General features: G+C 61.2%; 62 protein-coding genes (2 of these 62 cut by a window edge). 39 read left to right on the top strand and 23 right to left on the bottom strand.

What is annotated here, in order from left to right; genetic code table 11:
* Positions 1–195 carry the 5' portion of a protein-export chaperone SecB gene (secB, locus tag ASE94_RS11720; protein WP_061908480.1) on the bottom strand. It extends 327 nt beyond the left edge of the window, so the window shows 195 of its 522 coding nt (coding positions 1–195); it begins with the start codon at positions 193–195; its stop codon lies beyond the left edge, outside the window.
* A gap of 88 nt (positions 196–283) precedes the next feature.
* On the bottom strand, positions 284–745 hold the full coding sequence (locus tag ASE94_RS11715; protein ID WP_162236085.1) for an FxsA family protein: 462 nt from the start codon (positions 743–745) through the stop codon (positions 284–286).
* A gap of 155 nt (positions 746–900) precedes the next feature.
* Between ASE94_RS11715 and ASE94_RS11710 the strand changes: the two genes are divergently transcribed.
* Genes ASE94_RS11710 through ASE94_RS11700 form a run of 3 tightly spaced genes read left to right on the top strand, consistent with a single transcriptional unit; the run spans position 901 to position 2,600 of the window.
* Entirely contained in the window at positions 901–1,626 is a 726-nt protein-coding gene (locus ASE94_RS11710) for a Tim44/TimA family putative adaptor protein (protein WP_061908482.1), read from the top strand.
* A 24-nt stretch (positions 1,627–1,650) separates the two neighbouring features.
* Positions 1,651–2,235 carry a Smr/MutS family protein gene (locus ASE94_RS11705; protein ID WP_061908483.1) on the top strand — a complete coding sequence of 195 codons (585 nt, stop codon included), beginning with the start codon at positions 1,651–1,653 and terminating at the stop codon, positions 2,233–2,235.
* On the top strand, positions 2,232–2,600 hold the full coding sequence (locus ASE94_RS11700; RefSeq protein ID WP_062630556.1) for a helix-turn-helix transcriptional regulator: 369 nt from the start codon (positions 2,232–2,234) through the stop codon (positions 2,598–2,600). Before ASE94_RS11705 ends, ASE94_RS11700 begins: the two co-directional genes overlap by 4 nt.
* 84 nt (positions 2,601–2,684) lie before the next feature.
* Here ASE94_RS11700 and hslU read toward each other — a convergent pair whose 3' ends face one another.
* From hslU to ASE94_RS11680, 4 genes are all read right to left on the bottom strand, one after another.
* Positions 2,685–3,995, bottom strand: a complete 1,311-nt coding sequence (gene hslU, locus ASE94_RS11695) for an ATP-dependent protease ATPase subunit HslU (RefSeq protein WP_062630555.1) — start codon at positions 3,993–3,995, stop codon at positions 2,685–2,687.
* 21 nt (positions 3,996–4,016) lie between these two features.
* Positions 4,017–4,562 (bottom strand): N-acetyltransferase, encoded by a 546-nt coding sequence (locus tag ASE94_RS11690; RefSeq protein WP_280137175.1) that lies wholly within the window; start codon positions 4,560–4,562, stop codon positions 4,017–4,019.
* Positions 4,534–5,088 (bottom strand): ATP-dependent protease subunit HslV, encoded by a 555-nt coding sequence (gene hslV / locus ASE94_RS11685; protein ID WP_061908487.1) that lies wholly within the window; start codon positions 5,086–5,088, stop codon positions 4,534–4,536. Before hslV ends, ASE94_RS11690 begins: the two co-directional genes overlap by 29 nt.
* A gap of 64 nt (positions 5,089–5,152) precedes the next feature.
* Entirely contained in the window at positions 5,153–5,710 is a 558-nt protein-coding gene (locus tag ASE94_RS11680) for a hypothetical protein (RefSeq protein ID WP_062630553.1), read from the bottom strand.
* 69 nt (positions 5,711–5,779) lie between these two features.
* On the opposite strand from ASE94_RS11680, the gene hisB reads away from it, so the two are divergent.
* The 8 genes from hisB to coaA all read left to right on the top strand — a co-directional run bounded on the left by hisB (position 5,780) and on the right by coaA (position 10,996).
* On the top strand, positions 5,780–6,367 hold the full coding sequence (hisB, locus tag ASE94_RS11675; RefSeq protein ID WP_156352120.1) for an imidazoleglycerol-phosphate dehydratase HisB: 588 nt from the start codon (positions 5,780–5,782) through the stop codon (positions 6,365–6,367).
* Between the two features lie 175 nt (positions 6,368–6,542).
* On the top strand, positions 6,543–6,896 hold the full coding sequence (locus ASE94_RS11670) for a DUF2628 domain-containing protein (protein ID WP_062630551.1): 354 nt from the start codon (positions 6,543–6,545) through the stop codon (positions 6,894–6,896).
* Complete coding sequence (gene hisH / locus ASE94_RS11665) at positions 6,893–7,537, top strand: imidazole glycerol phosphate synthase subunit HisH (RefSeq protein ID WP_062630550.1); 645 nt, start codon at positions 6,893–6,895, stop codon at positions 7,535–7,537. Before ASE94_RS11670 ends, hisH begins: the two co-directional genes overlap by 4 nt.
* 138 nt (positions 7,538–7,675) lie before the next feature.
* Positions 7,676–8,404, top strand: a complete 729-nt coding sequence (gene hisA / locus ASE94_RS11660; RefSeq protein ID WP_062630549.1) for a 1-(5-phosphoribosyl)-5-[(5-phosphoribosylamino)methylideneamino]imidazole-4-carboxamide isomerase — start codon at positions 7,676–7,678, stop codon at positions 8,402–8,404.
* Positions 8,401–8,730 (top strand): hypothetical protein, encoded by a 330-nt coding sequence (locus ASE94_RS11655; RefSeq protein WP_062630548.1) that lies wholly within the window; start codon positions 8,401–8,403, stop codon positions 8,728–8,730. The genes hisA and ASE94_RS11655 overlap by 4 nt, the downstream gene beginning before the upstream one ends.
* A gap of 91 nt (positions 8,731–8,821) precedes the next feature.
* Entirely contained in the window at positions 8,822–9,622 is an 801-nt protein-coding gene (gene hisF / locus ASE94_RS11650; protein ID WP_062630694.1) for an imidazole glycerol phosphate synthase subunit HisF, read from the top strand.
* Positions 9,623–9,740: 118 nt separating this feature from the next.
* Complete coding sequence (locus tag ASE94_RS11645; protein ID WP_244484028.1) at positions 9,741–10,058, top strand: phosphoribosyl-ATP diphosphatase; 318 nt, start codon at positions 9,741–9,743, stop codon at positions 10,056–10,058.
* Positions 10,058–10,996 (top strand): type I pantothenate kinase, encoded by a 939-nt coding sequence (coaA, locus tag ASE94_RS11640; protein ID WP_062630546.1) that lies wholly within the window; start codon positions 10,058–10,060, stop codon positions 10,994–10,996. The genes ASE94_RS11645 and coaA overlap by 1 nt, the downstream gene beginning before the upstream one ends.
* On the opposite strand, the gene ASE94_RS11635 is transcribed toward coaA, so the two are convergent.
* Positions 10,993–11,343: a VOC family protein gene (locus ASE94_RS11635; protein WP_062630545.1), complete on the bottom strand. Its 351-nt coding sequence runs from the start codon at positions 11,341–11,343 to the stop codon at positions 10,993–10,995. The two genes, coaA and ASE94_RS11635, sit on opposite strands and share 4 nt — an antisense overlap.
* A gap of 145 nt (positions 11,344–11,488) precedes the next feature.
* On the opposite strand from ASE94_RS11635, the gene dapB reads away from it, so the two are divergent.
* Positions 11,489–12,301, top strand: coding sequence for a 4-hydroxy-tetrahydrodipicolinate reductase (dapB, locus tag ASE94_RS11630; protein ID WP_061908497.1), 813 nt, complete (start codon positions 11,489–11,491; stop codon positions 12,299–12,301).
* Between the two features lie 11 nt (positions 12,302–12,312).
* Positions 12,313–12,927 (top strand): 2,3-bisphosphoglycerate-dependent phosphoglycerate mutase, encoded by a 615-nt coding sequence (locus tag ASE94_RS11625; protein WP_061908498.1) that lies wholly within the window; start codon positions 12,313–12,315, stop codon positions 12,925–12,927.
* 144 nt (positions 12,928–13,071) lie between these two features.
* Here the strand turns inward: ASE94_RS11625 and ASE94_RS11620 are convergent, their stop codons facing one another.
* Together ASE94_RS11620 and ASE94_RS11615 are read right to left on the bottom strand one after the other, a co-directional pair.
* Positions 13,072–13,941, bottom strand: a complete 870-nt coding sequence (locus ASE94_RS11620; RefSeq protein ID WP_062630544.1) for a bifunctional helix-turn-helix domain-containing protein/methylated-DNA--[protein]-cysteine S-methyltransferase — start codon at positions 13,939–13,941, stop codon at positions 13,072–13,074.
* Positions 13,942–14,017: 76 nt separating this feature from the next.
* Positions 14,018–14,503, bottom strand: coding sequence for a DUF2244 domain-containing protein (locus ASE94_RS11615; protein WP_082461179.1), 486 nt, complete (start codon positions 14,501–14,503; stop codon positions 14,018–14,020).
* A gap of 63 nt (positions 14,504–14,566) precedes the next feature.
* On the opposite strand from ASE94_RS11615, the gene nth reads away from it, so the two are divergent.
* Complete coding sequence (gene nth / locus ASE94_RS11610; RefSeq protein WP_348270973.1) at positions 14,567–15,220, top strand: endonuclease III; 654 nt, start codon at positions 14,567–14,569, stop codon at positions 15,218–15,220.
* Here the strand turns inward: nth and ASE94_RS11605 are convergent.
* The gene (locus ASE94_RS11605) at positions 15,217–15,669 is read right to left on the bottom strand and encodes a DUF2214 family protein (RefSeq protein ID WP_062630541.1); all 453 of its coding nucleotides are present in this window, start codon (positions 15,667–15,669) and stop codon (positions 15,217–15,219) included. The two genes, nth and ASE94_RS11605, sit on opposite strands and share 4 nt — an antisense overlap.
* A gap of 57 nt (positions 15,670–15,726) precedes the next feature.
* On the opposite strand from ASE94_RS11605, the gene ASE94_RS11600 reads away from it, so the two are divergent.
* Both ASE94_RS11600 and ASE94_RS11595 read left to right on the top strand, forming a co-directional pair.
* Entirely contained in the window at positions 15,727–16,287 is a 561-nt protein-coding gene (locus ASE94_RS11600) for a TetR/AcrR family transcriptional regulator (RefSeq protein ID WP_062630540.1), read from the top strand.
* 82 nt (positions 16,288–16,369) lie between these two features.
* The gene (locus ASE94_RS11595) at positions 16,370–17,374 is read left to right on the top strand and encodes an adenosine kinase (protein ID WP_062630539.1); all 1,005 of its coding nucleotides are present in this window, start codon (positions 16,370–16,372) and stop codon (positions 17,372–17,374) included.
* Positions 17,375–17,597: 223 nt separating this feature from the next.
* On the opposite strand, the gene ASE94_RS11590 is transcribed toward ASE94_RS11595, so the two are convergent.
* Entirely contained in the window at positions 17,598–18,365 is a 768-nt protein-coding gene (locus tag ASE94_RS11590; RefSeq protein ID WP_062630538.1) for a TIM barrel protein, read from the bottom strand.
* Complete coding sequence (gene pyrF / locus ASE94_RS11585) at positions 18,362–19,063, bottom strand: orotidine-5'-phosphate decarboxylase (RefSeq protein ID WP_062630537.1); 702 nt, start codon at positions 19,061–19,063, stop codon at positions 18,362–18,364. The genes ASE94_RS11590 and pyrF overlap by 4 nt, the downstream gene beginning before the upstream one ends.
* 155 nt (positions 19,064–19,218) lie before the next feature.
* On the opposite strand from pyrF, the gene ASE94_RS11580 reads away from it, so the two are divergent.
* Positions 19,219–19,644, top strand: coding sequence for a winged helix DNA-binding protein (locus tag ASE94_RS11580; RefSeq protein WP_061908507.1), 426 nt, complete (start codon positions 19,219–19,221; stop codon positions 19,642–19,644).
* Here the strand turns inward: ASE94_RS11580 and ASE94_RS11575 are convergent.
* Together ASE94_RS11575 and ASE94_RS11570 are read right to left on the bottom strand one after the other, a co-directional pair.
* The gene (locus ASE94_RS11575) at positions 19,641–20,246 is read right to left on the bottom strand and encodes a histidine phosphatase family protein (protein ID WP_062630536.1); all 606 of its coding nucleotides are present in this window, start codon (positions 20,244–20,246) and stop codon (positions 19,641–19,643) included. The genes ASE94_RS11580 and ASE94_RS11575 overlap by 4 nt on opposite strands.
* Positions 20,243–20,785 (bottom strand): NADPH-dependent FMN reductase, encoded by a 543-nt coding sequence (locus tag ASE94_RS11570; RefSeq protein ID WP_156352118.1) that lies wholly within the window; start codon positions 20,783–20,785, stop codon positions 20,243–20,245. The genes ASE94_RS11575 and ASE94_RS11570 overlap by 4 nt, the downstream gene beginning before the upstream one ends.
* Positions 20,786–20,888: 103 nt before the next feature.
* Here ASE94_RS11570 and ASE94_RS11565 point away from each other — a divergent pair, with 103 nt between their 5' ends.
* Positions 20,889–21,299: a VOC family protein gene (locus ASE94_RS11565; protein ID WP_062630534.1), complete on the top strand. Its 411-nt coding sequence runs from the start codon at positions 20,889–20,891 to the stop codon at positions 21,297–21,299.
* 50 nt (positions 21,300–21,349) lie between these two features.
* Here ASE94_RS11565 and dnaJ read toward each other — a convergent pair whose 3' ends face one another.
* The 3 genes from dnaJ to ASE94_RS11550 all read right to left on the bottom strand — a co-directional run bounded on the left by dnaJ (position 21,350) and on the right by ASE94_RS11550 (position 25,314).
* Positions 21,350–22,489 carry a molecular chaperone DnaJ gene (gene dnaJ, locus ASE94_RS11560; RefSeq protein ID WP_062630533.1) on the bottom strand — a complete coding sequence of 380 codons (1,140 nt, stop codon included), beginning with the start codon at positions 22,487–22,489 and terminating at the stop codon, positions 21,350–21,352.
* A gap of 353 nt (positions 22,490–22,842) precedes the next feature.
* Positions 22,843–24,747 carry a molecular chaperone DnaK gene (gene dnaK, locus ASE94_RS11555; protein WP_062630532.1) on the bottom strand — a complete coding sequence of 635 codons (1,905 nt, stop codon included), beginning with the start codon at positions 24,745–24,747 and terminating at the stop codon, positions 22,843–22,845.
* A 237-nt stretch (positions 24,748–24,984) separates the two neighbouring features.
* Positions 24,985–25,314: a hypothetical protein gene (locus ASE94_RS11550; protein ID WP_061908513.1), complete on the bottom strand. Its 330-nt coding sequence runs from the start codon at positions 25,312–25,314 to the stop codon at positions 24,985–24,987.
* Between the two features lie 163 nt (positions 25,315–25,477).
* Between ASE94_RS11550 and ASE94_RS11545 the strand changes: the two genes are divergently transcribed.
* Both ASE94_RS11545 and pncA read left to right on the top strand, forming a co-directional pair.
* A complete protein-coding gene (locus tag ASE94_RS11545) occupies positions 25,478–27,232 on the top strand; it encodes an aminodeoxychorismate synthase component I (protein ID WP_210166235.1) in 1,755 nt (584 codons plus the stop codon).
* Positions 27,229–27,864: a bifunctional nicotinamidase/pyrazinamidase gene (gene pncA / locus ASE94_RS11540; protein ID WP_062630530.1), complete on the top strand. Its 636-nt coding sequence runs from the start codon at positions 27,229–27,231 to the stop codon at positions 27,862–27,864. Before ASE94_RS11545 ends, pncA begins: the two co-directional genes overlap by 4 nt.
* Positions 27,865–28,066: 202 nt before the next feature.
* Here pncA and grpE read toward each other — a convergent pair whose 3' ends face one another.
* Positions 28,067–28,654 (bottom strand): nucleotide exchange factor GrpE, encoded by a 588-nt coding sequence (gene grpE, locus ASE94_RS11535; RefSeq protein WP_061908516.1) that lies wholly within the window; start codon positions 28,652–28,654, stop codon positions 28,067–28,069.
* Between the two features lie 81 nt (positions 28,655–28,735).
* Positions 28,736–29,812, bottom strand: a complete 1,077-nt coding sequence (gene hrcA / locus ASE94_RS11530) for a heat-inducible transcriptional repressor HrcA (protein WP_061908517.1) — start codon at positions 29,810–29,812, stop codon at positions 28,736–28,738.
* Between the two features lie 138 nt (positions 29,813–29,950).
* Between hrcA and rph the strand changes: the two genes are divergently transcribed.
* The 3 genes from rph (at position 29,951) to hemW (ending at position 32,837) form a co-directional block, all read left to right on the top strand.
* Complete coding sequence (gene rph / locus ASE94_RS11525; protein WP_062630529.1) at positions 29,951–30,667, top strand: ribonuclease PH; 717 nt, start codon at positions 29,951–29,953, stop codon at positions 30,665–30,667.
* Between the two features lie 202 nt (positions 30,668–30,869).
* The gene (locus tag ASE94_RS11520) at positions 30,870–31,514 is read left to right on the top strand and encodes a non-canonical purine NTP pyrophosphatase (protein ID WP_062630528.1); all 645 of its coding nucleotides are present in this window, start codon (positions 30,870–30,872) and stop codon (positions 31,512–31,514) included.
* A gap of 168 nt (positions 31,515–31,682) precedes the next feature.
* Positions 31,683–32,837: a radical SAM family heme chaperone HemW gene (gene hemW / locus ASE94_RS11515; protein ID WP_062630527.1), complete on the top strand. Its 1,155-nt coding sequence runs from the start codon at positions 31,683–31,685 to the stop codon at positions 32,835–32,837.
* Between the two features lie 143 nt (positions 32,838–32,980).
* Here the strand turns inward: hemW and ASE94_RS11510 are convergent, their stop codons facing one another.
* A complete protein-coding gene (locus ASE94_RS11510) occupies positions 32,981–34,222 on the bottom strand; it encodes a penicillin-binding protein activator (protein ID WP_062630526.1) in 1,242 nt (413 codons plus the stop codon).
* An 86-nt stretch (positions 34,223–34,308) separates the two neighbouring features.
* Between ASE94_RS11510 and rsmI the strand changes: the two genes are divergently transcribed.
* From rsmI to ASE94_RS11480, 6 genes are all read left to right on the top strand, one after another.
* Positions 34,309–35,193: a 16S rRNA (cytidine(1402)-2'-O)-methyltransferase gene (gene rsmI / locus ASE94_RS11505; RefSeq protein ID WP_062630525.1), complete on the top strand. Its 885-nt coding sequence runs from the start codon at positions 34,309–34,311 to the stop codon at positions 35,191–35,193.
* Positions 35,162–35,548, top strand: coding sequence for a YraN family protein (locus tag ASE94_RS11500; RefSeq protein ID WP_062630524.1), 387 nt, complete (start codon positions 35,162–35,164; stop codon positions 35,546–35,548). The genes rsmI and ASE94_RS11500 overlap by 32 nt, the downstream gene beginning before the upstream one ends.
* A 40-nt stretch (positions 35,549–35,588) precedes the next feature.
* On the top strand, positions 35,589–36,533 hold the full coding sequence (gene gshB / locus ASE94_RS11495; RefSeq protein WP_062630523.1) for a glutathione synthase: 945 nt from the start codon (positions 35,589–35,591) through the stop codon (positions 36,531–36,533).
* A 49-nt stretch (positions 36,534–36,582) separates the two neighbouring features.
* Positions 36,583–36,828: a hypothetical protein gene (locus tag ASE94_RS11490; protein ID WP_061908525.1), complete on the top strand. Its 246-nt coding sequence runs from the start codon at positions 36,583–36,585 to the stop codon at positions 36,826–36,828.
* Between the two features lie 9 nt (positions 36,829–36,837).
* Positions 36,838–37,218 carry a helix-turn-helix transcriptional regulator gene (locus ASE94_RS11485; RefSeq protein ID WP_062630522.1) on the top strand — a complete coding sequence of 127 codons (381 nt, stop codon included), beginning with the start codon at positions 36,838–36,840 and terminating at the stop codon, positions 37,216–37,218.
* Positions 37,219–37,279: 61 nt separating this feature from the next.
* Complete coding sequence (locus ASE94_RS11480; protein ID WP_062630521.1) at positions 37,280–37,918, top strand: MarC family protein; 639 nt, start codon at positions 37,280–37,282, stop codon at positions 37,916–37,918.
* On the opposite strand, the gene ASE94_RS11475 is transcribed toward ASE94_RS11480, so the two are convergent.
* Positions 37,911–38,753, bottom strand: a complete 843-nt coding sequence (locus tag ASE94_RS11475) for a GH25 family lysozyme (protein WP_062630520.1) — start codon at positions 38,751–38,753, stop codon at positions 37,911–37,913. The genes ASE94_RS11480 and ASE94_RS11475 overlap by 8 nt on opposite strands.
* A gap of 177 nt (positions 38,754–38,930) precedes the next feature.
* Between ASE94_RS11475 and ASE94_RS11470 the strand changes: the two genes are divergently transcribed.
* The 3 genes from ASE94_RS11470 to ASE94_RS11460 are packed head-to-tail and all read left to right on the top strand — an operon-like array spanning position 38,931 to position 41,582.
* Positions 38,931–40,457, top strand: coding sequence for a YifB family Mg chelatase-like AAA ATPase (locus ASE94_RS11470; RefSeq protein ID WP_062630519.1), 1,527 nt, complete (start codon positions 38,931–38,933; stop codon positions 40,455–40,457).
* The gene (locus ASE94_RS11465) at positions 40,454–41,098 is read left to right on the top strand and encodes a DUF1294 domain-containing protein (RefSeq protein WP_062630518.1); all 645 of its coding nucleotides are present in this window, start codon (positions 40,454–40,456) and stop codon (positions 41,096–41,098) included. The genes ASE94_RS11470 and ASE94_RS11465 overlap by 4 nt, the downstream gene beginning before the upstream one ends.
* A 31-nt stretch (positions 41,099–41,129) precedes the next feature.
* The gene (locus ASE94_RS11460) at positions 41,130–41,582 is read left to right on the top strand and encodes an NUDIX hydrolase (RefSeq protein WP_062630517.1); all 453 of its coding nucleotides are present in this window, start codon (positions 41,130–41,132) and stop codon (positions 41,580–41,582) included.
* A 49-nt stretch (positions 41,583–41,631) separates the two neighbouring features.
* Here the strand turns inward: ASE94_RS11460 and ASE94_RS11455 are convergent, their stop codons facing one another.
* On the bottom strand, positions 41,632–42,333 hold the full coding sequence (locus tag ASE94_RS11455) for a YafY family protein (RefSeq protein WP_062630516.1): 702 nt from the start codon (positions 42,331–42,333) through the stop codon (positions 41,632–41,634).
* Positions 42,334–42,460: 127 nt separating this feature from the next.
* A complete protein-coding gene (locus ASE94_RS11450; RefSeq protein WP_062630515.1) occupies positions 42,461–43,471 on the bottom strand; it encodes an aldose epimerase family protein in 1,011 nt (336 codons plus the stop codon).
* A 132-nt stretch (positions 43,472–43,603) separates the two neighbouring features.
* On the opposite strand from ASE94_RS11450, the gene ASE94_RS11445 reads away from it, so the two are divergent.
* From ASE94_RS11445 to mutS, 7 genes are all read left to right on the top strand, one after another.
* Complete coding sequence (locus ASE94_RS11445) at positions 43,604–44,647, top strand: LacI family DNA-binding transcriptional regulator (RefSeq protein WP_062630514.1); 1,044 nt, start codon at positions 43,604–43,606, stop codon at positions 44,645–44,647.
* An 89-nt stretch (positions 44,648–44,736) separates the two neighbouring features.
* Positions 44,737–46,200: a xylulokinase gene (xylB, locus tag ASE94_RS11440; RefSeq protein WP_062630513.1), complete on the top strand. Its 1,464-nt coding sequence runs from the start codon at positions 44,737–44,739 to the stop codon at positions 46,198–46,200.
* Positions 46,197–47,504, top strand: a complete 1,308-nt coding sequence (xylA, locus tag ASE94_RS11435; RefSeq protein ID WP_062630512.1) for a xylose isomerase — start codon at positions 46,197–46,199, stop codon at positions 47,502–47,504. The genes xylB and xylA overlap by 4 nt, the downstream gene beginning before the upstream one ends.
* Positions 47,505–47,660: 156 nt before the next feature.
* Positions 47,661–49,292: a glycoside hydrolase family 43 protein gene (locus ASE94_RS11430; protein WP_062630511.1), complete on the top strand. Its 1,632-nt coding sequence runs from the start codon at positions 47,661–47,663 to the stop codon at positions 49,290–49,292.
* Between the two features lie 638 nt (positions 49,293–49,930).
* Positions 49,931–51,202: an aminotransferase class I/II-fold pyridoxal phosphate-dependent enzyme gene (locus ASE94_RS11425; RefSeq protein WP_062630510.1), complete on the top strand. Its 1,272-nt coding sequence runs from the start codon at positions 49,931–49,933 to the stop codon at positions 51,200–51,202.
* 141 nt (positions 51,203–51,343) lie between these two features.
* Positions 51,344–52,177: a DUF2189 domain-containing protein gene (locus ASE94_RS11420; RefSeq protein WP_062630509.1), complete on the top strand. Its 834-nt coding sequence runs from the start codon at positions 51,344–51,346 to the stop codon at positions 52,175–52,177.
* An 88-nt stretch (positions 52,178–52,265) separates the two neighbouring features.
* On the top strand, positions 52,266–53,900 hold the 5' portion of the coding sequence (gene mutS / locus ASE94_RS11415; RefSeq protein WP_062630508.1) for a DNA mismatch repair protein MutS. 1,080 nt of this gene lie beyond the right edge of the window; 1,635 of the gene's 2,715 nt are visible here — the first part of the coding sequence; the start codon lies at positions 52,266–52,268; its stop codon lies beyond the right edge, outside the window.

Here is a 53,900-nt window from a genome sequence, read left to right as displayed (position 1 = left end):
ATAGAGATCGTCTGACTGCTTCTTGACGCCGACCGAGATCGAAACGTTGAAAGCCGGGTTGCCGCCACCGGCCATGATGGTGCCGGGCGCGCCTGGATTTTCGAAAGAAAGATCGCGGACATACTGGCCCACAAGATTCATGCTGGGCGCGTTGCCGGGCTGCGGCGCTGCCGCGCCCTGGTTTTCGTCGGCCATAATTGGTCCCTTTGTGTTTGGACGTTTTCTTGCCCGGCTGGCTAGCATCTTTGCCGATATCGGACAAGCAAAGAGGCTGACTCAGCTTCTATTTGCGCTGCCAGTCATCGTCGTCGAGGTCGATCGTCTGGCTCCCTTTGAGATGGGGCGGTTCGGCATCGTTCGCATGGCGATAGGATGTTGTTGTCGTCTGCACGACGGTCATGTTGCGCGTCAGTGTCTTATAGAGCCAATGACGAACCGGCGGCACCATCAGCACGAGGGCAATCGCATCGCCCAGAAATCCGGGAATGATCAGCAAAACCGCGGCGACAGCGAGCACCATGCCGTCGAACAGCGCTTGTCCCGGCAGTGTGCCGGTCTGCATGTTGCTGCGCATCCGGTTGAGGACGCTGAGGCCCTGCTGGCGGAGCACCGCGATGCCGAGAACAACGGCGAGGACGACGAGGCCCAGCGTCGGCATGACGCCAATGGTGCGGCCAACCAGAATGAAGAGCGCGATTTCGATCAGGGGCAGAAGTAGAAACAGAATGGGAATGAAGCGGAGCACCCGGGTCATCCTTTGTTTAGGGGCGCGGCAAATCGCGCCGCCGTGAGTGAACTGGTTTTGAGCGAAAGCTTTTCCTATATATAGGATCAACACGCGCGCTCGGCGAGCGCCCAACGGCGTCTTTAGGCACGCCCAGCTATCAGGTGCACCGACATATGGACGAGTTTCTCGATCTGCCCACCCTCATCGCCATTGTGGTCGCGGTCTTCGTGCTGTTCCGCCTCCGCTCTGTCCTGGGAACGCGGACGGGCAATGAGCGCCCGCCGATCGACCGCAGCCGCTCGACGCCGGCCGAAAAGAAAGCCGCTGCCGCCGATGATGGCGTCGTGCCGCAGCGCCCGCGCCCGGCTGATGGCCCCAACCTTGACGACGAGCGCCGCACGCGCAAACTCGAAGCCGAGATCGAGCAGGCCGCGGCCGGCAATGCCGAATTGGCCGCTGGCCTTCGCGCTGTCGCCGAGGCGGATACCGGATTCACGCCAAAATCCTTCCTCGAAGGCGCCAAGCAGGCTTACGAGATGATCGTCACCGGTTTTGCCGAAGGCGACCGCACGACGCTCAAGAACCTTTTGGAAAAAGACGTCTATGAAAGCTTTGCCCGCGCGATTTCCGATCGCGAAGCGGCTGGCCATAAGAACGAGTTCACCTTTGTGGGCCTCCCCAAGGTTGCCATCGTCCAGGCGGAATACGACAAGAAGAATGTCCTCGTGACGGTCGATTTCCACGCCGAAGTGGTTTCGGCAATTCGCGACAAGGACGGCAATCTCGTCGAAGGCAATGCCGACCAGGTGCAGACCATCGCCGACGAGTGGACCTTTGCGCGCAATCCCAAATCGCGCGATCCGAACTGGAAAGTCGTCACCACGAGCCAGCTCGACTGATCAAGCTTCCGGCAGGCGTCAAAAATGTCCAAGCGCGACTCCAAGCGCCTGCCGCACGATTTCCATCTCTGGACCTCCGTGTCCGAGACGGTTGAGCCCCTGCGTCGCAACGGGCTTTTGAAATTTGGGTCCAAGCCTGCCTTGCCCATTCCCGAGCCCGAACCGACGCCGGCGATCAAGGCGCCCCCCCGCATGGGCACCCCCAAAAAGCCTTTCCTGCCGGCCTATCAAGCGCCTTTGCCCGCCGCCAAAGTGGTCGACAAGAATGTCGATCCAGCCATCCATAAAAAGGTCCGCCGCGGCCGTATCGAAATCGATGGCACGATAGACCTTCACGGCATGACCCAGGTCGTCGCGCGTGAAACTCTGCGCCGCTTTATCGGCGCCCGCGCTGCTCGGGGTGACCGGACCCTGCTCGTCATCACCGGCAAGGGCGCCAAGACCGAAAACGACTATATTGCTGCCATGACCGAACGCGGCATTCTGCGCACTATGCTGCCGATCTGGCTTTCCGAACCGGGTCTCTCGCACATGATTTCCGGCTGGAGCCTTGCCGCCCGCGGCCATGGTGGGGAGGGCGCATGGTATGTGCGCCTGCGTCGGCCATGACCCCGCTTGGCGCCAAACTGCGCGCGCTGCGCGAAGCGCGCGGCATATCGCTCAAGGAAATGGCTGCGGCGCTCAATGTCTCGAGCGCCTATCTCTCGGCGCTGGAACATGGCAAGCGCGGCACGCCCACAAGCTTTCTGCTCCACCGAATGATCGCCTATTTCAACGTGATCTGGGACGAGGCCGAAGAACTCCAGCGCCTCTCGGAAATTTCCGACCCCAAGGTGACGATCGACACAGGCGGGCTTTCCCCCGAGGCGACCGAACTGGCCAATCGGCTGCGGGACAATATCGATCGCCTCGACCCCGAAGACCTCAAGTTCTTGCGCGATGAACTGGTGAAGCGATCTGGCAAGAAGCGGTAGGCCTGCGATGCCCCCTACGCCACTGACGCAGCACCTCCCCGTCCAGGGGAGGGTGCCGCATCGAGAGTGTGGTAGCTCTGGTCCCTAAAGCACGAACTTGCTCAGGTCCGTATCGCCAGCCAACACACCCACCTTCTCGCGCACAAAGGCTGCATTGATCTCAATGGCCTGTCCGGCCTTATCCGGCGCATCGAAGGAAATCTCTTCGACCAGCCGTTCCATGACCGTCTGCAGACGACGGGCGCCAATATTCTCGACCGAGGAATTGACCTTGACCGCCGCATCCGCAATCGCCTCGATCGCGTCGGTGGTGAACGTCAGCGTCACGCCTTCGGTGCCGAGCAACGCCACATATTGGCGCACGAGGCTCGCCTCGGTATCGTTGAGGATACGAATGAAATCCTCGCGCGTCAGGGCTTTCAGCTCCACCCGGATCGGCAGACGACCCTGAAGCTCAGGCAAGAGATCGCTGGGCTTCGAGACATGGAAGGCGCCGGAAGCGATGAAGAGGACATGGTCCGTCTTGACCGGCCCATATTTCGTCGCGACCGTCGTGCCTTCAATCAAGGGTAGCAGATCGCGCTGCACGCCTTCGCGCGATGGACCGCCCTGCACGCCGCCTTCGCGTTGCGCCACCTTGTCGATCTCGTCGATGAAGACGATGCCGTGGTTTTCCACGAGCTCGATGGCTTCGGTCTTGAGCTGTTCCTGATCGAGCAGCTTGTCGGCTTCTTCGGCGATCAGCGGCTCATAGGCGTCCTTCACCTTGACCTTGCGCTTCACCCCGCGGCCGCCCATGGCCGATTTGAACATGTCGCTGAGATTGATCATGCCGATGCCGCCATTGGGCATGCCCGGCATTTCGAACCCACCCGTATTGGGCGCGGGCTGCATTTCGATCTCGATTTCCTTGTCGTCGAGCTCGTTGTTGCGGAGCTTCAAGCGGAACGAGTCGCGGGTCGAGGGCGTCGCCGACGTCCCGACCAAAGCGTCGAGCACGCGCTCTTCGGCATTATGGTGGGCTTGCGCCTGCACATCGCGGCGGCGCTTGTCGCGGAGAACGGTGATCCCCGCTTCGACGAGATCGCGAATGATCTGTTCGACATCGCGGCCCACATAGCCGACTTCGGTGAACTTGGTGGCTTCCACCTTGACGAACGGCGCCTGCGCAAGCCGCGCCAGACGGCGCGAAATCTCGGTCTTGCCGACGCCGGTCGGCCCGATCATCAGGATATTTTTTGGCGTGACCTCGCGGCGCAATTCGGGCGGCAACTGCTGCCGGCGCCAGCGATTCCTCAGCGCCACGGCCACCGCGCGCTTGGCATCATGCTGGCCGACAATATTGCGGTCGAGCTCGGAAACGATCTCGCGCGGCGAAAAATTGGTCTCTGTCATTTTGTTACTTTCCACAGTGCCTTACTGTTGGGCCGCGTCGCGGTCCAGGAAGCGCACCATCAGGTGTTCGTCGAGATATCGACCGTTCACGTAGAGATAGCGGGGCTCCGTGCCATAGACCTCAAAGCCCAGCTTTTTATAAAGCCGGATCGCCGGCTCGTTTTCCGACCAGACGCCTAAGTGCACCTGGATAACCTTGCCGCGTGCATGCTCGATCAGATGCTCGCACAGCGCCTTGGACGCGCCTGTGCCGCGAAACTCAGGCCGCACATAGACCTGCAGCATCCAGCCACGGTGCCGATCCTTGCTGCCTTCGTTTTGCAGGAACGCATTGATCCCGGCGAGCAAACCATCCGGCGTGAAGGCGCCGAAAACGGTCAACGCTTCCAGCATATTGCCGATTTCGGCATGACTCTTTTCAGCGAAGGCTTCGGCTGAAGACAAAAACGCCTCAGGGTGGTTGGCAAGACCTTCGAGCCTTATCGCGCGATAGGCTGCCACGTCCCCTGCTCCGAGCCGCCGGATCGAAAAGCTCACATCAGGTCTCGATCGTTTCGAGCGTGACATTGCCATTGGTATAGACGCAGATTTCCTCTGCGATCTTCATGGCCCGGCGGGCGATGTCTTCGGCATCGAGCTCGGTCGCCTGATGCAAAGCGAGCGCCGCCGAATGAGCATAATTGCCGCCCGAGCCGATAGCGATAACGCCATGGTCTGGCGTCAGCACATCGCCATTGCCCGTCAGCACCAGCGTGTCAGTCTTGTCGGCCACGATCATCATGGCTTCAAGCTTGCGCAGATAGCGATCGGTCCGCCAGTCCTTGGCGAGCTCGACGGCCGCGCGCATCAACTGATCTGGATATTGCTCGAGCTTGGCTTCGAGCCGCTCGAAGAGGGTAAAGGCATCAGCGGTCGAACCGGCAAAGCCGCCGATCACCTTGCCGCCGGCAAGGCGCCGCACTTTTTTCGCGCCATGTTTCATCACGGTCTGGCCCATGGACACCTGGCCATCGCCAGCCACCACGACCTTGTTGCCCTTGCGCACGGAAACGATGGTTGTCCCGTGCCACCCGGGAGAAGTGTTGTCGCTCATTTGGGGAGGTACTCCGAACTGTTGAGTACTATTTAGGAGCGCGCCGCGTGATTGCAATGCGTGGCTACATCGCGCGCGCCACGGACTCCGCGAGAGCAACGGTCGTCTTTTTAGGGAGGCCATAGGTCTCGATGGTCACCGTGTCGTCCTTGTTGATGAAGGTGAGAACATAGAGCTGATCCGGATTGGGCTCAGTCGTCACATCGACCAGATATCCGGCCTGCCACGGCCCCTCGATGGTCGCCACATTGGCCGCGGTCAGCTCTTCGAATTTGTAGCCTTGGTGCTGCTTGAAATAGTCGAGCGGTGTGCCCCCGACGATGTTCTGGCTTACCGCCGTAATCGAATGGACGCGAACCCCATCGCCTTCGCCACCGCGCCAGCTGCAAAGCGACACCCCGGTGCCTGCGCCATTTTCTTCGCGCAGTTCCGGTTCCTGGCCCAGGGTCTCTGTGAGCAGATCCTTGTCGAGCAGCGTGCAGGCGTCGCGCGTCGATTGTCCCTGTGCCGGGAGCGGCGCAAGAACCAAAAGACCGAGGGCGAAAACCGGGGCAAAGCGCATCGACAAATCCTTCAAGCTGAAAACCTTGCGCCAGCCTGCATCCAAATGTGGAACGGCCATGGCACAGCACGCCATCTTTATGCCTGCGCGCCTATCTGCTAATGAGCCGCGACCATCGGAGAGACGCCCATGCGCACCGCCACCATTGCTCGCAAGACCAACGAGACCGAGATTTCGGCCTCGATCAATCTGGATGGCGCTGGCACGCATAAAATGGCGACCGGCGTTGGTTTCTTCGATCACATGCTGGACCAGCTCTCGCGCCACTCGCTGATCGACATGGACGTCGCCTGCACGGGCGATCTCCATATCGATTTTCACCACACGGTGGAGGATGTCGGTATCGCGCTCGGCCAAGCCATCGCAAAAGCCATCGGCGATAAGAAGGGCATCCGCCGCTATGCCTCGTGCGACCTGCCCATGGACGGCACGCTGACCCGCGCCGCGCTCGATGTCTCCGGCCGCCCCTTCCTCGTCTTCAAGGCCGAATTCAATCGCGACAAGATCGGCGACATCGACACCGAGCTGTTCCGCGAGTTCTTCCAGGCTTTCGCCATCAATGCGGGCATCACGCTCCACATCGAAAATTTCTACTTCGACAACAACCATCATCTGGCCGAGTCGATGTTCAAGGCGGTGGCGCGCGCCTTGCGCGATGCGCTCGAGATCGACCCCCGTCAGGCTGACCGCGTGCCGAGCACCAAGGGCACGCTTTAGTCGTCCGCTGCACCTACGACTATCGTCACTACCCGGCTCGTCCGGGTAGTCCACTCTTGAGGCTGGCTGGATTGCCCGGACAAGCCGGGCAATGACGACCGTCGAAATAGCGCGGTCCCTTCCCCCATCGTGCATTTTACACTAAGTGGACCCTATTCCGTCCTGGGAGTACCCCGTGACCCTTTTCGCCCTCTACCGATCCCCCGACGCAACGGCCCTTCCCGCGGCCGTCGCCGAGCGTTTTTCGTGGTTCGCGGCGCTCCTGCCTCCCGTTCATGCGCTCGTCCATCGGCTCTGGGATCAGCTTGGGCTTTTCGTCATCAGTGCCGGCCTCGTCGTGCTCGCCGGTCGCTTCCTCGGCAGCGAAACCGCGTTCTGGCTTTACCTGCTCTTTGCCGTGGCATTCGGTGTTGCTGCGCCAGGCGCCCGACGTCGCGCGCTTGAGCGCCGCGAATTTAAAGAAGCGGGTCACCGCTTCGCCGGCGATGCCGATCTCGCGCGCCTGGCCGTTCTGGAGCCTCGCTCATGAGCATTGTTACGATCATCGATTATGGCGCGGGCAATCTCCGCTCCGCCGCCAATGCCTTCGAGCGTGTCGCTGCTGAACGCGGCGATGGCACCGACATCATCGTCACCGCCGACCCCGATCTCGTGCGTCGCGCTGACCGCATCATGCTCCCCGGCGTCGGCGCCTTCGCCGATTGCAAGGCGGGCCTCGATGCCGTCCCCGGCATGACCGAAGTTTTAGACGAACGCGTCATCCGAGGCACGACGCCCTTCCTCGGCGTCTGCGTCGGCATGCAGCTGCTTGCCAGCGAAGGCCGCGAAAAAACCATCACCCAGGGCCTCGGCTGGATCCCCGGTGCCGTCGAAAAGATCACCCCGTCCGATCCGGCTTTAAAGATCCCGCATATGGGCTGGAACACCATTTCGGTGCTCAATCCCCACGCCCTTCTCGCCGGCATCCCCGATGGGCTCCACGCCTATTTCGTCCACTCCTACCATTTCCATACGAGTGACCCGACGCACCTCATCGCCACGACCGATTATGGTGGCGCGGTGACGGCTTGCATCGGCCGCGACAATATTTTTGGGACGCAGTTTCACCCGGAGAAAAGCCAGGCGCTGGGACTGAAGCTGATCGAGAATTTCCTGAGCTGGGCGCCGTGAGGCACCCCAACCTAACCTCCCCCTGAAGGGGGAGAGACGCGTTCGAGTTTGAGGCACGATCGTGCCAAAGCCAAAGTCCCTGCCCCTCCCCCCCTCAGGGGGAGGCCGGGTGGGGGTTCTGCCAAAGGGCAAAAGACCATGATCCTCTTCCCCGCCATCGACCTCAAAGACGGCCAGTGCGTGCGCCTGAAACTCGGCGACATGAATCAGGCGACCGTCTTCAACGACGATCCCGCCGCCCAGGCCAAGAGTTTCGAAGACCAGGGCTTTGAATATCTGCACGTCGTCGATCTCAACGGCGCCTTTGCCGGCGAGAGCGTCAATGGCGCGGCGGTGGAGAGCATCCTCAAAGCTGTCAACTTCCCTGTCCAGCTCGGCGGTGGCATTCGCACGCTCGATCATATCGAAGCCTGGCTCGACAAGGGTCTCGCCCGCGTCATTCTCGGCACCGTCGCCGTGCGCGATCCGGAGCTGGTGAAAGAAGCCGCCGAAAAATGGCCCGGCCAGGTCGCCGTCGGCACCGATGCCAAGGGCGGCATGGTGGCGGTGGAAGGTTGGGCGGAAACCTCCGAGCTGTCCATCGTGGAACTCGCCAAGCGCTTCGAAGGCGCTGGCGTCGCCGCCATCATCTATACCGACATTGACCGCGACGGCATTCTGGCTGGCATCAACTGGGACTCGACCCTCGACCTCGCCCGCTCGACCTCCATCCCCGTCATTGCCTCGGGTGGCCTTGCTTCCATGGACGATATCGAGCGCATGACCCGCCCGGAATACCAAGTCCTTGAAGGGGCTATTTCCGGCCGTGCCCTCTATGATGGCCGAATTGATTCACGTGAAGCACTCGCCAAGTTGAGGGCTGCATGAGCGAGATCCAGCCGCCCCGCTTTCCGTGGCTGCGCTATATCCTGGTGCTGATCGTCATTCTGCTGATTGCGCTCGGCCCGGTGATCTCGGTCATCATTTCGAGCAGCATTGCCAGCGCCAATGGCTGCAACCTCAATGAGGGCGGGGTTAATGTCTGCATGGTTGGCGGCACCGATATGGGCGACATGCTTTATACGATGTTCGTCATGGGCTGGTTCGGCCTTCTCACCCTGCCGCTCGGCTTCGGCGCCGTGATCGTCTGGATCGTCATCGTCACTACCCACCGCATCGCCTGGGGGCGACGCCAAAAGGGCATTCAGCCATGAGCCTTAAAACACGGATCATTCCCTGTCTCGACGTGGCCTGCCCGCGCCGCCCGCAGCGCAGCGAGGACGCGCACAAGAAAGGATGCCGCCGGTGAGCCTCAAGACCCGCATCATTCCCTGTCTCGACGTGGCTGGCGGCCGTGTCGTCAAGGGCGTCAATTTCGTTGATCTCATCGATGCCGGCGATCCAGTCGAGGCTGCCATGGCTTATGACGCGGCTGGCGCCGATGAATTGACCTTCCTCGATATCACCGCGAGCCACGAAGGCCGCGACACGATTTTTGACGTCGTCGCCCGCACCGCCGAACACTGCTTCATGCCGGTCACGGTCGGCGGTGGGGTTCGCTCGATCGAAGACATCCGCAAGCTGCTCCTCGCCGGTGCCGATAAGGTCGCGATCAATTCCGCTGCCGTCAGCGATCCCGAATTTATCTCCCGGGCGGCCGATAAATTCGGCAATCAGTGCATCGTGGTTTCGGTCGATGCCAAGCAGCGGCTCGCTGCGCGCGTCGGCGGCGACAATCGCTCTGAGTGGGAAATCTACACCCATGGCGGCCGCAAGCCGACCGGCATCGACGCGGTGGAGTTCGCCGCCAAAATGGTCGATCGTGGCGCAGGCGAATTGCTCGTCACGTCCATGGACCGCGACGGCACCAAGTCCGGTTTCGATCTCAAATTGACCCGGATGATCGCAGACGAAGTCGAAGTCCCCGTGATCGCTTCGGGCGGTGTCGGCAAGCTCCAGGACTTGGTCGACGGCGTCATCGAAGGCCATGCGAGCGCCGTCCTTGCCGCGTCCATCTTCCACTTCGGCACTTTTACGATTCCTGAGGCCAAGCGCTATATGGTCGAGCATGGGATTGCCATGAGAATGGATCCCGCTTCGGCTTGAGACTCAAAACTGAAACCAACCCAGATTGTCACCCCGGCGAAGGCCGGGGCCCATCCTGAGATCTCAAGATGGATTCCCGCTCAAGGCCGGGATGACGGCGGTGGTTGGGGAGACAAATATGACCCTTGAAGACCTCGAAGCCCGTATCGCTCTGCGCGCTGCCGCCTCGCCCGAGGAAAGCTACACGGCCAAGCTGATTTCGCGCGGCATCAACAAAACAGCGCAAAAGGTCGGTGAGGAAGCAACCGAAATGGTCATCGCTGCCGTCACCGGCGACAAGGCCGAGCTCGTCAAGGAATCGGCCGATCTGCTCTTCCATATGCTCGTTGTGTTGCGCGCGTCCGGCGTGCCGCTGAGCCAGGTCATGGCCGAGCTCGATGCCCGCACCGCTCAATCCGGCCTTGCCGAAAAAGCCTCCAGAACGGACCAAAGCTGATGGCCCTCGATCCCTATCATCATTTCACCAAGGGCGAGTGGAGCAAGCTGCGCGACGGTGCACCGATGACGCTGGACCAGGGCGACATCGATCGCCTGCGCGGCCTGACCGATCCCATCTCGCTGACCGAGGCCGAAGAGGTCTATCTGCCGATTTCGCGGCTCCTCTCCTACTACGTCGAAGCCATCCAGGGCCTGCACAATGTCCAATCGCGGTTTCTCCAAACTCCGCATGGCCACAAGGTCCCCTTCATCATCGGCGTCGCCGGCTCGGTTGCCGTCGGCAAATCGACCACCGCGCGTATCCTGAAAGCGCTGCTGTCGCGCTGGCCATCGACCCCACGCGTCGATCTCGTCACCACCGACGGATTTTTGTATTCCAATGCGACGCTCACCGAAAAAGGCCTGATGCAGCGCAAGGGTTTTCCCGAAAGCTACGACCGCGCCCGTTTCGTCAAATTTCTGGGCGATATCAAATCGGGCAAGGCCAAGGTGAAAGTGCCGGTCTATTCCCACCTCGTCTATGACGTCGTGGCGGGCGAAGAGATCGTCGTCGATCGCCCCGACATTTTGATCGTCGAAGGCCTCAATATCCTTCAGCCCGGCGAATTGCCACGCACCGGCCGTCCCATCCTCTTTGCCTCCGACTTCATCGATTTCTCGGTCTATATCGACGCCGACAATGACGACCTCGAAGACTGGTTCATGCAGCGCTTCTTCCGCCTGCGCGAAACCGCCTTCAAGGACCCCACCTCCTTCTTCCGCCGCTTCGCCGAAATGAGCGAAGAAGAGGCCGGCACTTTTGGCCGCCAGGTCTGGCGCACGATCAACCTACCCAACCTCGTCGACAACGTGCTGCCCACAAGAGGACGCGCCGACTTGATCCTCAAAAAGGGCAAAGACCATCTGATCGAGAATGTGAGCTTGCGGCGGGTTTAATACGTCCCCGGTTGCGGTTGGCTGAGGACAACGAGATTGCCATCAGGGTCGCGCAGTTTCGCGGTGCTGAAGAAGTGACCGATGGCTTTGGCCACCGGCTTGATCCCGAACATTTCCAATCGCCCGATCTCGTCGGCCAGATCATCGACGATAAGCGTAACAGTGCTCGCCCCCGCCCGGTCGGCATCGGTCGCCACATGCACCCAGCCACCGCCCGGAAGCTTCCATTCGGCGACATCGGCCATGGGCCGGGCATCGGCCTTGCGGCCGAAAAGATACTCGTACCAGACGAGCGATTCCGAGAGGCTTTCGACAGCGATGCTGGCCAGCGCATTTGAAATGGTCATTGCGGGTCCGTTTCTGCTTCGGCCACTAAGTTAGGGTTTTGTGGCAATTGTGTCGATTGGGCTCGACTTGCTCAATTGCGCCAGAGAGTTGGCGGTTGGGCCTGGCACTGATATAGGCGTTCTCGACGAATTCGGGAGACCGGGCATGACAGAGCTCAGAACCGTGGTTGCCGGTGCCGGCGGCCGTATGGGCGGCGCCAATATCAGGGCAGTGGCTGCAAGTGCCGGGCTCAAACTGGTCGGCGCTGTCGATCGCCCTGGCGCAAGTTCCATCGGCAAGGATGCGGGCACCCTCGCCGGCATCGACGCGCTCGGTGTCCAAGTGACCGACGATATCACGGCGCTGCTCGACCAGGCCGACGTCATCATCGACTTTACGGCCCCCGCCGCAACCGTGGCGCTTGCCCAGCTTGCCGCCACCAAGGGCCTGGTTCACCTCATCGGTACCACCGGCTGCTCCGAAGCCGACGATGCCGAAATCGCTGCCGCCGCAGCAGCCGGCGCGCGGATCGTCAAATCCGGAAATTTTTCGCCCGGCATGGTTGCACTCGCCGTGCTCGTCGAAAAGGCCGCGCAGGCCCTGCCCGACTACGACGTCGAAGTTCTGGAAATGCACCACAACCTCAAGGTCGACGCGCCCTCGGGCACCGCGTTGATGCTCGGGGAAGCTGCCGCCAAGGGGCGCAATATTTCACTGAAAGACCATTCCGTGCGCGTGCGCGATGGTCATACCGGCCCGCGCGAGTTTGGCACTATCGGCTTTGCGACCCTGCGCGGTGGCAATGTCATCGGCGACCATATGGTCATCCTCGCCGGCCCTTCCGAGCGGATCGAACTCAATCATCGGGCGCAAGACCGCACCATTTATGCCAATGGCGCCGTCCGCGCCGCCCTCTGGGCCACCCACCAGCCCGCGGGTCTCTACACCATGGCCGACGTCCTCGGCCTCAACGACTAGGGAACAAAAGAATGTCCGGCACACTGATCCTGGTCCGTCACGGCCAGAGCGAATGGAACCTCAAGAACCTTTTTACCGGTTGGCGCAATCCAAACCTCACCGAGCAGGGTGAAGGCGAAGCCCGGGCCACCGGCAAAGCGCTCAAGGCCGCAAACTTTGCGCCTGACCTGTTCTACACCTCGGCCCTCCGCCGCGCCCAGCACACGCTCGATCTCATCCTTGAAGAGATGGGCATCCTCAACGTCACCATCACCCGCAACATCGCGCTCAACGAACGCGACTACGGCGACCTCTCGGGCCTCAACAAGGACGATGCCCGGGTCAAGTGGGGCGAAGAGCAGGTGCTGATCTGGCGCCGGTCCTTCGACGTTCCCCCTCCCGGCGGTGAATCGCTGAAAGACACCGCAGCCCGCACCCTGCCTTATTACGACGCCGAAATCCTGCCCCAGCTCAAGGCCGGCAAAACTGTCCTGATTGCCGCCCACGGCAACTCGCTCCGTGCATTGGTCATGGCCATCGAGGGCTTGACACCTGATGAGATTCTGGCCCGCGAAATCGGTACAGGTGAGCCAACGGTCTACAAGATTGGCCCGGATGGAAAGCTGGTTGAGCGGCTCAAGCTCTAGGGCCACCCCCACCTAGCCTCCCCCTGATAGGGGGAGGAACGCATTGTGCGTGCCCGCGATACTTGTGAGCCACCGGCAGATCCCTCCCCCTACCAGGGGGAGGCTAGGAGGGGGTTCCGAGGATTCACGTGAAACCCCGGCCGCTCAATGCGCCGCCGAAATCACCCCTGCTTCCCAGCCCAAGATCGCCCGCTTCCGCGGCACGCCCCAGTGATATCCCGTCAGCGCCCCCGACGTGCCCACCACGCGGTGGCAGGGCACTACGAAACTGATCGGGTTTTTCCCCACCGCCGCGCCCACGGCCCGCGACGCCGTCGGCCGCCCAATATGGTTGGCGACACTCGAATAGGTCACTGCCTGCCCCACGGGGATTTTGAGCAGCGTTTCCCAGACCTTGACCTCAAAATCCGTACCGATCAGCACGACGCGCACCGGCTGATCCGGTGACCATCGACCAGGCTCGAAAATTCCTGCGGCCATCTGGACGATCCGCGCATCGTTCCGCGTAAACCGCGCCCGCGGCCAGCGATTGGCCAGATCGGCGAAGGCGTCTTCAATGCTGGTCTCCGCGTCGGCAAAGCCCAGCCCCGAAATCCCGTAATCTGTTGCCGTGATCACTGCGCGCCCGAAGGGTGACGGCGCCACACCCCAGATCATGTCGATCCCCTCGCCCCCGGCCCGAAACACACCCGGCGGCATCGCTTCATAGGTGACAAAGAGATCGTGGAGCCGCGAGGTCGACGACAGGCCGACCTCATAGGTCGTGTCGAGCACACTCGCCTGATCGCGCAGCAGCGATTTTGCATGATCAAGCGCCACAGCCTGCGCAAAGCTTTTGGGCGAGAGACCACACCAGCGCCGGAAGAGGTCAGTTAGCTGCCGCTCGGTCAGGCCCAAGGCCCGCGCAAAGCGCGGCAGGTCGGTGGCATCGGGCCCATTCTCGCTGAGATAGCGGATGGCGGCGCGGATGGTGTCATAATCGTCTTGCGGCGCAAGCGCGGTGAGCTGGTTCATGTCCCGGAACCTTCATTCCAATTCCGGAAAACTCTACCCTGCGACGATCACCGGTTCGACCCGATTTTTACCGCGATCAGCTCTGCCGCGCTTTTCGCAGCGCCCGGCCAAAAGCGCGGGCAAAACTCGATTTGTCCCCAATAGCCAAAAACCCGCCAAGCTCGATAAGATCATTGCCATGGCGCAGATGCATGGCGAGCGTCCGCTCATTGTCGTCGCGCTTAAGCACCAGCCGGACTTTTTTCGGATCGAGCCGCCGCAGCTTTTTCTCCTGCCGCGGACCCGTCGTCAAAATCTCGACCTGATCGCTCCAGACCGTGATCTGCTCGATCAGCTTTGCCCGCCGCGACAAGCGCCAGGAGAGGGCCGTCAATCCACCGCCCGCGATTGCAAAGCCAGCGATCCCCGGCAGGATAAATTCCGGCACCGCGACGAGAAACGGCAGCCCCAAAAGCCCGGCGACCGCCAACCCGATCCAGCCGCCGGCAGCGCGCAAAGATCTGTCCGGCCGCAAGGTGGCCGAAAAGAGAGGACTGGTCGTGGTGCTGGTTTGCATTGGCATGATGGACTCGCCCTGAAATATTGGCAGAGATTCGGGGGCGAGAGAATGCCAAGTCCAAGAAAAGTGAAAAAACTTAATCGTGTTGCCGCTGAAGCCATTTTTGAGCGGTTCCACGAGATCGAGCCCGAGCCAAAGGGCGAGCTGGATTATATCAACGCCTTCACCCTTCTCGTCGCGGTGGTCCTCTCCGCCCAGGCCACCGACGCCGGCGTCAACAAAGCCACCAAGCGCCTCTTCGAACTCGCCCCCTCACCTTCTGCCATGGTGGCTCTGGGCGTCGAGCAGATCACCGAATTGATCCGCACCATCGGCCTCTATCGCGGCAAGGCCAAGAACGTCTTTGCCCTTTCGCAAATGCTGATTGATCTCCATGGCGGCGAAGTGCCTGACAATCGCGAGGCCCTCGAAGCCCTGCCCGGCGTCGGCCGCAAGACGGCTAATGTGGTGCTGAACATCTATTTCAAACAGCCGACCATTGCGGTGGATACCCACCTGTTCCGTGTCGGCAATCGTACCGGTCTTGCCCCGGGAAAAACCCCGCTCGAGGTCGAACTCGCCCTAACCAAGCAGGTGCCGGAGCGGTTTATGCTCCACGCGCACCATTGGCTGATCCTCCATGGCCGCTATATCTGCAAGGCGCGAAAACCCGAATGCTGGCGCTGCCCGATCCGCGAATGGTGCCTCTTCGAACCGAAGACACCATTGCCGCGCGGTTAGCTGCCATAGCCCCGCGCCATCGCCGCTGCAAAGAGCGGGATCAACAGCAAGAAGCCGGCTTGTAGATGCACGAAGCGGCGGCTGGTGCCGATCTCATTTGCCGGCACGACATAGTCTGAAGCGCCGCCGCCCGCTCTAACCCAGCGGCGAATGGCAATCGTCGGTTGAATGGTCAGCAGTCCCATGACGAGAAAGGCCGCCATCTTGCCCCAAAAGGCGTGGTTGGTCAGATAATACATGGGGTCGATCCCGCCGAACCAGACGCGGACAACACCGACGGCAATCACCAACATCGCCATGGCACCATAGGCGGCATCCAGCTTGGCGAGTTGTCCCAGCCGCTCGCCGCCCAGCCCCGGTCGCAGCAGCGCAAACTCCGCCGCGAAAACAGCGACCAGCGTAAACACCGCCAAATGGTGTGCGCAGGCCAGTATCAGGTTCCAGTCCATTGCTCTGCCTTCGCTCAGGTGTTAACGCTGCTCACATCTAACTTTCTAAAGTGAACAATGTCAACATCAGCGAATGCGCCCTATCATCATGGCAATCTCCGCCAGGCACTCCTTGAAGCCGCGCTGATCATTTTGCAAAAAGAGGGCGAGGCTGGCCTAGGTCTTCGCGATCTGGCGCGGGCGGTCGGCGTGTCCCCGGCCGCCCCGTATCGCCATTTCGATTCGCGCGCGGCTCTCCTCGAAGCGCTCGCCGTGACGGGCTTCCAGCGTTTTGCCGCGTCCATGGAAGCCGTCGCCGCCAGCAATCCCAAGGATCCGATGGCGGTCATGGGCCAGACCTATGTCGCCTTCGCCCTCGAAAACCCCAATCTCTTCCGCCTGATGTTCTCGCCACAGCTCAAAAAAGATGGTCGCCCGGGCCTCAAAATGGCAGCCGATGCTGCTTTTGAAACCCTGCGCCATATTGTCGGCGGCGATGTCGGCACCGGTCGCATCAAGGCGCTCGCCGCCTGGGCCAAGGTCCATGGCCTTGCCATTCTGCTCCTCGATAGCCAGATCGCGTTGCGTGCCGGCGAAGATCGAGAGGCGCTGATCGCCGAGATTATTGGCAGTCTCTAAAGCACTGGCGACGCCAAAGATTGCCCATCACGACCTCATGGGTTAAACCCCGAGCGGTTTTTCCCAAAAGTGTCCGGCCCCCATGACCCAGACCCGCTTCGACGTGCTCACCATCGGCAATGCGATCGTCGATATCATCGCACCGGTCGAGCCCGGCTTCATCGAACGCGAGGGCATGAAAGAGGGGATCATGCACCTGATCGATACCGATCGGGCCGAGGATCTCTATTCAAAGATGCCGCTGGGCCGGCAGCAGATTTCGGGCGGCTCAGCCGCCAATACCGCCGCCGGCGTCGCCTCGCTTGGCGGCCGCGCCGCCTTTATCGGCAAGGTAGCCGATGACCCGTTGGGCGATGTCTTCGAAACCGATCTCGATGCCATCGGAGTGCACTACAACACCTCGCGCCTCAAGAACGGCGCTCTCACCGCCCGCTGCATGATCTTCGTCTCCGAAGACGGCGAGCGCACCATGAACACCTATCTCGGCGCCTGCCATCAATTGACCGAAGCCGATATCCGCCCCGACGAAATCGGCGGCGCCGCTATCACCTATATGGAGGGGTTTTTGTGGGACCCGGTGGAAGCCAAAAAGGCATTCGTGCTTGCCGCCCACTATGCCCACAAGCATGAGCGCGCCGCAGCCTTCACGCTCTCGGACCCATTCTGCGTCGATCGCTACCGCGCCGAATTTTTGGACCTGATCCGTTCCAAAACCATCGACTACGTATTTGCCAATGTGCACGAACTGAAGTCGCTCTACGAAACCGATGATCTCGGCACTGCCGTCCGCGCCATCGCGCAGGATGCCGAATTGGCCGCCATCACTATGGGCGCCGAGGGTGCTATGGCGGTATACAATGGCGAAGTCGTCTCGGTCCCCGCCTTCTCCGTCGATAAAGTAGTCGACGCCACCGGCGCCGGCGACCTTTTTGCGTCGGGCTTTTTGCTGGCAATGGCACGGGGCCAGAACTTGGAGTCGGCGCTCAAAACGGGCTGCCTCGCCGCCTCCGAAGTGATTTCCCACATCGGCGCGAGACCGCAGCTCGACCTACAGGATCTGAGCCGCAAGCATGGTCTTGTCGGCTAGTTAGCCACCGAAGCTCGCCCCAACCACCGGCCTCCCCTCGCCCCTTGTGGGAGAGGGACAGCAATTCTGCGTTCAGCAGAATTGCAGGGTGAGGGGTTCTATCCACACGTTCGAACGCTGCAGATAGATCGCATACCCCTCATCCCAACCGAAATTCGCAAAAGCGAATTCGGTGACCCCTTTAGGGCACCTTCTCCTACAGGGGGAGAAGGGAGATCTGGGACTAGCTGAGCGAACTGCGCATCTGCGCTAGCGCTTCACCCGTTCCAGCCGTCGGCCGAAACTCCAGCCCCACAAACCCATCATACCCCTGCGCTGCCAACCACCCCAGCGGCCGCTTCAAATCCAGCTCGCCACTCCCCGGCTGGTTGCGCCCCGGGTGATCCGCCACATGCACATGCGCAATGTGCCTGGCCCGCTTACCAACCACCTCTTCCGGCACTTCGCCCATCACCATGGAATGATAGAGATCATAGGTGATCCCGATCTCAGGCCGATCGACCTTGTCCATGATATCGAGCGCTTCGACCGTGCTAGTCAGATAATAGCCCGGATGATCCACAAGATCATTGAGCGGCTCGAGACCCAGCCGCACGCCAGAACCCTGTAAAACATCGGCCGAGCGCGCCATTGCCTGTGTCAGGTCGTCATGCTGCCGTGCCCGCTCGATCCCCTCGAGCAAGGGCCCCGACTGGCAGATCAAAACCTTCGCGCCAAGCCGCAGCGCCACGTCGCGGCTCTTTTCCAGCCCCGCCAGAAACCGGTCATGATCCCCTGCCCGTGTCAGCTCGGCAAAGGGTTCGGCGACGATCCCGGCGAGGGTAATGCCGGTCTCACCCAACACGCGCTCGATCCCGTCGAGATCCTTGTTGGACCAGAGCCAGAATTCGACCGCCTCGAACCCGGCCGCCTTGGCAAGGCGAACGCGCTCCACTGGGTCCGCGCTCTCCGGTACGAACAGCATTTCGATACAGGCTGAATATTTGGTCATGCGAACCTCGTTCCGCCACCGGCCATCTCGGCCAAAATCGCCTTCGCCGCCGCCGCCGGATCTGGCGCCTCGACGATCGGCCGCGCCACAACCAGGTGCGTTGCGCCCACCGCAAGCGCCTCGGCCGGAGTCATCACCCGCTTCTGGTCTCCAAGCGCTGCGCCGGCCGGCCGGATACCCGGCGTTACGATCGCCATTTTTGGTCCCAGAATGGTCCGCACCATTTCCGCTTCATGCGACGAAGCAACGATACCCCCGATCCCCGCTTCCTTGGCCTGTTGGGCCCGCAAGGCCACGAGCCCGGCCGCATCGCGCTCGTATCCAGCTTCCTTGACGTCGGCATCGTCCATCGAGGTGAGCACCGTCACCCCAAGCACGCAAAGCCCCGATCCCGCTGCCGCCTTCTGCGCCGCCCGCATGGTTTTTGGATAGGCATGCACTGTCAGCATCGCCGCGCCGGTTTCCGCAATCGCCCCGACGCCCTTTTCGATCGTATTGTCTATGTCGAGCAGCTTGAGGTCGAAAAACACATTCTTGCCCGCCGCGATCAGATCCTTGCCCAGCGCAAAGCCATCGGCGCCATAAAAGCACTGATAGCCGATCTTGTAATAGTCGACCGTATCGCCCAGCGCGGTCACGATCTCCTCGGCGCGGGCGCGTGACGAAACGTCGAGCCCCACGATCAAATGGCCGGCCATGGCAAAATTCCTTCTGTCGCTGATTTGGGTTGGGGTCGCATATCGAGCCGCCTGCCGCAAGCAGAATTGCCGATCCTATGCCACCATAAGAGCTTGTGGCGCGACTCCTATGGCATCATAAGAGCCGCGATTCCCCTTCTTCGGTTACAAAAAGCATGCAGCAACAGGCCCTCTCCACCCTCGTCGCCTGGATGCGGCTCGATTCCGCCATCGCCGCCTTTCATCTCGAACTGAAACAGCGCCACGGGATCACCGGCCTGCAACTCGCCGTGCTTCACACGCTTGCCGAGCGCCCACACATGGCGCTCGCCGCCCTCCGCAAGGGGCTCAACATGCATGCGGCCACCCTTGGCCAATCCATCGATGAACTGCGCCGTCTCGATCTCTGCATCGTCCGCACCGACCCACGGGATCGCCGCGCCCGGCTCGTTGCCATCACGCAAAAGGGGCTCGATCTCGTCGGTGCCGTCCCGCTCGCCGGTCCCAATCGCCTCCGTCAGCTCGAAACAGACCCTGCCCGCCTCGATCGCCTCACCGAAGCACTCAACGACGCCCTCGATCTCTTCGCGCTAAAAGTTTAGCGCCACCACGCGTCCGGCAGCGCCTCCATTTCTATCCATTCGCTGAGCAATTCCTGGCTCTCGGCATCGAACAGAAAGGCATTGCCGCCGCCGCGATTGGCATGCCGGCTCTGGTCTTCGCTGCGCGCAATCGCCCGCTTGCCCAAATGGCATTTGAGCAAAGTGCCCACGGCCCCATGCCCGCAAAAAATCACCGGCGTGTCCGGCGGCACGCTTTTGAGAGCCATCAGCACCGTGCTGACGATCCGTTGCTGCGCATCGACCGCCCGCTCCCAACCATCCGCACTCGTTTCCGGTTCGCCAAAGAACCGGTCCGCCATTTCCTCGAACAGAGCCGGCGGCAGAAAGCCGGTCGAGCTCCTGTCGTTCTCGCCCATCAAGTGATCGGCCAGAACCGGCGTTCCCGCCTGTGCCGCAACGATCTCGGCCAGCTCGAGCGCCTTGGTTTCCCGGCTCGAAAAAACAAAAGTGCCCGTCGGGATGATCCGGCGGGCAGCAAAAGCTTCTGCTCTGTCTCGGCCCTCGGCCGAAAGCCCCCAAAGGGGCACCGGCACCTCGGCATCAAGTTTGACCTGCGGATGGGTTAGATAAAGGGCCTTCATCGCGAAAAGCTCGTGAGCTCGGTCACCATCTGTTCGACCTTGCGGATAATAGGCTTTTCCGTCGGGTCCCCATTTTCGTCGAACGCACCCTCTGCCGGCCCGATCCCGAGCAGCGTCGGCACGACGAGCGTTCCCACCTTGGTCAGCGATTCGCGCAGATGGCTGAGGCCCCAGATCGTCCCATATTTGCCCGAACTCACCCCGCCAATGCCGAAGACAGCATTCCGAAATGGGCTCGGCTTTTGCCGGCTGAGCCAAGTGATCGTATTGACGATCAGCGGCGACGGCCCGCCATTATATTCGGGGCTCGCGATGAAGACGATGTCATGGCTCCGCCACATCTCGGCGAGCCGCACCGCCGCCTCCGGCACATTTTCCGCTTCGAGATCTTCGTTAAAGATCGGCATGGGAAAATCTGAAAGATCGATCTCAGTCACCGCCACGCCGGCCTGCGTCAGGGCCCGGCCCATATGCTTTTGCAGTACCCGATTGTAAGAGCCCTGGCGGATCGATCCGGAAAGGGTCAGCGCGGTCTTCATGAAAATTCCTTCGGGGACCAGGTCGAAGCCGGAAGGCTTCAATCGTCATCAGGGCAATGGCAGAATTCCTGCCGCGCTAACCTACGTCAAGAGGAGACCCCGCATGCCGTCCATGATCTTCGTCAACGTCCCCGTCGCCGATCTCAAGGCCTCGATGGCCTATTACAAAGCCCTGGGCTTTGATTACAACCCGCAGTTCACCGACGACACCGCCGCCTGCATCGTCATCTCGGATTCGATATACGTGATGGTGCTCACCCACGAGAAGTTCAAGCAATTCTCGTCCAATCCCATCCCCGATGCCAATACTGAGACCGGAGCCCTCTATGCCCTCTCGCGCGATAGCCGCGAAGCGGTGGATGCCATCGCCGAAGCCGGGCTCAAGGCTGGCGGCAGCGAATTCCGCCCGGCCCAGGACATGGGCTTCATGTATTCCCGCGCCATTGCCGATATCGATGGCCACGTGTGGGAATATGTCTGGATGGACATGAGCGGCGAACCGCCGGCGGCGTAAAGCCCACTTCTCGCGACAAAAAAATCCCCGCGAAAGCGGGGATTTTCATTTTAGGCCTCAAACATTTTCTTCAGCTTATCGAAGAACCCACCCGATTCCGGGCTGGTCTCCCCGGTCTCGAGCGCTGCGAATTCCTCGAGCAGTTCGCGCTGCTTCTTTGAAAGGTTCTGCGGCGTCTCGATATCGAGCTGCACATAGAGATCGCCGACATCCTTGCTTCGCAACACCGGCATGCCCTTGCCCTTGAGCCGCACGCGCTGCCCCGGCTGCGTGCCGGTCGGCACCTTCACCTTGGCGCGCGCATTATCGAGCGTCGGCACCTCGAATTCGCCACCCAGGGCCGCGGTGGTCATCGAAATCGGCACGCGTGCATAAAGGTCCGCGCCATCGCGCTGGAACAGGTCATGCGGCTTGATCGAGATGAAAATATAAAGATCGCCCGGCGGTCCGCCGCGCACCCCGGCCTCGCCCTCATTGGCAAGACGAATGCGCGTGCCGTCTTCGATCCCCTTTGGAATATCGACGGAAAGTTTGCGATGCTCCTGACGGCGGCCCTGGCCACCGCAATCGGTGCAAGGCTGGTCCATCATCTGGCCGCGGCCCTGGCAAACCGGGCAGGTGCGTTCGATCGTAAAGAACCCCTGCGCCGCGCGCACCTTACCGTGGCCGTTACACTGACGGCACGTATGGGTACCCGTACCGGGCTTGGCGCCCGAACCGTCGCAGGTGTCGCAACCAACGAGCGTCGGCACGTCGATTTCGACCGTGCGGCCCTCAAAGCTTTCCTCTAACGCGATTTCAAGATTGTAACGCAGATCCGAGCCGCGCAGCTTTGACGCGCCGCCACCCGCGCCACGACGGCCCCCGCCGCCGCCCATGAAATCCCCAAAGATGTCCTCAAAGATATCGGACATGGACGAGGAAAATTCCGGCCCAAAGCCATGGCCACCGCGTCCGCCGCCCTGTTCGAAGGCCGCGTGGCCGAACCGGTCATAGGCCGCGCGTTTTTGCGCGTCCTTGAGCGTGTCATAGGCTTCGTTGATTTCCTTGAACTTGTTCTCGGCTTCGGCATTTCCCGGATTACGATCCGGGTGAAACTGCATGGCGAGTTTGCGATAGGCGCTTTTCAGGGTGGCTTCGTCACTGCCCTTCTGGCAGCCGAGCACTTCGTAAAAATCGCGTTTTGCCAAAAATCTTCTCCGAAACAGCCGGTCGCGCTCTTGCCGCGCCCCGCTTGGATTCTTCTGTTGGTCCCTAGATGGCAATCGACCCCACAACCCGCAAGGGGTCTGGGGTCGGCAAGGTCTGGAGCCGTGTCAAAAGTGCTTTAGCAAGAGTGAGGTGATGGGGCAACGGCACTGACGGGTTGGGAAGGATTCACGTGAAACTTCGGGCCGTACCAGCGCCCCCTCACCCGTCTCGACCTTCGGTCGATCCACCCTCTCGGGGAGAAGGTGGCGCGCAGCGTCGGATGAGGGGGCTATCCCAAAAACAAAAAAGGCCCGGTGTTTCCACCGAGCCCCAAATCGAAAACGCCTAGCGTTTACTTCTTGTCGTCGTCCTTGACCTCTTCGAAGTCTGCGTCGACGACATCATCGTCTTCTTCGTCGCGGGTACCGTTCGCCTTGGCTTCGGCTTCGGCCTGCGATGCCTTGTACATGGCTTCGCCAAGCTTCATCGAAGCTTCGGCGAGGGCCGAGGTCTTTTCCTTGATCAGCTCGGCATTGTCGCCATCGAGCACGCCACGAAGGTCGGTGATCGCGGTTTCGATAGCCGACTTATCCTCAGCCGAAACCTTATCGCCATAGTCCTTGAGCGACTTTTCAGTCGAGTGAACAAGCGATTCGGCCTGGTTCTTGGCTTCCACCGCTTCGCGCTTGCGCTTGTCGGCTTCGGCATTGGCTTCGGCGTCCTTGACCATCTTTTCGATGTCGGCGTCCGAAAGACCACCGGAAGCCTGGATGCGGATCTGCTGTTCCTTGCCGGTGCCCTTGTCCTTCGCCGAAACGTTGACGAGGCCGTTGGCGTCAATGTCGAAAGTCACTTCGATCTGCGGCACACCACGCGGTGCGGGCGGAATGCCGGCGAGGTCGAAATTGCCAAGGAGCTTGTTGTCTGCGGCCATTTCGCGTTCGCCCTGGAAGACCCGGATGGTCACGGCCGACTGATTGTCTTCAGCGGTCGAGAAGGTCTGGCTCTTCTTGGTCGGGATCGTGGTGTTGCGATCGATGAGGCGCGTAAAGACGCCACCGAGGGTTTCGATGCCGAGCGACAGCGGAGTCACGTCGAGCAGCAGCACGTCCTTGACGTCGCCCTGCAGAACGCCGCCCTGGATCGCAGCACCAAGCGCCACGACTTCGTCCGGGTTAACACCCTTGTGCGGTTCCTTGCCGAACAGCTGCTTTACCGCCTCCTGGACCTTCGGCATGCGGCTCATGCCGCCCACGAGAACGACTTCGTCGATCTGGCTAGCGGAAATGCCGGCATCCTTCATTGCCTGTTTGCACGGCTCAATGGTGCGCTGGATCAGGTCGTCGACCAGCGATTCAAGCTTGGAGCGCGACAGCTTCAGCGTGAGGTGCTTTGGACCCGAAGCATCTGCCGTGATGAAGGGCAGGTTGATTTCGGTCTGGGTCGAAGACGACAGTTCGATCTTGGCCTTTTCGGCAGCTTCCTTGAGGCGCTGCAGAGCGAGCTTGTCGTTGCGCAGGTCGATGCCCTGCTCTTTCTTGAACTCGTCGGCGAGATAATCGACGAGACGCATGTCAAAGTCTTCGCCACCGAGGAAGGTGTCGCCATTGGTCGACTTCACTTCGAAGACGCCATCGCCGATTTCGAGGATGGAAACGTCGAAGGTACCGCCGCCGAGGTCATAGACCGCGATGGTGCCCGAGTTCTTCTTGTCGAGGCCATAGGCAAGCGCAGCTGCCGTCGGCTCGTTGATGATGCGCAGCACTTCAAGGCCGGCAATCTTGCCTGCATCCTTGGTGGCCTGGCGCTGGGAATCGTTGAAATAGGCAGGAACGGTGATGACGGCCTGCGTGACGGTCTCGCCGAGATAGGCTTCGGCGGTTTCCTTCATCTTCTGCAAGATCATGGCCGAGACCTGGCTCGGCGAGAATTTGTCGCCCGAAGCTTCGACCCATGCGTCGCCATTGTCGGCGGGCACGATCTTGAAGGGAACGAGGCCCTTGTCCTTCGCCACGACCTTATCGTCGTAACGGCGGCCGATCAGGCGCTTGACGGCGAAAAGCGTGCCTTCGGGATTGGTCACAGCCTGGCGCTTGGCCGGCTGGCCAACGAGGCGCTCGCCATCCTTGGAGAAAGCAACCATGGACGGGGTCGTCCGGGCGCCTTCGGCATTTTCGATCACTTTGGGATTGCTGCCGTCCATGACGGCGACGCAGCTATTGGTTGTACCGAGGTCGATACCAATGACTTTTGCCATAACTCTAGCCTCTCTTTACAGCGAACCCTTCGGTGAAGCCCTTCTCGCGAAGCAGCTTCTGCCCCAACAGGGCGGGGTCCCTCGTAGGTTGATTTGGCCCATTTTCAGGGCCTCGGGGCGTATATAGGGGGGTGCGCTTGGGGCTTCAAGCATGGCAAGGCGCAGAAATGGGCTTGCCGTGGATAAAAGGCGCCGCCCCGAATCATTGGGGGCAGCGCTGAAGCGGGACCGAAAAAATCAGTCGGTGATGGTGTAGCTGCCAAGGCTGCAGATATCGACACCGCGGGCTTCCAGCTCGCCGCCTTCGGCGCTTTCGAAGCGAAAGTCGTAAACGCACTGGTCCGACCCGTCATAGATATAGGTCGTTGCCTGCATGCCGGATTCAAGCGTGCCAGTATCACCGAGCAGGTCGTCGCCCCACTGATCTTCGTTTGCCGGCGAGGCGTAGAAGAAATGGATCGACTGCGACGAGTTATTGATCAGCGTGAATTCGACGTTTTGCGCGGCAGCCGGCAAGGCGCCAGCGAGCGTCAGGGCGACGGCAGCGCCCAGAATTGCGGTTTTCATGAAAAAGCCCTCACACCAGGCGCACGTCGCGCCCGGACGCGCATTATCTGCCACTTTCGAATTTAATCGCCAAGAGGCATTGCTGCGGGATTGGTGGCGATCGGCGCTAGGGTGAATCTTCTTCCGCGCTGCCCCGCCGCCGTATAAAACCCGGCCCATGTTCATGCCCGGCACCGTGCTCTTGCACGACAATCTCGACCCCCAAGGCCGAAGTTTTCTCTTTGCCGATCCCAAAGAGGTGCTCGTCGCCTATGACGCGGCCACGGCGCATGATGCCCTTGCGCGCCTGGAAGAGGCCCGCGGCAAAGGCCTATGGGCCGCGGGCTACTTTGCCTACGAGCTCGGATTTTTGTTCGAAGAGCGCCTCGCAAAACATCTGCCGGAGCGCACCGAAACGCCGCTTCTCTGGTTTGGCCTCTACGACAGCCCACGGGATTTTGCTGGCCTTCCAAACACAGAGGACGCCTCCGCTGAAAATCTCGCGCCGCACACATCCTTCGCCGACTACGCATCCGCCTTCGACCGCGTAAAAAGCTACATCGCAGCGGGCGACACCTATCAGGTCAACCTCACCTTCAAAGCCGGTTTTACGCTAAGCGGCTCACCTTTCGGCCTCTACCGGCGCCTCGCTCAATCCCAGAAAACCGCCTACGGCGCCTATATCCATGCGGGTGATCATCACGTCCTTTCCCGCTCGCCGGAACTTTTCGTCTCTGGCTCCGGAGAGACGCTTTCTGCCCGCCCAATGAAGGGCACCATGCCCCGCGCGCCGCTGGCGTCTCAGGACGCGGCGGACCGTGCCGCCCTCGCCCGCGACGAAAAGAACCGCGCCGAAAACCTGATGATCGTCGACCTCCTCCGCAACGATCTCGGCCGCATTTCAGAAGTCGGCTCGGTAAAAGTGACCGACCTCTTTACGGTCGAAACCTATTCCACCCTCCACACCATGACCTCGGGTATCACCGCCATGCGGCGCCGCGACGTCACTATGCTGGATGTCATAAAAAACCTCTTCCCCTGCGGCTCGATCACCGGCGCCCCAAAACTGCGCGCCATGGAAATCATCCACGAAGTCGAGAGCAGCCCCCGCGGCCTCTATACCGGCTCCATCGGCTACATTGCCCCCAATGGCGATTTTGCTTTCAACGTCGCCATCCGCACGGCCATCATCGACGCCAAAGGCAATGGCACCATCGGCATCGGCGGCGGCATCGTCGCGGACAGCGAAGCGCAATCCGAATACAACGAGGCTCTTTTAAAGTTGCGCTTCCTTAGCGATCCCGCCCCACCGGTCACCCTGATCGAAACTATCAAATGGTCGCCAGCCGAAGGCTTTGTCCTCCTGGGCCGCCATATCGCCCGTTTCCTCTCTTCCGCTGCCTACTTTGGCCTCCCCGCCGATGGCGCCGCAGCCACCACGCGTCTTCTGGCCGAAAGCCAAGCCTGGACCGCCCCCATGCGCGTCCGCCTCACCCTTTCTGAAACCGGCATCGAGATGACGGCGGTTCCCCTGCCGCCAAACCCCGAAAAATTCCGCTTTCTTATTGCGGCCGAACCCCTCGATTCGCGCTCCGTTTGGCTCGCCCACAAAACCACCAACCGCGCCTTTTACGACCAGCCGCGCATCAAGGCGCATGACGAATTTGGAGTCGATGAAGTCCTCTTCCTCAACGAGCGCGGCGAGTTGACCGAAGGCTCGATCACCAATCTTTTCATCCAGCGCGGCGAAAAGCTCCTCACCCCCGCCCTGTCCTCCGGCCTCCTCCCCGGCACCCTGCGCGCCGAACTGATCGAGACCGGCCGCGCCGAAGAAGCCATTCTCACCCTTGCCGATTTGCAGTCTGCCGATGCAATCTTCCTCGGCAATTCCGTGCGCGGCCTGATCCCCGCCGAACTTTTTGAACCGGAGCCGTCATGACGATCACCATCACCCCCCAAGACGTCCTCGTCGTCGTCGACGTGCAATATGACTTCCTCCCCGGCGGCAATCTCGCCGTCGCCGGCGGCGATGAAATCGTGCCTCTGATCAATGCACTGGCCAAAAAGTTCACCAATGTCGTCTTCACGCAGGATTGGCACCCGGCAGATCACATTTCCTTTGCCAGCCAACACAACGGCAAGGCGCCCTTCGACACCGTCGATCTCGACTATGGCACCCAGGTCCTCTGGCCCGACCATTGCGTCTGGGCGACCCACGGCGCCGAACTCTCCGCCGATCTCGAGATCCCACACGCGCAGCTGATCATCCGCAAGGGCTACAATCGCGCCATCGATTCCTATTCCGGCTTCCAGGAAGCCGACCGCGAAACCCTCACGGGTCTTGCCGGCTATCTCAACGAACGCGACACCGGCCGCCTCTTCGTCGTCGGCCTCGCCACCGATTTCTGCGTCGCCTGGACAGCTTTGGACGGCGCCGCTGGCGGCTTTGACGTAACGGTCATCGAAGATGCGACGCGGGCCATCGACAGTAATGGGTCGCTCGAAAAAGCCTGGGACGATCTGAAGGAAGCCGGCGTCGACCGCATCATGAGCCGCGAGATTTTGGGCTAGTCGAAAGGCCCCCTCACCCGGCTTGCTACGCAATCCGACCTCTCCCCCGAAGGGAGAGGTGTCGCTCCGCGACTTTGGCAAACTCCCACCTCTCCCTTCGGGGGAGAGGTCGGCCGAAGGCCGGGTGAGGGGGCCTTCCTAAAGTCCAAAAACAAAAAGGGCCCGGTGTCACCACCGAGCCCCAAATCGCAAAAACCAAAAACTACACGTTCTTGTCGACACCTTCAGGCGCTGCAGCTCCCGTAGCCCCGCCACCTTTGGCGACACCCACCATGGCCGGACGCAGCACGCGCTCGCCGATGGCAAAACCCTCCTGCACCACCTGCACAACCGTACCCTCAGGCACGCTCGGATTCGGCACTTCGAACATGGCCTGATGCTTGTTCGGATCGAACTTCTGGCCCGCCGCCTCGATGGCCTTGACGCCATGTTTACCAAGGAGCCGCTGCATTTCGCGCTCGGCCAGCTCCAGCCCTTCAATGAGGCTTTTCAGCGTGCCTTCGGCCGTTTCGCGCGTTTCCTGCGGAATGACCAGCAGCGCCCGGCTCAGCGCATCAGTCGCGCTTAGCATGTCGCGGGCAAAGCCGGCAATCGCATAGGAGCGGGTGTCAGCCACATCGCGCTCGGTGCGCTTGCGCAGATTTTCCATCTCGGCTGCAGAGCGCAACACGCGATCCTTCAATTCGGCATTTTCCGCCAGCAGAGCCTCGACGGGATCGACCTCTGGGGTTTCGGTTGCCGGAATTTCGGTCTCCGGCGTGTCGCCCTGGGCGGCGTTCTCGTCGCTCATAATATCTCCGTGGACCTGTTTAGAATTTTCTGCCCCGCATATCGGCCAATGCGGCGGCTTTTTCAATAGCGCAACGCTTCTCTACCGCTTCCGCGCCATCAGCCTGGTGAGCACATTCGCCGTATAATCCACCACCGGCACGATCCGCGCATAGTTGAGCCGCGTCGGCCCAATCACCCCCAAAACACCAACAACCTTATCATTGGCATCCTTATAGGGCGAAAGAATCACCGAAGACCCCGAGAGCGAAAACAGCTTGTTTTCCGACCCGATGAAAATGCGGACCCCCTGCGCCTTTTCCGCGTCGCCCAAAAGCTCCAGCAAGCCATCCTTACTTTCGAGCTCATCGAACAGCCGCCGCATGCGTTCGAGTTCATCGCTCGCCATGGCATCATTGAGCAAGTTGGCACGCCCGCGCACGATCACCCGCGGCGCCGAGGCGGGAGAATCCTGCACAAGCGTCGCAATCCCATCGTCGACGAGCTTTTGTGTCAGCTCATCGAGCTCGGCGCGCTGCTCGCTCCGCCGCTCGTCGAGCGCCTTGCGCGCCTCCGCCAGCGTCCGTCCGACAACATAGTTGGCTAAATAATTGCTCGCCTGCTGTAGCGCCGATGCCGTAAATCCCGGCGGCAGGTCAAGGATACGGTTTTCCACCTGCCCGTCGTCGCCGACCAGCACCGCCATGGCCCGTGAATTATCGAGCCGCACGAATTCCACATGCCGCAGCACCATGTCGGCCTTGGTGGCGATCACGAGGCCCGCGCCCTGGCTCAGCCCCGACAGCAAGGAACTGGCTTCAGTGAGCAGATCATCGACCTGCCGCCGCCCTGCCGGTCCCTCGATATGCTGGGCTATGCTGCGTTTTTCGCTCTCGTTGACAGCGCCGACTTCAAGCATGGAATCAACGAAGAATCGCAAGCCCTGCTGCGTCGGCTGCCGCCCTGCCGAAGTATGCGGCGCTGCGATCAGGCCAAGGTCTTCGAGATCCGCCATCACATTGCGCACCGAGGCGGGAGAGAGCTCCGTTTGCAGCAAGCGCGAGAGATCGCGCGACCCGACCGGCAAGCCGGTATCGAGATAACGCTCCACCAACCGGCGGAAAATGTCCTGGCTCCGATCGTTCAAAACATTGAGAAAATCGTCGGACGGGCGGACCATGGGCTCTTTTAGTTCAAATCGTCGCTTTAACCTTGCCCTTCATTTAAGCGCATAGGAGCCAACCGCCAAGCGTCCGGTGCTTGTTCCTGGCCCTAAGGAGGGTTAAGAGGCGGTAAACAGCAAAAGAGATGCCTATCCATGCGGCCATCCGGACGCGCCCCCGATCAGATGCGGGCTGTCACTATCGAGCGTAACGTATCCCTCAAGGCTGAAGGCTCGTGCCTCGTTGCCTTCGGCAATACCAAGGTTCTGGTCACCGCTTCCGTCGAAACGAGCCTCCCCGGCTGGCTGCGCGGCAAGGGCCAGGGCTGGGTCACCGCCGAATACGGCATGCTGCCCCGGGCCACCGGCACGCGCACGCGTCGCGAAGCCACCGCAGGAAAGCAGTCTGGCCGCACGCAGGAAATCCAGCGCCTCATCGGCCGCTCGCTCCGCGCCGTCGTCGATCTGACCGCCTTGGGCGAATCTCAGATTACGCTTGATTGCGATGTGCTCGAAGCCGATGGCGGCACCCGCACCGCCTCGATCACCGGTGCCTATATCGCCCTGGCCGATGCCATTAAATGGCTCGAAGAGCGCAAGCTCACCAAGGGCCAAGTCCTCAAAGATTCCGTCGCCGCCGTGTCCTGCGGCATCTATCGCGGCACGCCGCTTCTCGATCTCGATTATCTCGAAGACGTGGAAGCCGAAACCGACGCCAATTTCGTCATGACCGGCTCAGGCAAATTCGTCGAAATCCAGGGCACCGCCGAAGGCGCCCCTTTTGATCGCGCCGAACTCGACGCCCTCATGACCCTTGCTGGCAAGGGCATTTCAGAACTCTCCGAACTGCAGAAGGCGGCGCTTTCCGCATGATTTTTTCGCTCTTTAGAAAGTCCCCCTCATCCGGCCCTTCGGGCCACCTTCTCCCCGAGGGGGAGAAGAACAGATCGGCATCCGCCTCTTATTCCTCTCCCTCTCGGGGAGAGGTGGCCCGGCAAAGCCGGGTCGGTGAGGGGGCTTTCGAGGCCGGAAACTGCGCCATCTGGAACGACATTCAACGCGCCCTGGAGTCCAAATGACCATCCCAAAACTCCGCCGCGGTGATCGTCTCGTGCTTGCCACGCACAATGCCGGCAAGCTGAAAGAATTCCAGGAACTTTTTGCGCCCTTCGGTCTCGAACTGATTTCCGCCGGTGAACTCGGTCTGCCTGAGCCCGAAGAAACCGGTACCACCTTTGCCGAAAACGCCCGCACCAAGGCGCACGCTTCGGCCAACGGCGCCAATATGCTCGCCCTTTCCGACGATAGCGGCCTCTGCGTCGATGCGCTTGATGGCCAGCCCGGCGTTTACACCGCCGATTGGGCCGGCGTGCCGCGCGATTTCAATTTCGCCATGCAGCGCGTCGAAACCGAATTGCAGGCAAAGGGCGCGACAACGCCCGAGCAGCGCACCGCGTCCTTCAATGCCACGCTCTGCCTCGCCCATCCCGATGGCCGCGACATGATCTTTGTCGGCCGCTGCGATGGCACGCTGGTCTGGCCGCCCCGCGGCACGATCGGCCACGGCTACGATCCCATGTTCCAGCCCGAAGGTTTTGATATCACTTTTGGCGAAATGGCCGCCGAAGCCAAACACTCCTGGGCTCCAGGCGAAAAAGGCCTCAGCCACCGCGCCCGTGCCTTCGCCCAATTCGTGGAGAACCAGATTGAGCAGAGCTAACCGCTCTCCCGCCCAATCTTTCTCCACCCTCCGGGCTTCCCTCGGGCTTGACCCGAGGGCCATTCAACGCACCCTCCCGAGTGCAACCCTTGCCTCGATAGACCCTCGGGTCAGGCCCGAGGGAAGCGCAGAGTTTTTGGCGAGCCCACAGCACGCGAGTCGATCAGCATGAGCAATCCCAACGACCTGTTCGGCGTCTATGTCCACTGGCCCTTCTGCGCCTCTAAATGCCCCTATTGCGATTTCAATTCGCACGTCCATCGCGGGCCGTTCGATGAAGACGCCTATGTCGAAGGCTACAAGAAAGAGATCGCCCATATGGCGAGCCTTTCCCCCGGCCGTCTGGTCCAGTCGATTTTCTTCGGCGGTGGCACCCCATCGCTGATGTCGCCAAAGGCCGTGGGTAGCATTCTCGATACCATCGCCGCCCATTGGCAGGTCGATAGCAATGCCGAGATTACCCTCGAAGCCAACCCGACCTCGGTCGAGGTCGACCGGTTTCGCGGGTTTAGAACCGCCGGCATCAATCGCGTTTCGCTCGGCGTCCAGTCGTTGCGCCCCGGCCCGCTGGCTGAGCTTGGCCGTCGCCACACCGTCGAAGAAGCCGTTGCTGCCGTGCGCATCGCGCAGTCGATCTTTGATCGCTCAAGCTTTGATCTCATCTATGCCCGCCCCAAGCAGACGCTTGAAGATTGGGAAGACGAGCTCAAGGAGGCCATCTGGCTCGCCAAGGGCCACTTGAGCCTTTACCAGCTCACCATCGAGCAGGGCACGCGCTACTTCGATCTCTTCAATGCCGGCAAGCTGCAAATGCCCAGCGAAGATCTCGGCGCCGACTTTTATGAGCTGACTCAGGAATTGACGGCTGCCGCTGGCATGCCGGCCTACGAAATTTCCAATCACGCCGTACCCGGCCAGGAATCGCGCCACAACATGCTCTATTGGCGTTATGGCGAATATGCCGGCATCGGCCCTGGCGCCCATGGCCGCCTGCTGCTCAACCACCAGCGCCACGCCACCGCCGCCGAAAAAATGCCCTTCGACTGGCTCAAACTAGTCAACGAGTTCGGCCACGGCATGACCACCGACGATGTCCTCACCTGGGAAGAGCAGGGCGACGAATACCTCGTCATGGGCCTCCGTCTCAAGGAAGGCATCTCGCCCACCCGCTTCATGTCGATCTCCGGCCGCACCATCGCCGAAAAACAGATCGAAGCGCTCAAGGGCTATGGGTTTGTGGAAACCCTCCCCAACGGCAATATCCGCGTGACCGAAAAAGGTTTTCCGGTGCTCGATGCCGTAGTCGCGGATTTGGCCGCGTAAAAAAGGCCCCCTCACCCGCCGGCTTTGCCGTCGACCTCTCCCCCGTAGGGAGAGGTGGGAGTTGCCTAAGTCACGGAGCGACACCTCTCCCTCTGGGGGAGAGGTCGGCCAAAGGCCGGGTGAGGGGGCCTTTCCCAGGCATCCTAAAACTTCGCCCCATCCACGGTCGTCGCCCCACCGCCCCCAATCTTCTTCACCACCAGCGCATATTCCGCCCGCCCATTGGCCAAAAACCGGAATTGCCCATCCCGCCCATTGAACCCGGATGCGCTTGTAAGAAGCCCCGGATTATAGGGCGGCGTCGCCATAGAGAGCGTGTTCACATTGGCAAGGATCGTCGCCGTATAGACAATGGTCGCCATTGGATGCGGCCGTGTCCCAAACCGGTTCTGATACTCGCCTGATATCGCCGTAAATCCCGCTTCGTCGACCGCCGGATAAATCGCTCCCACCAATCCCGGCGTCCCAAGGATGGTCGGGTCGCCTGCCCAATCCGCCGAGCCGACGATCTGCACCGCATCCCCCGTTACCCCGGCACTCGCGAGCGCTGTCGCAAAGGCCGGTGCGCTTGTCCGTTCAGGCAGAAACAGCGTGTCGATCATGCCACGATCGATCTGCTGCTTGGCCTGTGCCACGATCTGCGCCGCTTCGCTCGCTGCGGAAAAAGTGTAAACCGCTGGCGCATTGAACCCTGCTGCAACCGCCTGCTGCCGAAACGCGGTGGCGAGTGCTTCGCCGTAAGGCGTCGCAGGGAACGCGCCCGCGATGCCGCGCCTGCCCTGCGCCATGACATAGGTAAGGCCGCGCTTCATCTCGGCGTCAGGCAGCACGGAGAGAAGATAAACCCCTTGCCCCGCCAGCGCCGGATTGTTGGCAAAGCCGATTAGCGGAACACCCGCCGACCGCGCGACACCGCCCGCTGCCGCCACCTGATCGCCCTTGAGTGGCCCAAGGATCAGTTTCGCTCCACCCTGCACCGCCGCATTGGCCGCCGCCGCCGCCCCCGCCGCGCTGTCGCCCGTATCGCGCAAGGTGATCTTCGTATTCTCGGCAATGTTGGGATTGGCTTCAATGAACGCCATGGCCAGTTTGGACGCATTGGCCAGCGACTTACCAAGTTCGGCCAGCGACGGGTCACCCGAGAGCGGCAAGAGCAGCGCAACCCTGACCGGACCGCGCCCAAAACTCTCGCCGCCCGATTGCGGCATCTGCTGGATGGGCCCCGGTATGCTCGGCGCCGTCGCGACATTGGCCGGCGGATTGCCCCAGCCGATCGTCCGCGACCCGATCTGAAACGTCCCCGGCGAACAGGATGTCAAAAGCGCGCCGAGCGCAAAAGCCAGCGCGCCGCGACCCCAATTGCCCCAATCGTAACGCCAACGCATGAATGATGCTCGAAACGCTCCCCAAGTGTTAACAAACTCGCCCCATTTCGTTAAGCAAGTCTCAACCCCGGGGAGCCGCGAGCATAATGGATCGACCAGCCGAATATTTCATTGCCGGCAATGCCTTCGCCGCCCCGCCGCTCGCCCCCGGCCTCTATGTCGTCTCGACCCCCATCGGCAATCTCCGCGACATCACCATCCGCGCTTTGGAAACCCTCGCGGCCGCTGATCTGGTCCTTTGCGAGGACACCCGCACCTCCTCTAAACTCCTCGATCACTACGGCATCCGCGGAAAACGCCAGGCATTACATGAACATAACGAGCGCGCCCGCGCCGAGGAAATCGTCTCCCGCATCGCAGGCGGTCAGGCCATCGCGCTGATTTCCGATGCCGGCACCCCCCTCCTCTCCGACCCAGGCTTTCCCCTTATCCGCGCCCTCGCCGAAGCCAATCTCCCCGTCTTTCCCATCCCTGGTGCCTCCGCCCTTTTGTCCTCACTCGTCGTCGCCGGCCTCCCCACCGACGCCTTCGCCTTCCACGGCTTCCTGCCCCCAAAAGCCGGGGCCCGCGCTAACGCCTTGAAAAGCTATGTGGATTCACGTGAAACACTGGTTTTCTACGAAAGCCCCCGCCGCCTCGACGATACCCTCGCCGCCATGGTCGAAGTTTTTGGCGACCGCCGGGCGTCGGTGTCGCTCGAACTGACAAAACGTTTCGAGCGCACCTTTCGCGGGACGCTTGCCGAACTCGCCGAAAAGTTCGCTGGCGAAGAAACCAAGGGCGAAGCTGTCATCGTCGTCGCTGGCGCCGCCGAACCCAGCGCCCCTGCGGCCGAAGATTGGCAGGCCGACCTCTTGGCCGCCATGGCCGACCAGCCCATGCGCTCGGCCGTTGATGAAATCGCTGCCCGCTATGGGCTCAAACGCAAGGAGGTTTACGATGCCGCCCTTGCGCTCAAGGCCCAGCAATAAAAGGCAAATCGCCGAACGCGGCGGCCAGCGCGGCGAAGCTCTAGCCGCGCTTTTCCTGCAACTAAAACTCTACCGCATCCGTCACCGCCGCTACAAAACGCCGATGGGCGAAATCGATCTAGTGATCGAGCGCCATGGCACCATCGCCTTCGTCGAGGTGAAAACCCGCGCGAACCATACTCTGGAAGCAGACGCGCTCGCGGCGGTGAACACATCGCGCATCATTCGTGCGGCTGAGCATTGGCTTTCGCGTCACCCCCGCGAGGCAGAAAAGACCTACCGCTTCGACGTGATTTTTCTTGCGCCCGGCCGCTGGCCGCGCCATCTCATCAACGCATTCGATGCTGACGGTTGACCACGGTTCTTGTGTGGTCCCGCAAATCAAAGAGATAAAAATGCTCAAAGTCGCCGTCCAGATGGACCACGTCTCCACCATCAATCCACGCGGCGATTCCACCTTCGCCATGATGCTCGAGGCCCAGGCCCGCGGCCACGAATTGCTGCATTATACGGCTGACACCCTGTCGCTTCGCGACAACGTCGTCACCGCTCTCGTCCAGCCGATCACGGTGACCGATGCCGAAAAGGGCCAGCATTTTACCCTCGGCGAAGCCAAGCGCTTGGATCTTTCGACCCAGGACGTGATCCTGATGCGCCAGGATCCGCCCTTCAACATGAACTACATCACCATCAGCCACATCCTTGAGCGGCTGCACCCCAAGACGCTGGTGGTCAATCCGCCCGCCGCGGTGCGCAATGCACCGGAAAAAATCCTGGTGACGGATTTCCCCGAACTAATGCCGCCGACGCTGGTGACGCGCGACCGCGCCGAAATCCACGCCTTCCGCAAGGAGCACGGCAATATCATCGTCAAGCCGCTCTACGGCAATGGCGGCGCTGGCGTCTTCTTCCTCCAGGAAGGCGACCATAACCTGGCGTCCCTCATCGAACTGTTCGAGATCAACTATCCCGAACCTTTCATGATCCAAAAATACCTTCCCGACGTCCGCAAGGGCGACAAGCGCATCATCATCGTCGATGGCGAGCCTGTCGCCGGCCTCAACCGCATTCCTGCCGATGGCGAAGCGCGCTCCAATATGCATGTCGGCGGCCGCCCCGAACTGTCGCCCCTCACCGAGCGCGAAAAAGAAATCTGCGCCGCCATCGCCCCGGCGCTCAAAGAGCGCGACATGATTTTCGTCGGCATCGACGTCATCGGCGACTACCTCACCGAAATCAACGTCACCTCCCCCACCGGCATCCGCGAAATCAAGCGTTTTGGTGGCCCCGACATCGCTGTGATGATCTGGGACGCGATCGAAAAGCGGCGCATGGTGTAAGGGCCAACAACCATTCCTCTTTAGTGTCGTCTGCGATCAGGAGGTCACGATGAAAACCATCATTCTGACTGCGCAGGCGGCAAAAGAACTGGATGCGCTGCCTTTGTTCGCGCGCGAGCAGATTTCCCACGGGCTTGATCTTTACGCCATGACAGGCAGAGGTGATATTAAGGCTCTGCAGGGTCAATCGGGCTTTCGCCTTCGAATTGGCCGGTACCGTGTGCTTTTCGACGAAGACCGCCTGACAATTTTGGCGGTCCAGATCGGCAAGCGAGAAACGACCACCTATCGATAGGAGGCTCTGATGGGTGTCCAGATTATTACTACGCCCACTGGCGAGGAAATGGTGCTCATGTCTCGGGCAGAGTATGAGGCACTTCTGGCTGATCGTGACGATGCTTTTGAAGATGGGGCCGACGCAGCAGCTTTTGCTGCCGCGCGCGCCGCTCTCCGGTCGGAAGATATCCTTCCCGCTTCAGTCAGCGCCGAAATTCTTGCCGGAGAGAGCCGTCTCTGCGCATTCCGAAAATGGCGTGGCTTAGACGTCACTGATCTTGCGGTTGCTACTGGAATTGACGGCATGGTCCTCACTCAAATCGAAGCCGGCGATCGCCTGTTTTCTCGAGATGAGGCCGCACGTATTGCCGAGGCACTTGACCTGCCCATGAGTTGGCTCGCCGCCTAGCCCTCTTGGCCTCCCCCGCCAAATCCCCTAGTGCTAAGGTTTGGGGTTTGCGGGGCGATCCATGGATACTTCGGCTTTTCTCGTCGCCTTTGCGACGCTGTTCGCGACAGTCGGCGTTGCCGATATCGCCTTCATCTTCGCCGCGCTGACAAAAGATAATACACCCGCGCAGCGCCGCACCTTTGCGACCCGTGGCGTCGTTATCGCGCTGTTGATCCTGTTGTTCTTCGCCTTCCTCGGCAATCTGATCCTTGATGTCTTCGGCATTACCATCCCTGCGCTGCGCACGGCTGGCGGCGTCCTGCTGCTATTGATCGCCATCGACATGGTTTTCGCGCGCCATTCGGGCGGCACAGGCACGACCGACGAGGAAGAGGTTGAAGCCCGTCAGGCCCACGATATTTCGGTGTTCCCGCTCGCCATGCCGCTCCTAGCGGGTCCCGGCGCCATCAGCGCCGTCATCCTGCTGACGACCGGCGCCGAGTCCCAAGCCGAATTCTGGCTGGTCATCGCCGCCATCATCGTCATCTTAGCGCTGGCCTGGTTGACGCTGCTCGTCGCTATTCCCATCCAGCGCCTCCTCGGGCTGACTGGTCTTTCCGTGGTTTCCCGCGTCGTCGGCATCCTGCTTGCGGCTCTCGCTGTGCAGTTCGTCTTCGACGGCATCAAGGCCTCGGGCCTCCTCGGCGCCGCTACTTGACGAACTGGCAGCGGCCGGTGGGGGCGAGGGCCGAGATGGCGCGAGGGTCGCAACCTGTCGAGAGGAACATCAACCAGTCATTCGTCGAGCCATAGAAGACGTTCCGGTCGACCTCGCCCTTGACCCCAGGCACAACGCCCGTCTGGGTATATTGCCAGAAAGTCCAGGTGCGGTTTTCGTAGCGCTCATGCGGCTCGGCTGCGGTCGAGCGCAGCCAGAATGTGTTCGGAAAATATTCGCCTGCGAGGATATCGCGGTGGAAGTTCATGTCGGTATAGATGATCGGCAGCTTGCCGGTATGGCGCTCCATCACATCGAGCATGAGCCGGATTTTTTCGAGCGCATCGGCCTTGCTCGGCTTTACCGTGCAGCTTGAATGATTGTTCCATTCGAGGTCGAGCACGGGTGGCAGGGCGCTTGGATCGGCCGGCACGTTCTGCACGAACCAATTGGCCTGCTCCGAAGCCAGCGAACACCAAGTCATGAAATGATAGGCGCCGCGCGGCATGCCGGCATTGCGCGCCCGCTCCCAATTGGCGCGGAAATTGGGATCGACATAGTCCTTCCCCTCCGTCGCCTTCATGAAGACAAAGTGGGTGCCGCCGGCCCGCGCCCGGTCGAAATCGATATTTTCCTGATATCGCGCGACGTCGATGCCTTGCACCGGCATGCCGCGGGCGCGATCGACACCGGCATGGGGCCGGTTGTCTCCCGGAATGGCGCCATAAAGCCCGCCGCCGGTCGCGCAAGCTGCCAATGCTGCCACTGTCAGGCCCATCACAGCGTGGCGCAACAGAGCGGAAACAGAGGCGGGCAAACGAAAGGCGCGGGCCATCAACACACTCGACTTAGAAAGACAATCACAGCCTTTGATTCAACATGTCGGGGTTAATGGACGTTTAGGGTAACCAATGTGGCAGTGAACATGGTTAACGAGCCATCTTCTGTTCGCTCTCCGTTCTTGACTGACGCGGTTCTTCTGTTAGCGTTGCTTGAGGTGGGGGCCTTGTTCATGGTTACGCGTGTTGCCACAGTCGCCTTTAACGGCATCGAGGCGGTGCCGGTCGATGTTCAGGTGCAAATCGCGCCCGGTCTTTCCAAGTTTCTGATGGTTGGTCTGCCCGATAAGGCGGTAAAGGAATCAAGCGAGCGCGTTCGCGCAGCGCTTGTCGCTTCTGGCCTCGGCCTCCCGCCCAAACGCATCACGGTCAATCTCGCCCCGGCCGATCTGCCCAAGGAAGGGAGCCACTATGATCTCCCCATCGCTCTGGGCCTGATGGCTGCCATCGGCGCTATCCCACAGGATGCGCTCGATCGCTATCTGGTGCTTGGTGAACTGGGGCTTGATGGCCGTCTGGCCCATGTGGGCGGCGTTCTTCCTGCCGCCATTGCCGCCACGGCCCGGGGGTTGGGCATTATCTGCCCCACGGCATCTGGCCCCGAGGCGGCCTGGGCCAATAAAGACATCGATATTGTCGCGGTCGATAGTCTTCTCTCCCTTGCCAATCATCTCGTCGGCCGGCAATTGCAGGCCCGGCCGCGTCCGGTGCAGCGCCTGATCGATGCCGGTACTCTGCCCGACCTGGCCGATGTCCGGGGTCAGGCCGTGGCGCGCCGGGCGCTCGAAGTTGCGGCAGCCGGCGGTCATAATCTTCTTCTTGTTGGTCCGCCCGGCGCCGGCAAATCTATGCTGGCCGCGCGATTGCCCTCGATCCTGCCGCCGCTTGAGCCGCGCGAATTGCTCGATATCTCGATGATCCAGTCGATCGCTGGTGAACTGGCGGGTGGCGCCCTGTCCGATCGGCGTCCGTTCCGCGCCCCGCATCATTCAGCTTCGATGGCCGCGCTGGTTGGCGGTGGCCTAAAAGTGCGGCCGGGCGAAGCGAGCCTTGCCCACAACGGCGTTCTGTTTCTCGATGAGCTGCCCGAATTCGCGCCCAGTGTCCTCGATAGTCTCCGCCAACCGCTCGAAAGCGGCGAAATGGTCATTGCCCGCGCCAATGCCCGCGTCACTTACCCCAGTCGCTTCCAGCTCATCGCCGCCATGAACCCCTGCAAATGCGGCATGGCCGGCACGCCCGGCCACACTTGCAAGCGCGGGGACGCCTGCGCCGCCGATTATCAGTCGCGCATTTCCGGGCCATTCCTTGATCGCATCGACATCCGCATCGATGTTCCAGCCGTCTCCGCGACGGATATGATCGGCTCTGCTCCCACCGCTGAGCCGTCGTCTGTCGTTGCCCAGCGCGTAGCCATGGCTCGCGTGCGTCAGCGCGAGCGGTACAAAGCGGTCGGCGCGCCAGAGGTGTTGACCAATGCGGCCGCCAGTTCAACGCTGATCGAAAAACTCGTCGAGCCCGACCGCGATAGTCAAACGCTGCTGCTCATGGCGGCCGAGCGCTACAATCTTTCCGCGCGCGCCTATCATCGCGTTCTCAAGGTTGCCCGCACTTTGGCCGACCTGGCCAATTCCGAAAAAGTCGCGCGTCCGCACATCGCGGAAGCCTTAAGCTATCGTCTCAATTTCGGTGCTGCGTGAGCAATCTTCGCGGTGAACTGGTTCACTGGAATGATGCGCGTGGCTTTGGCTTCATCGCGGGCGATGATGGCCAGCGCTACTTCGTCCATATTTCATCCATCATGCGGATCGCAACACGCCCGCGCGTCGGCGACGTGGTCTATTTCGCTGCGCGCAAGGGCGAGAAACAACAGCTTGAGGCACGCTCCGTCACCATTGCAGGTGCCAATCCGGTTACGCCGCAAGCGCGCCGGAGCCAAATCAGGCGCGAGCTCGATTGGCAGCTTATCCTTGCGCTGAGTCTGCTGGGCCTCTTGGCCTATCTCATCTGGCATGACCCATTTGCCGGCTTCCTGCTCCTGCCCTACGCCGCCGGCGGCGTGCTGACATTTTTCGTTTATTGGCTGGATAAGCGCGCGGCGGAAGCGCAAGCCTGGCGGGTCAGCGAAGCCACTTTGCATGGTCTCGATCTTGCCTTTGGCATCATTGGCGGCCTCCTGGGCCAGGCAATTTTCCGGCACAAGACGCGCAAAACGCGCTTTATGTTTGCGACACTCATGATCGGTTTCGTCCATCTTGCGCTGCTCGCTGGACTTGCCCTTGGCGAAATCAAACTCGAAGCACTACCCGCGACGCTTCATGCTGTATTGGTGGGTCAGTGATTCACGTGAAGCAGAGTTTGAGGAGATTTTTATGCGCCATCGCATTTCGGCCGGCGTTCTGGCCATGCGCGACGACAAAATTCTCCTCGTTCGTCACTATCGCGCTGGCAAGCATGATTTCTGGGCTGGCCCCGGGGGCGGCGTCGAAGGCAGCGAAGAACTCTGGCAAGCCGCAGAACGCGAGGCTTTCGAAGAAACCGGCCTCCGCGTCATGGCGCAAAATCTTGCTTATATCGACGAGTTGGTCGATGGCTGGGGCCGGGTGGTGAAATTCTGGTTTCTCGCGCGCTTCATTTCCGGTGAGATCGATATCACCGCCAATCCCGCCTTGGGCGAGAGCATTAGCGAAGCCGGTTGGTTCGGGCAGCATGACCTCCCCAAGGGCCATGTCTTTCCGGAAATGCTCCGCGATCGTTTCTGGACCGAACGCACCACAGGGTTTCCCGCGCCCATCAAACTCCCGCTGCGCCAATCTATTTTTTAGCTCGCAGCTTTGCCTTTACGGCTGCCGTGTTTCACGTGAATCCAAAGCGTTACGCGTCGTCATTGCGGCGATCATTCACCCAGCTCTCGCGCCATTCGCGTTCGAGCACGGAGCGGCGCTTGCCGTAGCGCTCATCGGTCACGACCAAATTGACGATGCGGTCTGTACGGAAATTTCGAAAATTCTGGCGCAGCAGGCACCAGGCGGCAATGGTCTGCTTGCCCTCGTAAAAGGCGAGACCCACCGGCCAAAGCGTACGCGACGTCGCCCGCCCCTGCTCGTCCTGATAGTCGATTGTCACCGCCCGCTCCTGTCGCATGGCGAGGCGAATCTCTCCGAGCACGGGAATAGGCTTGCGTCCCCCCCATTGCGCCATCGGCCAAAGCGCGGTGTCGCTGATCCGATCGCGCAGATCTTCGGGCGATGCTGTGGCAATTTTAGCAAGCGCATTCTGTGCAGCTGCGCTCAAGCCATCATCGGGCTGCGTCCCGACCCAGCGCGCGCCCAGCACCAGCGCCTCGAGCTCCTCCGCCGAAAACATCAGCGGCGGCAGGAAGAAGCCGGGTTTGAGCATATAGCCAATCCCTGCCTCGCCGTCGATCGGTGCCCCGAGCCCAATCAAGGTCTGGATATCGCGATAAAGCGTGCGGACGGAAACGCCCTGTTCCTCGGCCAAGGCCGCTGCCGTCACCGGCCGCCGATGCCGCCGCAGCGCATCCATGATGGCAAATAGTCGCTCGGTCTTGTCCATGACGCCCTCGTGAACAGAGAAGGAACGGGATGGCAGATTCTGGCCTAGAAATCCACTAGCGGCAAAAGAAAAGGCCGCCCCATGGCGGCCTCCTCAGGTCCGGTCAACGCTGCGAACAGCCCAGAAATCAAGCGATCTCGATATCGCACCAGTGGCTATAGGGGCGCTCTGGCGAATGGATGACATTGGGGAAGTGCGGATTGTGCACGGCATCGGCAAAGCACTGATCTTCAAGGCAGAAGCCGGCATGTTTCTGATAGGTCTTGCCGCCAAGCCCGGGTACCGGAATACCGGTCCAGACGCCATTATAGACCTGCACGCCCGGGCGGTCCGACCAGATCTTGAGGGTCAGATCCTTGTCCGGCGACACCACCGTCGCGATCGGGTCGGCATGCTTGCGGCCCGTGTCGAGCACAAGGCCCATGTCATAATCGACCGGCACGCCGTTGGCATCGCGCATGGTGCGCGGCTGGCGCAGATCATAGATCGTGCCCTTGGAGGGCAGGATGGCGCCGGTCGGCGCGAGATCGTCGCCCAGCTCGGTATAGGCGCTCGAATTGATCTGGATGGTGTGGTCGAGCACCGTATCAGCCGTGCCAAGATTGAAATATTGGTGCTGCACGAGGCTGATCGGGGTGGCGCGATCGGTTGTTGCCGCGAGCTCCAAGTGGAGAGTATTGCCGCGAAGGCTATAGGTCGCCGAGAAATTGACATTGCCCGGATAACCCATGGCGCCATCGGGCGAGAAATGGGTGAAGCGCACGGCATTGTTGGCATTGTCGACTTGGCCGGTCCATACCTGACGTCCCAGGCCCTCGGCCCCGCCATGAAGCTGCAGGTCGCCGGCATTGGGCGGCAGCTTGTAGGTGACGCCGTCGATCTCAAAGCTCGCGCCCTTGATGCGGTTGGCCACACGGCCGGCCAGTGCGCCAAAATGCGGGCTGTGCTCCACATAGTGCTCGAGCGTTTCAAACCCCAGGACGACGCCGCGCTCACCACCGGCGACAGGGACGCGCCAATCGCGCACGGCCACGCCATAGCCGATAATCTCGACAGTCACACCGGTATCGCTGACCAGCTTGAACTGGTCGACGCGCTGGCCCTGATGTTCGCCGAATGTCGAAACGTCGATGCCCATGGCATATCCCCTCAAAGTCTTTTGGCGCGGAGGTTTAGCCTTTTCGGTTCCTTGCGGCAACGCCGCACTTGACCTTTTCGGCTACCCCGCGAACTGTGGTCCCTAAAGCAAAATCAAGAATGCGGGGACAATGTGAACGAGGAGGCGACGCGGCGCAGAGCAACGGTTCATGACGTCGCCAAGGCCGCGGGCGTGTCGCTTGCAACGGTGGATCGCGTCCTTAATGGCCGCTCCGGCGTGCGCGCCGCCACGGCCGAAAAGGTCGAAGAGGCCATCGTCCGCCTCGGCTTTTCCCGCGATCTCAATGCCTCGCTCATGGCGCGCGCCCGGGATTTGAAGGTCGTCTTCTTTATCCCCGATGGCTCCAACGAATTCATGGATAGCCTCGCCGAGGCCGTCGCGCGCCGCAGCATGCTGGCCCTTTCCGATCGCATGCATCTCAGCACCCGACGCATCCGCGCCCTCGATGCTGGATCGCTCGCCGCAGGCCTCGATGCGCTCGATCCCAAGGATTGCGACTGCGCTGTCATCGTCACCAGCGAAGAGCCCGAAATCCTCGCCGCCGTCGATTCCGCCACCCGCCGCGGTATTGCAGTCATGACGTTGGTCTCGGATCTGCCCGGCTCTGCCCGCAAGCATTTCATCGGCGTCGATAATGTTGCTGCGGGCCGCACCGCTGCCTCACTCCTCGGTCGCTTTTTGCCTCAAGGCGGCAAGGTCGCCGTTATCGCAGGCTCGCTCCACCTTCGCGACCATCTCGATCGGCTCGACGGATTTCGCGAGGTTTTGGTTCGCGACTTTCCCGCCCTTCACCTCGTCGGCCCGCTTGAAGGCCATGACGAATGCGCCGAAACCCAAGCTTTGGTGGCTAAGCTTCTCTCCGACTATCCTGATCTCTCCGGTATCTACAATCTCGGTGCCGGTAATATGGGCCTTGTTGGGGCCCTCGAGGCTGTTGGTAATAAAACATCCCCGCGAGTCATCGCACATGAACTCAGCGCTCCTACACGTGCGGGCCTGATGTCCGGCGCCATCGACGTGGTTCTCGACCAAAACCCCGACGGCGAAATTCGAGAAGCCATCACAGCCGCGCGTGCGCTGGCATTGGGGGCTGGCCGTCATATCGCCACAGACCCCATTGAAATTGGCATTTTCCTGCGCGACAATCTGCGTTAGAACACCGCCATTCAAAAGAGGGCGGGCCTGAAAACCGGGCGGGAGGACGATCCGTTGATTTGCGAACTCAGAATTGAGGTACGTGCCTCATGACTTTTCTTGGTATTGATATCGGCACGTCCGGTGTGAAAGCCTTGCTGATTGACGGCAATGGCAAATCGCTCGGCGAAGCCTCGGCTTCCGCCGTCGAGCCCGTGCGCCCCCATCCCGGCCGGTCCGAGCAGAACCCGACCGATTGGTGGACCGCGACTCTCGCAGCCATTGACAAGCTCAAGCTCTCGCATCCGATCGAACTCGCCGCCGTCACCGGCATCGGCCTTTCGGGCCACATGCATGGCGCGACGCTGCTTGGCAAAAACGACGAAATTTTGCGCCCCGCCATTCTCTGGAACGATGGGCGCTCGGCCGCCGAATGCCTCGAGATGGAAGCTGCGCTCCCAAGCCTCCGCCAGCTCGCCGGCAATATCGCCATGCCCGGCTTTACGGCGCCAAAAATCGCCTGGGTCCGCAAGCACGAGCCAGCCGTCTTCGACAAAATCGAGAAGGTCCTGCTGCCAAAGGCCTATGTTCGCCTTTTGCTGACCGGCGACTATGTCGAGGACATGTCGGATGCCGCCGGCACGCTCTGGCTCGACGTCCAAAAACGCGACTGGTCCGATGATCTCTTGGCCGTCACCGGCCTCACCCGCGATCACATGCCGCGTCTTGTCGAAGGCTCCGCGCCTTCCGCCCAGCTCAAATCCGACCTTGCCGCCCGCTGGGGCATGTCCGGCGCCGTCATCGTTGCCGGTGGCGCTGGCGACAATGCTGCTGCCGCCTGCGGCATCGGCGCTATTCGTCCCGGCGAGGGCTTTGTCTCGCTCGGCACTTCCGGCGTGCTTTTCGTCTCCACCGAAAAGTTCAGCCCCAATACCGAAGGCGCCGTTCATGCCTTCTGCCACGCCATCCCAGACACCTGGCACCAGATGGGCGTCATTCTCTCGGCGACCGATTCGCTGAATTGGCTGAGCCGCATCACCGGCAAGAAGCAAGCCGAACTCGCCGGCGAAGCCGAAGCCCAGTTCACTGGCCCGGGCGAAGCGATCTTCCTGCCCTATCTCTCGGGCGAGCGCACGCCGCATAACAATGCTGGTGCCCGCGGCTCTTTCACCGGCCTTTCCCAATCGACCGACACCGCCCAGATGGCGCAAGCCGTCATGGAAGGCGTCACCTTCGCCATGCGCGATTGTCAGCGCGTTTTGGCTGATGCCGGCACCAAGATCGACCGCTTGTTGGCCGTCGGTGGTGGCTCCAAGTCGGCGCTGTGGCTCAAAATGCTGGCCACCAATCTCGACATGGAAATCGCCCTTCCCGAAGACGGCGATTTTGGCGGCGCGCTCGGCGCGGCCCGTCTCGGCCTTTGCGCGGCAACCGGCGCCAACCCTGCAGACGTCATGACCATGCCGCCGATCAAGACCACCATCGCGCCCGACAAAAAACTGTCGGCCGCCTATTCCGATCAATATGCGCGCTATCGCGCACTCTACCCCGCCATCGAGGAGGCACGTTCGTGAGTGATTTTTTCAAGGGCCTGAACCAGGTCAAGTTCGAAGGCCCGCAGAGCAAGAACGCTCTGGCCTATCGCCACTACAACAAGGACGAAGTGATCGCCGGCAAGCGGATGGAAGACCATATCCGCCCCGCCATCGCCTATTGGCACACCTTTGCCCAGGAAGGCGGAGACCCCTTTGGTGGCCGCACTTTCGATCGTCCCTGGTTCGACAAGGGTCTTGAAGGCGCCAAGCTCAAGGCCGAGGTCGCCTTCGAATTTTTCAACCTGATCGACGTGCCCTTCTTCGCCTTCCACGATGTGGACGTGTCGCCCGAAGGCGCAACGCTCGACGAATCGAACAAGAACCTCCGCGTCATCGGCGACATCATTGCCGCCAAGATGCAGGAAACGGGCAAGAAGCTCCTCTGGGGCACGGCCAACCTGTTCTCTAACCGCCGCTACATGGCAGGCGCTGCGACCAACCCCGATCCCGCCGTCTTCGCCTATGCTGCCGGCCAGGTGAAGACCGTGCTCGAGCTGACCCACGAACTGGGCGGCGAAAACTACGTGCTCTGGGGCGGCCGCGAAGGTTATGAAACCCTGCTCAACACCAAGATCGGCCAGGAACAGGACCAGATGGCCCGCTTCCTGACGTTGGTCATCGAGCACGCCGAAAAGATCGGCTTCAAGGGCCAGATTCTGATCGAACCCAAGCCGCAGGAACCGAGCAAGCACCAGTACGACTACGACGTCGCAACCGTCTATGGCTTCTTGCAGAAGTACGGCCTCGAAAAGAAGGTGAAGTGCAATATCGAGGTCGGCCACGCTTTCCTCGCCGGTCACTCGTTTGAGCACGAACTGGCCGTCGCTTCCTCGCTCGGCATGCTTGGCTCGGTCGACGCCAACCGCAACGACCTGCAGTCGGGCTGGGATACCGACCATTTCCCCAACGTTCCCGGTGAAATGGCGCTGGCCTTCTACTACATCCTGAAGCAAGGCGGCCTCGGCAAGGGCGGCTTCAATTTCGACGCAAAGGTCCGCCGCCAGTCGCTCGATCCGGCCGATCTGCTGCACGGCCACATCCTCGGCCTCGATACCCTGGCCCGCGGCCTCCAGGGCGCCGTCGCGCTCATCGAAGACGGCGAATTCGACAAGATGCTCGACGATCGCTATGCCGGCTGGAATTCGGGCATTGGTCAGGACATCCTCGGCGGCAAGCTGAGCCTTGCGGATATCGCTGCCAAGGTGCAGTCCGAAGGCATCAACCCGCAGCCAAAATCCGGCCGCCAGGAATATCTCGAAAACCTGGTCAACCGGTTCGTTTAAGACGAGCGCTGAGCCCCTCCCCTCTCCCCTTGTGGGAGAGGGTGCCCAAAGGGCGGGTGAGGGGTTTCTTTTCAAATCGCAGACCCCTCATCCGGCGCTGCGCGCCACCTTCTCCCACAAGGGGAGAAGGGTAGCGGTGGCGGGTGAGGAGCCACCATGCCGCAAATCACCAATCCCATCCTTCCCGGCTTTAACCCGGACCCATCCATTCTCCGCGTCGGCGACGATTACTACATCGCGACCTCGACGTTCGAATGGTTCCCGGGCGTGCAGATCCATCACTCCAAGGATCTCGCCAATTGGGAGCTTATTACCCGTCCGCTAAACCGCAAAACCCAGCTCGACATGCGCGGCGATCCCGATAGCTGCGGCGTCTGGGCGCCGTGCCTGACGCATGACGGCGAAAAATTCTGGCTCGTCTATACCGACGTCAAAAGGAAGGACGGCTCGTTCAAGGACGCCCACAATTACATCGTGTGGGCTGACAAGATCGAAGGCCCGTGGTCTGACCCGATCTACACCAATTCCTCGGGCTTCGACCCCTCGCTCTTCCATGATGACGACGGCAAAAAATACTTCGTCAACATGACCTGGGACCACCGCGTTCGCCCGCTTTTGTTCTCGGGCATCGTCATCCAGGAATTCGATCCCGTCGCCGAAAAGCTCGTCGGCCCGATCACTAATATCTACAAGGGCACTGACCTCAAACTGGTAGAAGGCCCGCATATCTATAAGCGCAACGGTTGGTATTATCTGCTCACCGCCGAAGGCGGTACGGCCTATGACCATGCCTGCACCTTTGCCCGTTCGCGCACCCTGACGGGCGAATACGAAACCCACCCCGACAAGCATATCCTCACCAGTAAGGACGCCCCGCTCGCCGCCATCCAGCGCGCCGGTCATGGCGATCTCGTCGAGACGCCCGACGGGAAAACTTATCTCGTCCATCTCGGCGGCCGCCCGACGACACAGGAACGCCGCTGCGTCCTTGGCCGCGAAACCTCGATCCAAGAAGCCTATTGGGGCGACGACGACTGGCTCTACGTCAAGAACGGCCCCGTACCGTCCCTCCATGTCGAAGTCCCCGGCACGCGAGACAAAGAGAAGTATTGGGCCGAGCAGCGCTACACGTTCGAAAATGGCCTCCACAAGGATTTCCAGTGGCTCCGCACGCCCGAGACCGATCGGATTTTCTCGACGGAAAACGGCAAGCTGCGTTTGTTCGGCCGTGAATCCATCGGCTCTTGGTTCGAACAGGCCCTCGTCGCCCGCCGCCAGACGCATTTCTCCTACGATGCCGAAACCGTGGTTGATTTTCACGCCACCAACGAGCGCACCATGGCGGGCCTTACCGCCTACTACTCGCGCTACAATTTCTTCTATCTCGCCGTCACCGCCCATGCCGATGGCCAGCGCGAACTCCTGCTCATGTCTTCGGAAATGAGCTGGCCTGACGGCAAGCTGCGCTTCCCCGCTGAGCCTGTGCAGATTCCCAATGAGGGCAAGGTCAAGCTCGCCCTCACTATTCGAGGCCGCGCCCTGCAGTTCTTCTATGCTCTCGAAGGCCAGGACCTGCAGCCCATCGGACCCGTCTTCGATGCCTCGATCCTTTCGGACGAATGCGGTGGCCACCAGGCCCATGGCAGCTTTACCGGCGCCTTCGTCGGCGTCGCCGCCCACGATCTCAACGGCACCGCCAGCCCTGCTGACTTCGACTATTTTGTCTACCGGCCTCAACACGATCCGTCCGATCGCTATGAGGTCGATAGCCTAGTGGGTAAGGCGTAACTAGTACTGCTCCCCCACCCACTGCTGTTACCTTGAGGCTTAACCCTAGGACCTTGCACTTAGCGAAGCTGCCGTAAGCGTAGGCCCCTCCCTTCCATCGTCATTGCCGGGCTCGTCCCGGCAATCCATCTCACCTCCGCATGGACCACCGGGACAAGCCCGGTGGTGACGACTGGTTGGATGGGTAAGCGGTGGCGCCAATCTATCCATCTTATCCCCGCCCCAAATTATGCCTTCATAATACCTCCATCCAAACTCGCATGGACGGTCTGCAGACGACAGTAGCGAGAGGGCCCGGCGCTGGATCGTCTCCAGGGCACGTTCGGGATTGGCCGCCTTGCGACGAGCGATCAAAAAGGCGCTGTGAATCCTGTCCGAAAAGAGGGCACCCCGGAGCGGTATGCGCTTCATCTTTCAAATCACCTTCGAGGTGCCTGCCGCTCCGGGGTCCGTCCACTAACAAGCATCCCGCAGCAATCACTGGCGGGAACAACCTGCTATGCCGCCATAGCACTCACGCGGCCGCCTAAACATTTTCAAAAATTCCCGTTTCCCTAGAACGGCTTGCCTCTGGCGCCGCTTGTCTTTTCGCGCAGTCCATCCAAATCTGGCCCCGCGTGGACCAAGGAGCCCAAGACATGAAACTGGAATCGATCGCCCTCCATCACGGCTATGAATCGGAGGCCACCACCAAGGCGGCTGCCGTCCCCATCTACCAGACGACGTCCTACACGTTCGATGACACCCAGCACGGCGCCGATCTCTTCGATCTCAAGGTCGCCGGCAATATCTATACCCGCATCATGAACCCGACGACTGCCGTGCTCGAAGCGCGTGTCGCCGAGCTTGAAGGCGGCATTGCCGGCCTCGCCCTCGCCTCAGGCATGGCGGCGATCACCTATGCCATCCAGACCATTGCCGGCGTCGGCGACAATATCGTCTCTATCTCCCAGCTCTATGGCGGCACCTATAATCTTTTCGTCCACACTTTCCCCCGCCAGGGCATCGAAACCCGCCTCGTCAACCACGACGATTACGAGGGTTTTGAAAAGGCCATCGACAGCAAGACCAAAGCCGTCTTCCTTGAATCCATCGGCAATCCCGCCGGCAATGTCGTCGATATCGAGAGGATTGCCGAGATCGCCCATCGTCATGGCGTACCGGTCATCGTCGATAATACCGTCGCGACGCCCTATCTGACGCGCCCCTTCGATTTCGGCGCCGATATCGTCGTTCATTCGCTGACGAAGTATATAGGCGGCCATGGGACATCGATCGGCGGTATCATCGTCGATAGCGGCAAATTCGACTGGAAGGCAAACGCCACCCGCTTCCCGGTGCTGAACGAACCCGATCCGTCCTATCACGGCGTCGTCTATACCGAGGCGCTCGGCCCCGCAGCCTATATCGGCCGCGCCCGCGTCGTGCCGCTGCGCAATACCGGCGCTGCCATTTCGCCCTTCAACGCCTTCCAGATCCTGCAGGGTCTCGAAACCCTCGGCCTCCGCATCGAGCGCCACTCGGAAAATGCCCTGAAAGTCGCGCAATACCTCAAGAGCCACCCCAAGGTCGAATGGGTCAATTATGCCGGCCTGCCCGATAGTCCCTATAACGCCGTCGCCAAGAAAATCTCGAAAGGCTCGGGCTCCGGAATTTTGTCCTTCGGCATTCAGGGCGGCAAGGAAGCCGGCGGCCGCTTCATCGATGCGCTGCAGATGATCCTGCGCCTCGTCAATATCGGCGACGCCAAATCCCTTGCCTGCCATCCGGCTTCGACCACGCACCGCCAGCTTTCCCCCGAAGAGCTGAAAAAGGCTGGCGTCTCCGAGGACCTCGTCCGCATTTCGGTCGGCATCGAACATATCGACGACATCATCGCCGATATCGAACAGGCTCTCGCCAAGGCCTGATCACGATTTCCCGCGCGGGGGCGACAAGCTCCCGCCTGGGGCGTAGGCTGCACAAGGTTAGCGGTCGCAGGTTCTGCGTCTCGCGCCGGTTTGCGCAATACGCCGGATATGCGGCCTCCCCTTGCGGAAGGAGGTCCCGATATGGCCCAAATGCACGTTATGGCCGGCGCTGGCGACAAGCTGGATCTGCCCGTCATCAAAACCATCACCCTTGCCGATCTGACCGAAGCGCTGCGCCGCGGCGCCGCAGATTTCTGGGCCAAGCCCAGCCATTATTTTCTCCTGGCCCTGATCTATCCGGTGATCGGCATTGTGCTGACCGTCTGGATGAACGGCTTTCACACCTGGCCCCTGCTCTATCCATTGATCGGCGGCTTTGCGTTGATCGGCCCGATCGCCGCGCTGCCGCTCTATGAAATCTCCCGTCGCCGCGAATTGGGCGAAGAACCGTCCTGGCGCGACGCCATCGGCGTCATCCATTCGCCCGCCATGGGCAGCATCATCGCCATCGGCGCCATGCTCTTCGTCCTTTTCACCCTCTGGCTCACCAGCGCCCAGGCACTTTACGAAAACCTCTTCGGCGCCTCACCGCCCCAAACCTTTGGCGCCATGTTCAATCAAGTCTTTGCCGAACCCGGCGGCATGACGCTCGCCATCATCGGCACGGCAGTCGGCGCCGCCTTTGCGCTTGTCGTCCTCTGCACCTCGGTCATCGCCTTCCCGCTGCTGCTCGACCGCGATGTCGGCGCCTATGTTGCGGTAGAAACCTCCTTCCGCGCCGTCATGCACAATCTTATCCCCATGCTGGCCTGGGGGCTTATTGTCGGAATCTCGGTTTTTGTCGGCGCGCTCACCCTCTTTGTGGGTCTTGCCGTCATCTTGCCGATTCTTGGCCACGCGACCTGGCATCTGTATCGGGCGACGGTCGACGATGCCTCGATGATCCGGACTATGCCGCATGGCCAAAGACCTTAAACAGCCGGGCAAAGCGCAAAGGGAGGAGTTGGCTTCTTAACCACAAGGTCTTAGTCTCGCCGCTTCCTTGCCCGAACGACCCGAGCTCATGGACCACACTCCCTTCGAGGCCCCAAACAGCGCCGCCACGGCGACGCTGACGCCGATGATGGCGCAGTATTTCGAGATCAAGGCGGTCAATCCGGGCTATCTCCTATTCTACCGGATGGGCGATTTCTACGAGCTTTTCTTCGAAGACGCCGAAATCGCCAGCGCCGCCTTGGGTATCGTGCTGACCAAGCGCGGCAAGCACCTCGGCGAGGATATCGGCATGTGCGGCGTGCCGATCCACGCCGCCAATGATTATCTCAATAAGCTCATTCGCCTGGGCCATCGCGTCGCCATCTGCGAGCAGGTCGAAGACCCCGCCGAAGCCAAGAAGCGCGGCAGCAAATCCGTCGTCAAACGCGACGTCGTGCGCCTTGTAACCCCCGGCACTCTGACCGACGACGACCATCTCGATGCGCGCTCGGCCAACTACCTCGCCGCGCTGTTCATGGTCCGCCATGGCGATACAGATTTCGCCCTCGCCTGGGCCGATATTTCGACGGGCGAAACCTTTGTCGCCGATCTCCCGGCCGATCGCCTCGCCGACGAACTCGCGCGGATCGCCCCAGCCGAACTGCTCCTCACCGACGCAATTCGTCAGGCCTTGACCGAGCGCCATCTCTTTGCGCCCGCCTGGTCTGCCGTCGCCACTACCCTGCCGCCCGAAGCGGCCAATAGCGAAGCCGCCTCCGGCATTCTCCGCAGCGCCTTCCCCGCCGAGATTTTCGACCCCTCCTCGCTCTCCCGCGCTAGCCGCGGCGCGCTGGCGAGCCTCGTTGCCTATATCGGCGAGAGCCAAAAAGGTCGGCCGGTTCCTCTTCGCGCTCCGGTCCTGCAGGCAACCGACGCCGTCATGGCCATCGATGCCGCGACGCGCTCGAGCCTTGAAATTCTCGTCACCCAGCGCGGCCAGGCCAAGGGCTCGCTGCGCAACAGTATCGACATGACCGTCACCGCGCCCGGCGCCCGCCTCCTCGCTGCGCGTCTCGCCGCCCCCTTGCGCAATGCTGCCGCCATCAATGATCGCCTCGATGCCGTCGAGCGTCTGGTCAACGATCCGCTTCTTCGTGCCCGGCTCCGCACCGATCTCAAGGCCGCGCCCGATCTGGCCCGCGCCCTCTCCCGCCTCGCGCTTGAACGCGGTGGCCCGCGCGATCTCGCCGCTGTGGGCAAGGCCGTTGCTGCCGCGCTCGATCTTTCGGCAACGCTCGCCAATCAAGCCGACCTGCCGCCCGCTCTCGGCAAACTGACGGAAACGCTCGCCAACGCACCCCGCGCCCTTTCCTCCGAATTGGCCATCGCGCTCGACGACGACCTGCCGCTCTTTTCCCGCGATGGCGGCTTTGTTCGTCCCGCCTATGACAGCAAGCTTGATGAAGAACGCGCCCTCGGCTCCGAAACCCGCGCTGTCGTCGCCGCTTTGCAAGCCCGGCTCATGGACGAAACCGACGTCCGCTCGCTCAAGATCAAACACAATGGCGTCCTCGGCTTTTTCGTCGAGGTCCCCGCAGGTCACGGTCAAAAGCTGCTGGAGCCGCCGCACCGCGAGGTCTTCATCCATCGCCAGACCCTCGCCAACGCCATGCGGTTCACGACGACCGAATTGGCTGAGCTAGAAGGCCGAATCGCCAAGGCA

Source organism: Devosia sp. Leaf64 (assembly GCF_001421945.1).
Lineage (GTDB): Bacteria > Pseudomonadota > Alphaproteobacteria > Rhizobiales > Devosiaceae > Devosia.
Note: the sequence above shows the minus strand (reverse complement) of the source record. Positions and strands in the feature narration are given on the sequence as shown.

What these genes read in the sequence shown, in the direction of transcription:
- ASE94_RS11550 (WP_061908513.1), bottom strand. Translation starts at nt 25,314, where the DNA reads ATGAAAACCGCAATTCTGGGCGCTGCCGTCGCCCTGACGCTCGCTGGC.
- ASE94_RS11710 (WP_061908482.1), top strand. Translation starts at nt 901, where the DNA reads ATGGACGAGTTTCTCGATCTGCCCACCCTCATCGCCATTGTGGTCGCG.
- ASE94_RS11420 (WP_062630509.1), top strand. Translation starts at nt 51,344, where the DNA reads ATGGCCCAAATGCACGTTATGGCCGGCGCTGGCGACAAGCTGGATCTG.
- gshB (WP_062630523.1), top strand. Translation starts at nt 35,589, where the DNA reads ATGCTCAAAGTCGCCGTCCAGATGGACCACGTCTCCACCATCAATCCA.
- ASE94_RS11460 (WP_062630517.1), top strand. Translation starts at nt 41,130, where the DNA reads ATGCGCCATCGCATTTCGGCCGGCGTTCTGGCCATGCGCGACGACAAA.
- ASE94_RS11570 (WP_156352118.1), bottom strand. Translation starts at nt 20,785, where the DNA reads ATGAAGACCGCGCTGACCCTTTCCGGATCGATCCGCCAGGGCTCTTAC.
- ASE94_RS11565 (WP_062630534.1), top strand. Translation starts at nt 20,889, where the DNA reads ATGCCGTCCATGATCTTCGTCAACGTCCCCGTCGCCGATCTCAAGGCC.
- grpE (WP_061908516.1), bottom strand. Translation starts at nt 28,654, where the DNA reads ATGAGCGACGAGAACGCCGCCCAGGGCGACACGCCGGAGACCGAAATT.
- ASE94_RS11430 (WP_062630511.1), top strand. Translation starts at nt 47,661, where the DNA reads ATGCCGCAAATCACCAATCCCATCCTTCCCGGCTTTAACCCGGACCCA.
- ASE94_RS11485 (WP_062630522.1), top strand. Translation starts at nt 36,838, where the DNA reads ATGGGTGTCCAGATTATTACTACGCCCACTGGCGAGGAAATGGTGCTC.
- dnaK (WP_062630532.1), bottom strand. Translation starts at nt 24,747, where the DNA reads ATGGCAAAAGTCATTGGTATCGACCTCGGTACAACCAATAGCTGCGTC.
- xylB (WP_062630513.1), top strand. Translation starts at nt 44,737, where the DNA reads ATGACTTTTCTTGGTATTGATATCGGCACGTCCGGTGTGAAAGCCTTG.
- hemW (WP_062630527.1), top strand. Translation starts at nt 31,683, where the DNA reads ATGAGCAATCCCAACGACCTGTTCGGCGTCTATGTCCACTGGCCCTTC.
- ASE94_RS11635 (WP_062630545.1), bottom strand. Translation starts at nt 11,343, where the DNA reads ATGACCATTTCAAATGCGCTGGCCAGCATCGCTGTCGAAAGCCTCTCG.
- ASE94_RS11705 (WP_061908483.1), top strand. Translation starts at nt 1,651, where the DNA reads ATGTCCAAGCGCGACTCCAAGCGCCTGCCGCACGATTTCCATCTCTGG.
- ASE94_RS11450 (WP_062630515.1), bottom strand. Translation starts at nt 43,471, where the DNA reads ATGGGCATCGACGTTTCGACATTCGGCGAACATCAGGGCCAGCGCGTC.
- ASE94_RS11480 (WP_062630521.1), top strand. Translation starts at nt 37,280, where the DNA reads ATGGATACTTCGGCTTTTCTCGTCGCCTTTGCGACGCTGTTCGCGACA.
- ASE94_RS11690 (WP_280137175.1), bottom strand. Translation starts at nt 4,562, where the DNA reads ATGTCACGCTCGAAACGATCGAGACCTGATGTGAGCTTTTCGATCCGG.
- hisH (WP_062630550.1), top strand. Translation starts at nt 6,893, where the DNA reads ATGAGCATTGTTACGATCATCGATTATGGCGCGGGCAATCTCCGCTCC.
- ASE94_RS11500 (WP_062630524.1), top strand. Translation starts at nt 35,162, where the DNA reads ATGCCGCCCTTGCGCTCAAGGCCCAGCAATAAAAGGCAAATCGCCGAA.
- ASE94_RS11700 (WP_062630556.1), top strand. Translation starts at nt 2,232, where the DNA reads ATGACCCCGCTTGGCGCCAAACTGCGCGCGCTGCGCGAAGCGCGCGGC.
- coaA (WP_062630546.1), top strand. Translation starts at nt 10,058, where the DNA reads ATGGCCCTCGATCCCTATCATCATTTCACCAAGGGCGAGTGGAGCAAG.
- ASE94_RS11425 (WP_062630510.1), top strand. Translation starts at nt 49,931, where the DNA reads ATGAAACTGGAATCGATCGCCCTCCATCACGGCTATGAATCGGAGGCC.
- ASE94_RS11510 (WP_062630526.1), bottom strand. Translation starts at nt 34,222, where the DNA reads ATGCGTTGGCGTTACGATTGGGGCAATTGGGGTCGCGGCGCGCTGGCT.
- ASE94_RS11590 (WP_062630538.1), bottom strand. Translation starts at nt 18,365, where the DNA reads ATGACCAAATATTCAGCCTGTATCGAAATGCTGTTCGTACCGGAGAGC.
- ASE94_RS11470 (WP_062630519.1), top strand. Translation starts at nt 38,931, where the DNA reads ATGGTTACGCGTGTTGCCACAGTCGCCTTTAACGGCATCGAGGCGGTG.
- ASE94_RS11490 (WP_061908525.1), top strand. Translation starts at nt 36,583, where the DNA reads ATGAAAACCATCATTCTGACTGCGCAGGCGGCAAAAGAACTGGATGCG.
- hisB (WP_156352120.1), top strand. Translation starts at nt 5,780, where the DNA reads ATGCGCACCGCCACCATTGCTCGCAAGACCAACGAGACCGAGATTTCG.
- ASE94_RS11455 (WP_062630516.1), bottom strand. Translation starts at nt 42,333, where the DNA reads ATGGACAAGACCGAGCGACTATTTGCCATCATGGATGCGCTGCGGCGG.
- ASE94_RS11595 (WP_062630539.1), top strand. Translation starts at nt 16,370, where the DNA reads ATGACCCAGACCCGCTTCGACGTGCTCACCATCGGCAATGCGATCGTC.
- ASE94_RS11645 (WP_244484028.1), top strand. Translation starts at nt 9,741, where the DNA reads ATGACCCTTGAAGACCTCGAAGCCCGTATCGCTCTGCGCGCTGCCGCC.
- ASE94_RS11580 (WP_061908507.1), top strand. Translation starts at nt 19,219, where the DNA reads ATGCAGCAACAGGCCCTCTCCACCCTCGTCGCCTGGATGCGGCTCGAT.
- ASE94_RS11615 (WP_082461179.1), bottom strand. Translation starts at nt 14,503, where the DNA reads ATGCCAATGCAAACCAGCACCACGACCAGTCCTCTCTTTTCGGCCACC.
- ASE94_RS11545 (WP_210166235.1), top strand. Translation starts at nt 25,478, where the DNA reads ATGCCCGGCACCGTGCTCTTGCACGACAATCTCGACCCCCAAGGCCGA.
- rph (WP_062630529.1), top strand. Translation starts at nt 29,951, where the DNA reads ATGCGGCCATCCGGACGCGCCCCCGATCAGATGCGGGCTGTCACTATC.
- rsmI (WP_062630525.1), top strand. Translation starts at nt 34,309, where the DNA reads ATGGATCGACCAGCCGAATATTTCATTGCCGGCAATGCCTTCGCCGCC.
- hrcA (WP_061908517.1), bottom strand. Translation starts at nt 29,812, where the DNA reads ATGGTCCGCCCGTCCGACGATTTTCTCAATGTTTTGAACGATCGGAGC.
- hslV (WP_061908487.1), bottom strand. Translation starts at nt 5,088, where the DNA reads ATGAGCGACAACACTTCTCCCGGGTGGCACGGGACAACCATCGTTTCC.
- hslU (WP_062630555.1), bottom strand. Translation starts at nt 3,995, where the DNA reads ATGACAGAGACCAATTTTTCGCCGCGCGAGATCGTTTCCGAGCTCGAC.
- ASE94_RS11655 (WP_062630548.1), top strand. Translation starts at nt 8,401, where the DNA reads ATGAGCGAGATCCAGCCGCCCCGCTTTCCGTGGCTGCGCTATATCCTG.
- ASE94_RS11520 (WP_062630528.1), top strand. Translation starts at nt 30,870, where the DNA reads ATGACCATCCCAAAACTCCGCCGCGGTGATCGTCTCGTGCTTGCCACG.
- ASE94_RS11680 (WP_062630553.1), bottom strand. Translation starts at nt 5,710, where the DNA reads ATGGCCGTTCCACATTTGGATGCAGGCTGGCGCAAGGTTTTCAGCTTG.
- ASE94_RS11575 (WP_062630536.1), bottom strand. Translation starts at nt 20,246, where the DNA reads ATGAAGGCCCTTTATCTAACCCATCCGCAGGTCAAACTTGATGCCGAG.
- ASE94_RS11600 (WP_062630540.1), top strand. Translation starts at nt 15,727, where the DNA reads ATGTCAACATCAGCGAATGCGCCCTATCATCATGGCAATCTCCGCCAG.
- hisA (WP_062630549.1), top strand. Translation starts at nt 7,676, where the DNA reads ATGATCCTCTTCCCCGCCATCGACCTCAAAGACGGCCAGTGCGTGCGC.
- ASE94_RS11620 (WP_062630544.1), bottom strand. Translation starts at nt 13,941, where the DNA reads ATGAACCAGCTCACCGCGCTTGCGCCGCAAGACGATTATGACACCATC.
- pyrF (WP_062630537.1), bottom strand. Translation starts at nt 19,063, where the DNA reads ATGGCCGGCCATTTGATCGTGGGGCTCGACGTTTCGTCACGCGCCCGC.
- ASE94_RS11475 (WP_062630520.1), bottom strand. Translation starts at nt 38,753, where the DNA reads ATGGCCCGCGCCTTTCGTTTGCCCGCCTCTGTTTCCGCTCTGTTGCGC.
- ASE94_RS11625 (WP_061908498.1), top strand. Translation starts at nt 12,313, where the DNA reads ATGTCCGGCACACTGATCCTGGTCCGTCACGGCCAGAGCGAATGGAAC.
- pncA (WP_062630530.1), top strand. Translation starts at nt 27,229, where the DNA reads ATGACGATCACCATCACCCCCCAAGACGTCCTCGTCGTCGTCGACGTG.
- dapB (WP_061908497.1), top strand. Translation starts at nt 11,489, where the DNA reads ATGACAGAGCTCAGAACCGTGGTTGCCGGTGCCGGCGGCCGTATGGGC.
- ASE94_RS11605 (WP_062630541.1), bottom strand. Translation starts at nt 15,669, where the DNA reads ATGGACTGGAACCTGATACTGGCCTGCGCACACCATTTGGCGGTGTTT.